This is a genomic window from Lachnospiraceae bacterium GAM79 (genome assembly GCA_020735665.1).
Classification (GTDB): domain Bacteria; phylum Bacillota; class Clostridia; order Lachnospirales; family Lachnospiraceae; genus Coprococcus.
Window position 1 is genome coordinate 1,573,185 of the sequence record CP085928.1, and the last position, 57,671, is coordinate 1,630,855.

The following is a 57,671-nucleotide window of genomic DNA, read 5'->3' on the forward strand; positions in this document are numbered from 1 at the left end:
ATAGTATCGTTCCTCTCCTCTGGTATTCTCACGGTCAAATCGTGATCCCGGGCTGACATAGATCTCGCAGCCTATGATCGGCTTGATCCCCTCTGCCCTTGCTGCCTCATAAAAATCAATAACACCATACATAACGCCGTGATCAGTGATCGCAAGCGAATCATACCCCAGTTCCTTCGCGCGTTTCACCAGACTCTTGATCTTCGCCGATCCATCCAACAAACTATATTCCGTATGCACATGTAAATGTGTAAAATCCATATTTATCCCTCCGGCTTTTCAGCCTCTCTTCCGTTTATATACTTTCTCCGGTCTGACGTTACTGCCGATAACGATCTTATTTCTGCTTTTTCTTCGGTCTTTTATTATGCAGCACTTCACGTCGTATATAGTCAAAGGTATAATCTTCTCCTTTTTCTGCCAACATTACAAGCAGACTTTCAAGCAGTGCATCCGTCTCCGGATGAAGCAGATGATTTCTTCTTGCTTTTCCTTTTCTGAAATATTCCAGTGGATAGGAATCATTATACTTCTCTTTATTATAATTCTTACTTGCTGCAATCCGGTCGCAGAACATCTCGACCACATACTTCTCCGGCATTTTACAGCCTGCCAATGCACCGGAGCGATCCATACTGTAATCTACCCAATATTCCAGATGATGCTTGTTTCTTCCCTTGTGGTGCAGCCATGCGCTTGTATATCCTTTTTCTTCACGCTCCGCGTCGTTTGGGCTGCGATCTCCCTGATAATACTTCACACCTACCGAGAACTCCGTCCATGAATATTTGGACAGATCATGCAGCAGTCCCTGTTTATATAAGCCTACCCGAAAGCAATTCTTCATAACCAGCCACTTATGATGGTTGATCGTTTTCAAATGTTTATACCAGTTCATATTCATGAAACTTTTCATCTCCGATTTCATTCTAAATATTGTTCGATTTTTATTGTATTTCATTTTACCCTTTTTGCCAACACCCAAGAAAGCAGTTACCTGAGAATTTTCATAATTCTGCCCCTAAAACCATTTTAAGGCATAAAAAATACCCCGAAGCCCTTGCTTTCTCTTAGGTTTCGGGGTATAAGGTTTAAAGCCGAAAAAGGGACTCGAACCCTCGACCCACGCATTACGAATGCGTTGCTCTACCAACTGAGCTATTTCGGCGTTTGTTAAAAATTCCAGATGCCGTATAACGGAACATTTAAAAGTCCGTTATTCATATACATATCATCTGTTGAGATTCTGATAGACGTCGCATTGTCATATCTCTGCTTGAACACCTTGGAACTCTGTGCCTTGGTATGTGGCTCTGTCTGTACATCAACCGGTACAACCTCGCCATCACCTTCATACACAAAATCAACCTTTGCTGTTGCAGATGATATCCAGAAGAACAGCTTGCCAATATTCTTATTCGCATATAATTCTTCTAGTGCATACTGCTCGGCTATCATACCATCCATCGTATCAACGATATTGGTCTTATCTATATCATTATAATGAATGCCTGCCATAATTCTTAAAAGACCGTGATCCAAATGATAAATCTCAAAGGATTTCTCATCCACCTGCTCTGCAAGTGGTAACACCCCGTGTCTTATACGATATACCTGACGGACAACTCCGATCCGTACAAGATGGTCAACAGACGACTCGTACTCTCTGGCTCTCGCCTTGGGATCTACATATCCGTACATAAACTTTTTATTCTCTTTGGTAAGCTGAACAGGAATACTGTTCCAGATCAACATAACCTTTGTTAAAAGTTTCTTCGGTGTTACTTTTACTATATATTCGGTCATTTTGTCAAGTGTTTTTTGCAAAATACCTTCAACTTCTTCAAAATTTTCATTTTTGTAATATGCATTTACCGCTTCCGGCATTCCCCCGGTCACTAAAAATGCATCCAACATTGTATCTATGCTTTTACGTACCTCTTCCGGCAATCCTTCCAGTCTCTGGTTCTCGATATATTTCCAGAGTTTACGCCCCTTTCCGGCTTTTAAGAATTCATCAAAAGTCATCGGCATCAACTCGTATACAAAGAGATCATCCTGACATTCCGCTTCACCCGGTAACGGTCCATTAACAGTTGCAAGCATACAGATTCGCACATTGTTACTTACCTTCGCATACTCTACCAGATTTGGTACCGCCATCGTACTGAGCTGTACATTGTCAAAAATCAATAACTTGCCCTGAAAGTCGTATTTATCCAGTGAGGTCGTTAATTTCGCATGAAGCTTCTCAGGCTTTCGCTCCTTTGAAATATACTGGCAAAAATCCGGATACTGCTCCAGATTGATAAGAATGTGTTCGTCAAAAAAGCCTGTAGCGAAATCAAGGGCTGCCCATGTCTTTCCTACAAACTTTCCTCCTCTAATGAGTGCTGCTTTATTTTCTCCAATCTCATACCATGTTGCCAGATCGTTCATGATATTTCTAAACATTTGTACTCACCTCTACGACAAACGCATTTGCCATTTCTACATACTGCTTCAACAGACACTTGCCCGAAGAATTACTCTTCGGGCAAGATACTGCTTTAAAACATACTGTTCTAAATTCTATTAAGCATCTTTTCCTATCGAAAGGAATCCATTCTCATTTGCCTTAAGAAGGAATGCAAGACCAATATTCTTTCTGTTTTCACCTGTTGCCTTATAGATCTCGCCGGTCTCAACCAGAGATTTAGCAATCGAATTCAATACATCCTTGAACTGCATCATCTCACGTTTATCCTTCGAACTAAGCTTGAAGATATACTGGTTCTTTGAACTGATCAAAAGAATACTGTATGTATGTATATTATCTATTATCCTTTGAACTTCTGATCGCCGAACCGATCATTCTGGAGTTCGCAATAATAACTTCTGCATTCTCATCCGGCAGATACTCTGATACGATCAGTTTATAGATCTTAAGATAATCCTGCTCTGCTGTCGCATTGACAGGCATCTCAGCTACCGCAAATTCAACAACAGAATCGGCAAGCTTGATAGTACCGCCTTCATCATTGATCGTTGCTGAGCACTCTTTTGGAACGCACAGGCGGAAGAACTTATTCTCCACAATCTTCTGTCCCTTACCCGGTTCACGGATGATCAGATCCACATAATGCATTTCCAGTTTGTTCATCGCTACGATAGCAGTCTCATCACCGGTCTCTGCAAGCTCGATCAGTGCATCATACAGACTCCAAATCTGCTGTGTCGTAAACGGAACCAGTTCAAACAGCTTCTCAATAGCCGGAACGTAACCCATACTTGCATTTTCAATATAGAGCTTGATAGCCTCTTCGTTATCGAGACCTTTTTCAACCTTGTAATTGATAACCTTGAATAAGTTTTCCTTATCCCAGTCATCAAAGTTCGCATTAAAGGCTTTCTCAAAATACTTGATGCTCTTAATCTCGCCCTTATAATTTTCCTGTTTCTCCTGAAGCTGATAGATACGTCCAAGTTCATATCCTGCTCTGGCACTTCCAAGTCCAAGTGCTTCCAGATATGCTTTTTCAATCTCGTACGGCGTTGCTATATAGAAAATCTGCTGCTGTTTCATCATCGCGATCTTAATTGCCGCGGATTCACTTCCTGCCTGAACCGCTCTTTCCCATTTCTCAACGGCCGTCTGAAGATCTTCACCCTTCAGTTCCTCCAGATCCTTAATATAGCCCTCTGCTTCCGGTATACCATTCGCTCTTGCCTTTTTAAAATATTCCAGAGCCTTTCTTCCGTCTCTCTTGGTACGGAGCAGACCATAGTAATAAATACGTCCCAGATAGAATGCAACTCTCTTGTGTCCCAATCTCTCTGCGTTCTCGTACCAATTCAATGCTTTCATGTAATCCTTCATCTGCTGATCGTAGACATTTCCGATCAGAAATGCAAGTTCAGGATCCTTGGTTGCTTCAAATAACTGCTTTGCATAACTGATCGTTTTTTCCAGATCACGATATGGACTGTCTTCATCATAATACAGTTCTACAAGCAGATAACTTGCCTTGATACTGCCAAACTTCAAAGCCTGCTTTGCAGCCTTCATTGCGCCTTCATAATCTTCCAGATAATAGCAGTAGATTGCTTCATTGTAATACTGCATATCTCTCCGGTTTGCACTTTCTTCACTGACCAGTGTCGGATCAATAAATGCAAATGAGTTTGCTACCTCGAAGATAATCTCCTCGTACTGTTCAATGATCTCCATCGTTGCACATACGAAACGCATACATGCCAGTCGTCTTCCCTGATAGAACGCAAATGAAACAATACCCTTTTCCATATCCTTATGGTAGTATGTCGTGCAGATACCATCTGCATACTCTGTAATATATGCTTTCAACTGTAAATCTTCGTCAAATGCATCATTACAATATCTCAGATAGTTTTCCAACGTCTTCTTAGAATCCTTTGGTATACTGTCGTAATAAACATAGATTGCAAAATCTTTATATGTAAGGCTTGGTGCGTAATATTCTTCGCCTGTTGACTCATTGATGGTCTTCACCCAGTCTTTCGGAAGCTTGTGAATATAACCTTCCACCTGATTATGTACATAGGAATACTGATACTGAAGTCTGGAGGCCTCAATCACCTTGTATCTCGGTTCTTTTCCCTTTTCTTTTCTTCTCTGGGAAATCTCTGTATACAGCTTATCTTTTTCTTCAAATTCCAGGCTGTCCTCATGTGTGCTCGCATATAGTACACGTTCATATGAAGCCTTTGCCTTTGCATCGCCTGCATCTGCAAGCTTCTTATACCACTGCATTGCCTTTTCCAGATCAGCAGGAACTACAAAATCACTCTTATTTCCATATTCATCGATTCGGTTCAATCCGCTCTCATAAATAGAACCAAGGCTCATATATGCTGCCTTGATGCCATAATCGGTTGCGGCTATTTCAAAATACTTGATTGCTTTTGAGAAATTCTGAATCTCCAGCATCATCTTGGCAAGTTTGTAAATAACATCTCCGTCACGGTTCTGATTTACATACTTCTCGTAGTATTTTGTAGATTTATTCATATCTACATTTGTCTTTGCATTACGATAAACACCCTTTTCATAAAATTCTGCCAGTGCAAGCAGGGCGTCATCCCCATATGATTTATACTGGGTATCCATTATACCAATGTCTGAAACCTGCTCCAGTATTTTAACCGATTCTTCCGAATCTCCGTTATCCATAAGGTTCATCGCCTTATTATACTGTAACTCTACGTTATTGACCGGTGCTTTCTTTTTAGAAAATCTGGATACGAAAGGTATTTTCTTAAAAATCCCATCAAAAAATCCCATATCTACTTCCTCCGATGACACATGTCCATTAATAAATTGATTTTATCACATTCAAACAAAGCGTGCAATAAAAACACCAATTAATTGCCGGAAGAATTTATGCATTTGCTGTCAGGTAATCCGCGATCTCATTTACTGCAGCTTCCGCATCTTTGCCATCTGCGATAATTGTGATCTCCTGCCCTTCTGTAAATCCCATGCTCATCATTCCCATAATGCTCTTTGCATTGATCTTCTTGTCATCCGATACCAGATGGATCTGACTCTCATACTGGCTTGCAATCTGTACAAGAACTGCTACCGGTCTTTCTTCGGTTCCTTCGGTCATAGCTACCTTAACTGTTTTTCTAACATTTTTTCCTCCTACACATACGACTTTTGTCTTAGGTCATCTGCTATTTCACTTATTTTTCTTAATCTATGATTGACTCCCGATTTTCCAATGGGGGGATTCATCATCTCACCTAATTCTTTCAGGGATGCATCCGGTTCTTCCAGACGAAGTTCCGCCAGTTCTCTCAGATTATCCGGGAGATATGTGATACCTCTTGTCTCTATCACATAATTTATATCCTGAATCTGACGGACCGCAGCACTGACTGTTTTGTTCAGATTCGCGGCTTCACAGTTTACCCTGCGATTAACATTATTACTGATATCCTTCAATATTCTCACATTCTCCATATTCATCAGAGAAATGTGAGCGCCCATGATATTTAACACATCAACGATCATGGTTCCATCTTTTATATAACAGACACTGTATTTTTTTCTGGCAATAATACGACTCTCGATATCAAGCTCCGCCATAATCTTCTCAATCATTCCCGCCCGGTCTTCATTATCACAGACAATCTCCAGATGATATCCTTTTTTAGGATCACTGACGGACCCCGATGTCATAAATACACCTTTGATAAATGCCCGCTTACAGCACTGTTGCTGTACTACCATTCGATTCACTGTCATATCCTGACAGCTTACTTTTGTCACACCCTTCTGTGAAATCCTAAAATCCGGGGAAAGCTTCAAAGTCTGCAGCATCCGTTCGATCTCGTCCGGCCGATCCAGTACCATTCGATAGATTCGGCTGTTACTACCTGTTCTTTTCACCGAACATTCCATACGGATGTCAAACAACACCTTTATCAGTGATGCCATTGTCTTTGCTATAATACTTCGTTCTGTTGTTATACATAATTTAAAGAGTGAACCATTTCTGTACCACACATCTGCCACCATGGACATCATTCCTGAAAGTTCCGCTATTCTGCAATGTCTTGCGTTGCTGATATTCTTGGCAAGCTCTGCTTTTACTTCCGAGGAAAAGGACATATGCCTCACTCCTTTTCTATAATTTCTTTACAACTGCATCTTTTCCGATATCACGGTGATATATTCTCACAGTGTATGTGGATTTCTGCAGGCGATTATATACTTCATTCGCAATCGTTACGGAACGATGTTTGCCACCGGTGCATCCGATCGAGATAACAAGCTGATTTTTTCCCTCTTTAATATAATTGGGAATCAGAAATTGCACCAGATCAATGAATTTGTCCAGAAATTCCGGTCCTTCCTCACAGTTCATGACATAATCCTGAATCACTTTATCATTTCCGGTAAGCGGACGTAGCTCTTCATCATAATAAGGATTCGGCAGGAATCTCACATCCTGCACAATATCGGAGTCTCTCGGGATTCCGTATTTGAATCCAAATGACATGATGGTAATGATAAAATTCCCATATTCCATATTCTGGACAAATATTTTATCCAGTTCAGATTTAAATTCCCTTACCAGAAGATTCGTTGTATCTATAATATAATCCGCTTCATCCTTGATAAAGCTGATCAATTCTCTTTCTTTTTTTATACCATCTATAATTCTTCCATTCTTAGCAGATAACGGATGATTTCTTCTTGTTTCTTTAAATCGTTTTACCAGTTTCTCATCTGAGCACTCCATAAAGAGGATCTCATACTGATACCCATTTTCTTTCATATCATTCAGACAGGCATTCAACTGGCTTAACGCTCTTCCGCTTCGAATGTCCACACTGATCGCCACATTATCTACCTGAATCTGTTCATCGTATGCAATTTCCGCAAAACGTTTGATAAGCTGGATTGGAAGATTATCTACGCAGAAATATCCTGCATCTTCCAGCGTTTTCATCGCTGTTGTTTTTCCTGCACCGCTCATTCCTGTTACAATTACAAATCTCATCCTAGAATGCCCCCAGTGTCTTTATCTCAAGCTCCAGATCCACACCGGAGCTGTCTTTTACCATTTTCTTTACATCGTTTACCAACTGCATGACATCAGCCGCTGTTGCGCCGCCTTTGTTCACCACAAAACCACAATGTTTCTCTGATACCTGGGCTCCTCCTACAGTATAACCGCGAAGTCCTGCATCCATGATCAGTTTCCCTGCAAAATATCCCTCCGGTCTCTTAAAGGTCGAACCTGCCGACGGATATTCAAGTGGCTGCTTTGAAATTCTGGATTCTGCCAGTCGCTTCATCTCTGCATCTATCTGAGCTGCATCTCCTGTCTGAAGCTCAAATTCAGCTTCCAATACGACCAGACCATCCTTCTCAGCCTTACTGTGGCGATAACCAAATTCCATATCCGAACCTGAAATATCATAAATCTGTCCGTTTTGATCCAGCACTTTTACGGATGAAATAATATGCTTCATCTCTCCTCCATATGCTCCGGCATTCATATAAACAGCACCTCCAACACTTCCCGGTATTCCTGATGCGAATTCCATTCCGGTCAGTTCATGCTGTTTTGCCGTTACTGCTGCTTTGATCAGGGATGCACCGGCCTGTGCAGTGATCCTTGTTCCATCTACCATGATTTTAGACATTCCATCTGCTATATGAATGATCATTCCACGATAGCCGTTATCTGATACCAGTAAGTTACTTCCATTTCCCATAATAAAAAATGGAACGTTTTCTTCTTTACACAGATCTACAAGCTCTGCGATCTGTTCCGGTTTTTCCGGTTCTGCCATAAAATCTGCTTCCCCGCCTATCCGAAAAGTTGTATATCGGTTCAAAGGCTCTTTTGTTTTTATTCTGTTTTCTCCTGTGATCGCTGCTGCTCTCTCATAAAACGATGCCATACAACTACAAACTCCTGACCTGTTTTCTATTCCGAACTCTCAAGAATCTTTCAAACCTGATAGACAAAACAAAGCCCTTAATATAAGATTTTGCATGCTGTTCCGGTTGATTTCTCAAAATCTCGAACGCTACCACACAATATCATACATTAAAGGCTTTTAGAATTCAATATTAAAAATGTATAGAAATTTCAGGGTGTTTCAATCCAATTTATGTAATTTACACATAGTTTACTTAATACATTTTACTGGTTCAGTATACTGCATGCGCCACCATACATACCTGCATCATTACCAAGTGTAGCAAGTGCGAACTTGGTCTGTCTGCATGCATGGAAAGCATACTGTGCAAAATATTTAGCGGTTGTATTGATAAGTATATCTCCTGCTCTGGATACACCGCCACCGATCACGAAGATCTCAGGATCTACTACACAGGCAATCTGTGCAAGTGCTTTTCCAAGAACCTTTCCATGGTTCTCTACCAGTGTTGCCGCAACTTCATCACCTTCTTTTGCTGCGTCAAATATCTCTTTCGCTGAGATATACTGAATCTGACGAAGCTTGGATGGCTTGTCTGTTGTATTTAAAATGATCTTTGCCATACGAACGATACCGGTTGCTGATGTGTACTGCTCAAGACAGCCCTTGTTGCCGCATCCGCAGACTTCTGTCTCGTCATCATTTACACAGATATGTCCAATCTCCCCGCCTGCACCGTTGGTTCCTGCGAGCATCTTTCCATTTAAAATAATACCACCGCCGACACCGGTTCCGAGTGTTACCATGACGATATCCTTGTGGCCTTTTCCGCCACCCTGCCACATCTCGCCGAGGGCTGCCATGTTCGCATCATTTCCGGCTTTCACAGGAAGGTCTAATAATTTACTGAGTTCTTCTTCTACATTGAAGATTCCCCATCCAAGATTTACACATTTGATAACAGTTCCATCTGCCTTTACAGGACCCGGAACACCCATTCCAACACCTGCCACATCAGACTTCTCGATCTTCTTCTCTGCCAGTTTATCTTCAACAGATGCTGCGATATCGTTTAAAATATACTTTCCACCTTCATCTGTTCTTGTTGTGATCTCCCATTTCTCAACCATCTCGCCCTGTATTGTAAACAGACCGATCTTTACAGTTGTTCCTCCGATGTCTACTCCAAATACATAGTTTGCCATTTTCTACTGCTCCTCCTTATTTGCATTGCCCTTCATGATATTCTGCGTCACTCTGTTATATAATTCCTGTGCTGCATTATATCCCATCTTCTTCTGTCTGTGGTTAACCGCGGCAGATTCAACAATAATCGCGATATTTCTACCCGGACGGATCGGGATGTTATGACTTACGACTTTATTTCCAAGGAATTCCGTATACTGGTCTTCCAGACCCAAACGGTCATACTCCGTATCCTTGCTCCACTCTTCCAGATTGATAACCAGATCGATATTCTGATCCAGCTTTACACATTCTACACCAAACAGGGATTTTACGTCAATGATTCCGATACCACGAAGCTCGATAAAGTGTCTGGTGATATCCGGTGCACGTCCAACCAGAGTAGCATCACTGACCTTCTTGATCTCTACCACATCATCCGCAACCAGACGGTGCCCTCTCTTGATCAGTTCCAGAGCAGCCTCTGATTTACCGATGCCACTCTCGCCCATGATCAGAACACCTTCGCCGTATACATCGACCAGTACGGCATGTACGGATATTCTTGGTGCCAATTCTACATGGAGCCAACGGTCTACCTCATGTACAAATGCAGATGTAACTGCACTGGATGTAAGGACAGGCACTCCATGCTTCTTTCCTGCTTCTATAATAAATTCATACGGTTCGAGATCCCGGCAGAATATCAGACATGGCGGTTTATACGAAAAAAATTCATTTATGATCTTGATATTTTCTTCCTCTGTATGTATTGCTGCGATATAGGCATGTTCTACATTTCCGCATATCTGGATACGTCCTGCATCGAAATGTTCAAAGAATCCTCCAAACTGTACCGCCGGGCGGTTCATACCCGGATCCTGGATCAGCACCTTATCGGTATCGATCTCCGGTGTATAATTCTTCAGATTCATTTTCTCTATGAGTTTGGATACTGTTATACTGTAAACCATCTTCTCCTCCTGTTTTCCCTAGTTTCAGTTCTTGTTTCATTATATTCTACAACCTATTTATCGTCAATTCATCAATTCATTTTTTCAGGAAAAAAGCCACCTGTTTTCTGTATCTTGTGTTATACTGATTTTTATGTGTGAACCTGTTATTTTTAGAATAAACAGCGGAAAGGAAATTAATTCAAAGTATGTTTAATTTTGAAGAAGAATTAAAAAAACTGCCTCATACACCGGGTGTCTATCTGATGCATAATAAGACCGATGAAATCATCTATGTCGGCAAAGCCATTGATCTGTATAACCGGGTACACCAGTATTTTCAGGCAGGATATAAACGCTCACCTAAAATCGAAAAAATGGTCAGCCACATCGCGTGGTTTGAATATATCATCTGCGAATCCGAAATTGAAGCGCTGGTGCTGGAATGCAACCTGATCAAGGAACACCGTCCGCACTATAATACCATGCTTACGGATGACAAAAGCTACCCATACATCAAGATCACAGTCAACGAGGATTTTCCTCGTATTCTGTTCTCGCATCAGATGCACCGGGATCATGCCAGATATTTTGGTCCTTATACTAATGCAGGTGCCGTCAAGGATACCATTGATCTGTTAAAGAAGCTGTATCATCTGCGTAGCTGCAACAAAAAGCTACCGCAGGAAACAGGGTTGGATCGTCCATGTCTGTATTACCACATTGGGCAATGCAAGGCTCCCTGTCAGGGTTACATCTCAAAAGAGGACTACGGCAGGCAGGTGGAACAGGCAATTCATTTTCTGACCGGACATCACCGGCAGACGGTAAAGGAGCTGGAAGAAAAGATGAAACAGCTTGCAGCCGACATGGAATTTGAACAGGCGGCAGAGGTTCGTGATCTGATCGAAAGCATTAAACATATCGCATCAAAACAGCGTGTTGACAACACAACAACCGATGACCGTGACGTGATCGCAATGGCTGCCAACAACATGAACGAGGGCGTTATCTCTGTCTTCTTCATCCGTAACGGCAAGATGATCGGCAGAGAGCATTTCCATATGACCGGTGTGCAGTCGGAATCTTATGGAGATATTATGGCTGCATTTTTAAAGCAGTATTACGCTTCTACTCCATTTCTCCCTAAGGAGATCATTCTGGAGCATGAAGTAAATGAGCAGGAGCTGATCGAACAATACTTAAGCGAGCGGCGGGGGAATCTTGTGCACATCCTCACCCCTCAAAAAGGTGACAAAGCCAAGCTGTTAAAGCTTGCGCGCGACAATGCCTTTCTTGTTCTGACACAGGATACAGAAAAGCTGAAACGGGAGCAGGCACGAACAGAAGGCGCAGCAAAGGAACTGGCGGAGCTGATCGGAGTTCCGTCGGCCAAACGGCTGGAAGCCTTCGATATCTCGCACATCAGCGGCTACCATTCGGTTGCTTCAATGGTGGTCTTTGAAAATGGAAAAGCCAGGCCAAATGAATACCGCAAATTCAAATTAAGAACGATCGACGGACCGGATGACTACGCCAGTATGCGTGAAGTTCTGACAAGACGATTTACCGATGAACGTTTTAAGGTCTATCCTGACATCCTTATGATGGATGGTGGTAAGGGACAGGTCAACATTGCTCTGGAGGTTCTTAACGAGCTGCATCTGAACATTCCGGTCTGCGGCATGGTAAAGGATGACTACCACAGAACCAGAGGTCTGTATTTTAACAATAAAGAAGTGGAATTTCCGAAAAATACTCAGGCATTTGACATGGTCACCCGTTTGCAGGATGAAGCCCACCGTTTTGCCATCGAATATCACAGAAGCCTCAGAAGCAAATCTCAGGTACATTCGATCCTTGAGGATATACCGGGCATCGGCCCTGCCAGACGAAAGGATCTGATGGGCTATTTCAAGGATATCGCAAAGATCCGGGAGGCATCCGTCGATGAACTGATGCAGGTGTCATCCATGAACCGGAACGCCGCCGAAATGGTGTACGAATTTTTCCACAAGGAATAAGATAATCTGTATGCAGATATTTACCCAGTTGTATTAGAACGAAAAAGCCACCAGAGGTCTAGGTCTGTCATATTGCATAGCTATTATTCCGCAAGACGCTTTCGCTCTGTTCCTCAACGTAGCGGTACATAAAGCTGCAAAAGACGCAGCTTAAGTACCGACGCTCGGAAAGGCTTGCTGCATAACAGTATGCAATATTCCAGACTGTGGGCGGTTTTTAGTTCAAACAAGGTGTAGCGGGTATATATCTTTGCAAATATCTGCATACATACAACAAGGAGATTGAAAGATGGAATATAATTTTTTTGCTATGATTTCGAGAATGAAATACATCGACCGCTGGGCGTTGATGCGGAATACAAGGGAAGAAAATCTGTGTGAACACAGTCTGGAAGTCAGTATTATCGCTCATGCCCTTGCCGTGATCGGCAATACTTACTACGAAAAGGATCTGAATGCGGAACGGGCTGCTCTGATCGGGCTATACCATGACGCTTCAGAGATCATAACCGGTGATATGCCGACTCCGGTCAAGTATTATAATGATGACATCAAGGAATCATTTAAAATGATCGAGAAAACAGCCTGCTATAAGCTGTTAAACAAACTGCCGGATGAGATGAAGCCACAGTATGAACCGCTCTTCTTTCGTCAGTCCGGGGATGAATATATCTGGAAGCTTGTAAAGGCTGCGGATAAGCTGTCCGCTCTTATCAAATGTATGGAAGAAACTTCTGTCGGCAATCCGGAATTTTCCAGTGCCTACGAATCCACAAAGGCTGCTGTCGACAAGCTTGCTGCCGACCTTCCGGAAGTTACCCATTTCCTGTCCGACTTCCTCCCTGCCTACGGCAAAAACCTCGACCAACTTCAATTTTAATTTTAGTAATGCCGTTTTTGGCGTGGCATGTAATACAACTATTATTCCGCAAGACGCTTGCGCTCTATTCCTCGACGTAACGGTACATAAAGTTGCAAAATACGCAACTTAAGTACCGACGCTCGGAAAGGCTTGCTTCATAACAGTGTATTACATGCCACGCCAAAAACGGCATTTTTAAAACTACCACAACATATTGCAACTATGCGGTGGTATATGTTTTTTAGGGAATATCAAAAATACCGCACATGGATGGTTATATTACACACTGTTATGTAGCAAGCCTTTTTCCACGCCGGTTCTTAGTGAACCGCCACAGGCGGAGAACTTAGCACCGTTGCGTGGAAATAGAGCGCAAGCGTCTTGCGGAATAATAGTTGTGTGATATAACCGTCCATGTGCGGTATTGCACCTATCTCTGTGGTTCCACCTGAGCAAGAATCGACATGAATTCTTTGCCGGTGATCGTTTCATGTTCTATAAGGAAGCTGGCGATGGAATCCAGGGCTGCCATATGAGCAGACAAAAGTCTTTTTGCTTTATTATAGGAATCTCGCAGCATATCACGGATCTCTTTATCGATCTTGGTAGCGGTCTCATCCGAACACTGAAGGGCAAGATTTCTGTCCAGATACTGCCCTTCTATCGATTCAAGCTGCACCATACCGAATTTGTCTGACATACCATACATGGTTATCATGGCTCTGGCTGTCTTGGTCGCCTTCTCGATATCATTTGATGCTCCTGTTGTCACCGAGTCGAATTTCAATTCTTCCGCTGCACGTCCGCCAAGCAGGGTTATAAGCTCTGCTTCCAGCTCTTTCTTGGATCCCAGATATTTTTCTTCTTCCGGAACCTGCCATACATAACCCAGAGATCCCATTGTTCTTGGAACGATTGTAATCCTCTGGATTGGCTCAGTGTGTTTCTGAATTGCAGCAAGTAATGCATGTCCGACTTCATGATAAGCAACGATCTGTTTTTCTTCTTTACTGAGCAGACGATCCTTTTTCTCTTTGCCGGCAAATACAACCTCTACCGCGCCGATCAGATCCTGTTGAGAAACCAGGCTTCTGCCATCACGAACGGCTGCCAGTGCTCCCTCATTTATGATATTTGCAAGATCCGCACCAACTGCACCTGAAGTTGCAAGTGCCAGTTCATGAAGATCAACGGTTTCATCCATCTTGACATTCTTGGAATGAACCTTCAGTGTATCGATTCTTCCCTTCAGATCCGGCTTCTCTACGATAACTCTGCGGTCAAATCGACCCGGACGAAGAAGTGCCTTATCAAGTACCTCCGGGCGATTCGTTGCTGCAAGAATTACAATACCCTTTGATGTATCAAAGCCATCCATCTCCGCAAGAAGCTGATTCAAGGTCTGCTCCCGTTCGGAATCTCCGCCATGTCTGGAATCTCTGCTTCTTCCGATCGCATCGATCTCATCGATAAATATAATACATGGTGCCATCTGTGTCGCCTGTTTGAACAGATCTCTGACACGGGAAGCACCCACACCGACATACATCTCTACAAAGCTGGAACCGGACATAGAGAAGAATGGTACATTTGCTTCACCTGCCACAGCTTTTGCAAGCAGGGTCTTACCGGTTCCCGGAGGGCCGACAAGCAGCGCACCCTTCGGCAGCTTCGCACCGATATCCAGATATTTCTTTGGATTGTGAAGGAAATCAACCATCTCTGTCAGAGACTCTTTTGCTTCTTCCTCACCGGCTACATCCGCAAAGGTAACGCCCGTCTTCTTCTCAACGTAGATCTTCGCATTGGCTCTGCCTACGCCGCCGCTTCGTTTCATGATCATCGACAACAGCAGATAGAATGCAACGATCATCACGATATAAGAAATGATCGTACCAACCATAGCACTTCCACTCTCATCTACACCTTCATATTCTGTTCCATATTTGGTCTTTGCCTGACGAAGCTTCTCTGCCAGACTGTCATCCGATATTCTGGTTGCTGTATATTTGGTCTTACTGATCAGCTTATCATCAGCATTATTTTCAAATACGATCTTGCTTCCGTAGATCTTTACAGAACCAACCTCGCCCTTATCCAACATCTCGATAAACTGACCATATGTGACTTCCTCTTCTCTGCCGGATGACACCCGGTCAAATACGCGCCAGAATAAAAATGTCAGTAAAATGGAAATAACCAGGATCACAATGATCGAGCGGTTGTTTTTCCCTTTATTTCCATTATTATTGTTATTATTGCTGTTGTTATTATTGTTACTGTTTTCCGGTAAATTATTGTCCAATCGGAACCTCCTTTTATACAGTTCTTATACTGTATCTTTCTTTTGTATGTATTTCTGATAATTTCGCATTCATTATAGACATATTCTTTTTTGCTTGCAATATAATAGCATTTTTGTTCATGAAGATTTAACCTTTTTATTGCTCTACATACATATCAACGTACAGATAGCCTCCCAGACGTGAAACCGATATCTCCCATTCTCCAATATGTACTTCTGTATAATTATTTCCCGTTTCATCTGATGTATCCGTCGCATCACGCAAAGTATGGAGCCCTGCTATAATAGAATCATAACCACTTCCGGATTCCAGATCCGGTTCATCAAGAGCATTTGCAATTATCGTATATATATCATCCATACGGTAATAATCATTGTCATCCTGAATCTTCTGTGCAATCATCAATGAATGAATTCTGTCAGAGTTATAATCTCCATAGACCGCAACACGAAGGAATCCCATATCTGCATAAAATGAATCTTTTTTCTCATAGCAGGTATTTCCATCGTCATACTTATAGAGTCCAAGATATCTGCCATACTCATCCGCCTGCAGATCGATTCCCATATTCTGCGCGCCTGCAAGCATATCAGATTCAAAATCCGCCATGGCTGTGCCATCATAATGACCAACCAGAGTACATTCCCCGCCATCCTCTGACACTTCTTCTGCTGAAAGTGCCGTGTAATAATTACCTTCTGTTCCCTGTTTTTCTCCGGGAGAAGTATAATACATATAGCCGTCCGGAGCAACAAGTGAAGCATCATCTATGTCTTCGTTGTCCCATTCCGTATCCTGATCCATATAAGTATCATCTTCTATATACTCTTCTTCTGTATCTGCCTCATACGAATCATCCTTTATATGATCAAATATGACCGGTAAAAATTCGCAGCATAAACCAATAATGACACCGATAATAGCAAGCGCAGATGCTTTCTTTTTCTTATTTCCTGTATTATATGAAGTTCCCGGTGCACGATTCTGCCAGGATTTCCATTCTCCCTCTGTCGATTTAGTCTGTCCGTTCTGTATGTCAGAATATGCTTTCTGTTTCTCCTTCCGGTTGTAATCTTCATTATGATCAGATCCGAATCCGTCATGAAAATCCTTTCGCTCATCCCTGTCGAATTCAAATTCATCATGGCAGTCAGATACAATATCTTCTACCTCCATCTTATCCGCACTATAATCATAGACATCTCCGTCAAAATTATAATCTCGCTGATAATCTACATCACTTCGTCTTTCATTCAGATAAAATGTATGATTATTCTCGATTGGAGTAACAAACCGCTTACATGTCTTGCAAAAATTAATACTATTTACCGAACTGTCACAAATCGGGCAAAGCTTTGTACCCATATACCGCACCTCTTTTCAAACAAATGTACTTCTGTCGTTTACTTTAAAGCCTTTTCCATATTTCGTCAACACCGGAAATGAATGGTGCAGCTTATTTCTCCGTGCTTGACACTCTACTATAAACTATCTATTATTATCTGAGAAAGAAGGTCAAGACAATGCCAGGATTTTTGATGCACCTTGTAGAAGGCGAAATGATTTTAAATAATTTAAAAAAACAAATAAATATATCTAAGACATTTACAGAAGAATTCATGCTTGGATGCATCCTTCCCGATGTCACATCGGATAAAGAGCGAACGCATTTTCGTCCATTATACCAGAAATATCAGATCACGAAATATCCGGACATGACAGCGGTTTATGCTCTGTATGGGAATCAGGAGCTTTCTCCTATCGATCTGGGGATTCTTGCTCATTTACAACTGGATGCCAGTTATGTGACGGATTTCTGGCAGCATTTTTTTGTCTTTGAAGATGAATCCGGTGCTCCCTCTGTCGATACCAGGCATCCCTTATTTGTAAGGCTTCTCAAAGGGCAGGAGGCACGAATCCCGCTTGCGGACTTCTTCTCTGACAAATGGTTCTATGGCGAGTATGACCGGATCAATCCTGTTCTGAACAGACAGTTTCATCCATTTGTCCCGGATCATGTATCATACCGGGCGGAAGATATACATATCAAAGAATGTATACCCGAAGATGCCGGAATGATAAAAACAAGTTTATCGGCATATGTCGGAACCGCGGAGGCAATCGTGTCTGAAGATCAGGCCGCATTCGGCTCTGGTAATCAGGCGGTCTGCTCTAATACACAGAACTCTCCTGATGATTGTGAGACAAAAATCTTTCCTTATAAGAATATCACCTCCTTTTTACAGGATCAGGCAGACAATTATCTGGCAATTCCCTATATGATAAACATCTTATGTAAATAACATCCGTATGCCTAACGGCAAGCATTATAAACTATAGAATAATCATATATAAATAAAACTCCATCCACAGCAGCCCTTATTCTCTCTGAATATGATCCGCTATGGATGGAGTTTTTTATAAAGTTTTCATCTATTTGATTTTTGCTTTTATAACCTTTGTATAAGCACCATAGGTTTTCTTGCCCTTATATGTCTTATACGCTCTGACTTTGAAATAACAGGTCTTACCTTTCTTTAATTTCTTCTTGGTAAGTGTTAATTTCTTTGTCTGACCGATCTTCTTATATTTGCCCTTCTTGGACGTAGCCATATAGACTTCATAACCATCGGCTCCCTTTGTTTTTTTCCAGCTTACTACGCATGTCTTTGCTTTCTTGGATACTGCCTTTGTCTTCTTAACAGCACCCGGCTTTGTAACAAATGTGTATGCTGTGCCGGAACCTTTGATCTTGGTCTTGCCTGACAATTTGTAAGCATAGATCGTGTATGTATACTTGGTTGCTGATTTCAGCTTTGTTGCTTTATAAGAAACTGTTTTTGAACTTACAGTCTTCACAAGCTTCGACTTTCCGGTTGATGGATTCTTCCTGTAAATCATATAACCGGATGCGCCTGATACCTTCTTCCATTTCAGGGTTGCAGATGTTGTCTTTACACTCTTTACACTGATTCCTTTTACCTTACCCGGCTTTGTTACCGTAGGTGTAACAGGCTTTGCTGCTGCCTTGATCGCAAATGTCGCCGAAGCGCTTCCAACATAATTACCCTGACCTGTAACCGTAACAGTTGCCGTTCCAACATTTATATTATTGCTATATGCTACGGTGTAAGCTGATGCCGGAAGAACCGCTCCATTTAACACTACTGTTATACTTGGTATCAATGCCTGTCCGGTATAGGTCTGATCTGCAACTGTTATCACAGCGGATGACAGATTGATCTTCTCCGGTGTTGGATCATTCTTCTTTACAATCGTAAAGCTTCCGGTATAGATTCCGGTATAATTGCCCTGACCTTTTATAGTGATCGTAGCTGTTCCGGGATTTGTATTATTGCTGTAAGAAACTGTATAGTCCTTATCCTTTGCAAGTTCTACAGCTTCTCCATCCATTACAGTTACTCCCGGTCTACATTCTGCACCGGTATAATCAACACTTGAAGAATAATGGACCTGACATTCTGTGATATTCTTTGGTGCGATCATGTAGGTTCCTGATGCCGTACCTGAGTAATCTCCACAGCCTTCTACAGTTATCGTAGCCGTACCTGCACCTATATTATCCTTTACTGCTACAATTGTATATGATGTATTATCAAGTACCGTTCCATCTGCTAATTTTACAGTGATATCCGTTTTTTCCGGTGTCTGTACACTTCCGTTATATACAAATGTCTTATTTACCGTTACTGTGGCACCGGTAATATTAATAATGTCCTTACTGATCTCAAACTCTTTGGTAAACTGACCTGTATAGTTACCCATACCTTTGACAATAGCTTTTGCCTTTGAATATTCCGTTGTTACAGCTGTATTGTTCTCGTAGGTAACAGTATAATCATTTCCAGTCAGTTCTTTACTTCCATCATAAACTCTGACTGGAGGCTTACATTCCTTACCATCCTCATAGGATACCTTTGAGGCACATCTCACATCAATGCTGCTATCCTGTAAGTTCTTAGCCGCAATCGTGAAATTGCCTGTCATTGTCCCGGTGTAGTTATCAACACCTGCAACTGTAACTGTGGCTGTACCTGCATTTGTATTATCATCATAGCGTGTGATCGTGTAGTCACCTGAACTTAACTGTCTGCTATTTACGCTGACTGTAAGATCAGATGCCTGCGGCTCCCATGCCTTTCCATTATAGGTATAAGAACGATTAACATTTACTGTTGCTCCGGTTATACTCTGCGGATTGATCGTAAAGTATACAGTCTTCTGACCGGTGTAATTATTTACACCTTCAATAACTACAAATCCTTTACCTTTACCTTTACCTACATTGATATTTTCTCCATAGGATGTGATCTTATAATCAGTCCATAAACTAAGTTCCTTACCATTTCTGGTTACCTTAATTTCATCTGATGTCTTCGGCCGTATCTGAGATCCTGTATAGGTTGCATCTGCTACTTTACAAATAATATCTGCTGCCGTAATTGACTTTCTCCGGATCTCAAAAGACTTTGATATGCTTCCGGTATAATGATTCGTCTTACCTGTGATCGTTGCCGTTGCTGTACCTGCCGCCGTATTATTAGAAGGCTGTACCCTCAGTTCAGACAGATCTGTAATCTTCTTCCCTGACTTTGTCGTGATCATCTTCACAACCGGAATGATCGCATCCCCTGTATACTCAAATGTATCCTTCTCCAGTTCTGCTACTGCTCCTGTAAGGTCAATTGCCGTGATCTTGAATGTCGCTTCTCTTGTTCCTGCAAATGCATCTTTACCGGTGAGCTTCACAGTAATTACTGAACCGACTTCATATCCATTGGTCTTATTTGTCACAGCTACATCATAAGATTCTCCTTCTGCCAGAAGCTTTCCGTTCTGTGTCACTGTTATAACCGGTGTTACTTCCTTTCCACCATCATATTCCAGATCTGATGCATTAACCTTAATGGAACTGTCATTAATATCTGTTCTGTTTCTTGTGATCTCGAAGTAATAGGTCTTAGTTCCTGTGAAATTGCCTGTACCTGTTACATTAATCTCAGCATTTGCGGTTTCATTCTGATTGTTTTTATAAATAACTGTGTAATCGGTTCCTTTTACAAGGGTGTAATTGCCGAGTTTCAAAGTGATCTCCGGCGTAATTGCCTGTCCGTTATTCCACATCATTTTTCCGGAATATTCAGCGGTACAACTATCAATCGTTGCTTTCTCGATCGTGAAATCTCCTGATGCCGAATCGCTATATCCGTTTTTACCTGTTACAGTTGCTGTAGCTGTTCCCGCCTTCGTATTATTTGTATACTTAACTGTATAATACTTTGAATCCAGCGTCTTGCCATCTAATACAACAGATATCCGATCAGCTGACGGTGCAAGTGCTGAACCGGTATATGTCTGTGACGGAACTGTTACCTTGGCTCCTGCAATACTCTTACTTACGATATTAAATGTCTTTACTGCATTACCTGTATAGTTGCCTGTTCCTGTAAACCGGATCGTCGCTGTTCCGACATTTATGTTATCTGTATAATCTGCCGTATAGTCAGTTCCTTTTACAAGGGTTCTTCCGGCAATTGTCAGTGTCGGTTCCGGCTTGATCTCGTTTTCGGTAAATGTCTGATCCGAAACAGTATTGATCGTACAGGTGTCATTTGAAAGGGTTGCTTTCTTGATCGTAAAGGTTGTACTTGCAGTTCCTGTATAATTACTATTTGTACTCTTTGGTTTTACTGTAATCGTAGCTGTTCCTGCATCTACATTATTTGTATATGTAACATCAAAAGCATTCAGATCAGTTATTGTTGTTCCATCTTCCGTTACAATGCTTGTAACCTTAGGCTTTTTTGCAGATTCATTATAGATATTATCATATTCTGCATATTTAACGGTTGCACTATCAATAGAAACGGAAGTGATCATATACAACAGGTCTATATGATCTGTATAATTACCTTTACCAGTGATCACCACAACGTACGATCCCGCTTTTACCGGATTCGATGAACTATACTGGATCGTATAATCTTCATTCTCAACCAGAGTAATGTTTCCGTAAATTACAGATATCTTTGGTATGATCGCCGAACCGGTATATGCGAATTTCTGACCGGATACCAGACCTTTCACGGTACAAACCCGATTAATATTCGCTGCATTGATCTTGAACTCAATCAAACGGGTTCCTGCACAGGTCTGTTTATTTCCTGTCAATGTGATCTGACCATAACCAACATTCTTGTTCTCCCCGTAAGTAACGGTATAATCCTTATCCTTTGTAAAGGTCTGACCTGCTATCGTTATCGTACTTACATCCGGAGTGATCTGTTTTCCTGTATATGTCTGATCCTCTATTGCAAGAGACGCATCTTTAACATTTGGAAGTGGTGATGTGATCGTAAAGTATGATGTCACACTTCCTGTATAATTTCCTTTAAATGTAACAATAACTTTAGCCTTATCACCAGCATCTATATTATCCTTATAATCTACTGCATAATCTTTTCCGGTTTCCAAGGTTATTCCATTTACAACTACAGCTGTTACAGCAGGCTTAAACGCCTCACCATTATACTCATATTCCGTTTGTGCCAGTGTCACCTGTACGGACTGTGACACATCAAGTGGCAGCACCCGATATGTACCTGTTGCAGTTCCTGTATAATTAGAATCTGCCTTTGCTGTGATCGTAAATGAATAATTGTCTCCAACTTCTGTAGGACGTGTAGGATAACTGATCGTATAATCTGTACCATATGTTCCACCAGTTAATTCTTTTCCCGATGCTGTATCTGTAACAGTAATTACAGGTGATGAAACATTAGAACCATATGCATATGTCACATCACTTGCTGTAACCTTAATGGTCGGATCACTCAAATCCTTTTTATTGATCGTAAAGTTCTTTTCTACCGAGCCTGTATAATCACCCATTCCACTGATAACTGCAGTTGCAGTCATTGTACCAACATTTATGTTATTTCGATATTGAACCGTATAATCCTTATCCTTTTTCAATGTCGTACCGGCATAGACAACTTTTACATCCGGAGTCACCGCTGCACCGGTATAAGTTGCATCCGATACTTTGATATCCGCCTGGGAAATATCCTGATTCTTTCCGGCATCACTGATCGTAAATTCTTTCTCAACCGAACCAGAATAATTACCTTTTCCTGTGATCACTACTTTCACGGTTCCCGGCTGTATATTATCATGAGCTGCATCGCCATATGTAACTGTATAATCTGTACCCTCTTCCAATGTTCCATCAACTGTTGCTGTTGGATAATATGTTCTGAATCTGGAATCCTCTATTGTAATCTTTGGTGCCTTTGCTGTTCCATCATAGGTACAATTTGTATATTCCATGGTGATATTCTCGGACGCAATATCTGTCTTTACTACCTGCCAAGGTATTTTCTTACTGTAAGAAGAAGCCGATGACCAGTTAGAGCCTGATTTTCCTGTAATAACAAGATTGCCACTTCCTCCAACTCCTTTTAATGCGTTTCCCTTTGTCAATGTATAATCCTTATTTTCAGTTAACTTTTTTCCTCCATAGGATACTTTATCAATAAGTGGATTCATTACTCCCGGTTTTACATATGGCACATACAGGATCGATCCTGTACTGTTATAATATGCATCACCTTTAAAAGCAATGTCAGCTTTTGAAATATTGCCCTCTATAATATGAAAATATGCATACTGAGAACCTGTATATCCCCGACTCTCAATACCATAGATCCAGATCTCAGCTGATTCTGTTCCCTTTCGAAGCTCTACATTATCCTTATATTCAACCGTATAACAATTCGGGCTGATCGTCTGTCCATTCACGGTAACAGAAAATTCCGGTTCAATCGGAGAACCTGTATACCGGAAGTTCCCTGTGCTATTTGTCAGATTAATTTTTACGTTATTCGTGTCTTCATCACTCAGATCGATCAGGTCTGCCGCCTGTACGGTTCCTCCGGCACCTGCCGCCAGTCCTCCCCACTGGAATACTGTCACTGCTACCATTACAATGGTTAGCAGCCACGCCGTTACGAATTTTACACATTTTTTCATATTATGCAACCCTCCATGTCTTCGTTTGTCTGCGGAGCAGACCGCCCTGTAAAATAAAAATTCCAAATACGGAAAACCCGCAAAATCTAGGTCAATTTTACCATTTTTCTGATCTTGCTTCAATCCGCATTTGGAACATTTTTACAAATTATTCTTTTTCTGTATAAAATACCCGGATCAATAAATCAACCAACGCTTCCTGATCCAATTTATATTCATCAAAATATGTATTTCTCTCGTATCTACCCGGAAGATCTATCACATCCGACTCCGCCACATTCAGATCAATACCATGCATCCGGTAATATAAATACAGGATATCATTTCGATCCAGATTTGTCTGCATATATGGTTTTGCCGCTTCATATACAAGCTTTGCTTCTTTCCTGCTATCTCCATAAAGCTGCAGGAAACGCTCAATCCATAAAGTAAGATACTGTTCCTGTCTTGCCATCCGGTTTGCATGTTCCCCAAGAGTCTCCACTCTGGTCGCCATCTTCTCTACATACTTATATGCATCCTCATCTTCAAGCGTCACTGTATCCTTGGCAAATACATTTTCACTCACCGTATCTTTGGCATATAAGGTAACACCTTTTACCGCGTCATTGATATCCGCAATCCCTTCCATATCAAGTGCGATATAACCATGGATCGGAAGATCGTAGAGCATCTCTGAAATCGTCTTTGTGAAATTCTGACAGCTTATCGTCCCGTCATCTGCATATCCATAGGCAAGCCCCACCTGCATCGTATCAGTCAGCGCGACCTCGCCCTTCGTTGTACAGATATCGACATCCGTCATGCTGTCCCGGTTAATATCGATCACATCCAGTTTTCCTGTCTTTTTATTAAATACAAACAGGAAACACATATCAACCCTTCCACCATATCGTACATATTCCGATCCATTTGCATCGGAATATGTCAATTCATCATCCCTGTCTCTGGTATCGGTTTCTTCCGTTGTCTCTTCCCCATACAGATTCAGGTCACCGGAAGAATCCTCTTTTGGTGCCTGATACTCACTGTTATCTACGCCAAATACAAGGATCGATATAATGTCTTTATTATATACATAATTTTTTCCATTATAGGTTACCGCAGTAGAATGCGAACCATCCTCATGAAAACTAATGATCTCCGATGCTGCATTTGCTGCCAGCTGTTTCTTTCCCTGATTTATCATCCAAGCCAGAATAGCTGTCGGTATTCCGACCAGAACAAGGATCGCCACAAATGTGCCAACAATTATTTTCTTCTTCAGGCTCCACGGATCACGCAGCTTTTTCGGCCCCATTCGCTTATGTTCCCGCGCACGTACATACAGATCCTCATCTGTACTTTTCTCAATATCTCTTTTTTGATTCTGAGTTTTTTCTCTGACCGAAGTTTCGTTCTGATTTTCCGCTTTCTTTTGAAAAAAATTCTTTTTTATATCTTCGGTTAGGATTCCTTCCGCTGCAATCTCATCCTGCGCTTCCTGTACGATCTCTTTGATCAACAGATCAACAGCTTCTTCACCCGTCTGAGGAGCCAGGTCAGCCGCCTGCTCTTCCTGCCGGCTGACCGGACCGCTGCTTTCGGTATCCTGTTTTACTTCTGTCTTTTTTCCTTCTGACTCTTTTTCTTCTGACTGTCCATCCTGCAATGCTTCTGCAAGCCGGATCGCTTCTAACAGCTTCTCGTCAAATAAATCTTCCATATAACAACCTTATGCATACAGTGGATATTTCTCTACAATACTCTTAACAAGGGCTTCTGCTCTTGCCTTATCATCATCAATCACTGCTGCCTTGATCGCCTCAGCAATTGTCTCCATATCGGCTTCATTTGCCCCTCTGGTTGTAACTGCAGGTGTTCCGATACGGATACCGCTTGTTACAAACGGAGATTTTGGATCATTTGGTACTGTGTTCTTATTTACAGTGATATGAACCTCATCCAAAAGCTTCTCCACTTCTTTACCGGTACGGCCCAGATTCTGAAGATCTACCAGCATAAGGTGGTTATCTGTTCCGCCTGATACGATATTGAAGCCTCTTGCCATTAATGCAGAGGCGAGTGCTGCTGCATTCTTTACAACCTGTGCCTGATACTCCTTATATTCCGGCTGTAATGCTTCCTTTAAACATACTGCCTTACCTGCGATGACATGCATCAGAGGTCCACCCTGGATACCAGGGAATACTGCCTTATTGAAGTTGAATTTCTCATTGATCTCGTTGCTGCACATGATCATACCACCTCTAGGTCCGCGAAGTGTCTTATGTGTAGTAGTTGTTGTAACATGTGCATATGGAATCGGGCTCATATGAAGTCCTGCTGCTACAAGACCTGCGATATGTGCCATATCTACCATCAGATATGCACCAACCTCATCTGCGATCTCACGGAATCTCTTGAAATCGATTGCTCTTGCATATGCTGATGCACCTGCTACGATCAGCTTTGGCTTGCATTCCTTTGCGATCTCAAGAACCTTGTCATAATCTATAAATCCATCATCATTTACACCATAAGGTACGCAATGAAAATATTTACCGGACATATTTACAGGTGAACCATGTGTCAGATGTCCGCCGTGATCCAGATTCATTCCCATAAACGTATCGCCGGGATTTAAAATAGCGAAAAATACTGCCATATTCGCCTGTGCTCCGGAATGTGGCTGAACATTTACATATTCACATCCAAATAATTTTTTTGCACGCTCTCTGGCAAGATCTTCCACTACGTCTACATACTGGCATCCACCATAATATCTTTTTCCGGGATAACCTTCCGCATATTTGTTTGTCAGATGGCTTCCCATAGCTGCCATAACTGCCTTTGATACGATATTCTCTGATGCGATCAGCTCCAGATTGTTATTCTGTCTGTTCAGTTCATCCGTCATTGCCGCCGCAACTTCCGGATCCACTTTTGTAATTTCATCAAATCCAAACATTTTCTTACCTCCTGGTATGTAATAATATATAACGCATTAATAGAGACAGTATACCATGTCCTCCCTTTCCATACAAGCCAACAAGTACCAGAAATAGGATGAAATAAGATAGAAATAAAATTGATAGGAATAAGATCCGATCTTATTTTTCAGAAATGGAAATATTTTCACTTCGCCCCTTGACAAATAAATCTCTCTATACTAATATTGATGAGTATGTTTACATTGAATTGTCCGTGTCCGGTTTTAATGTAAAAACCTTATTATAATCTATAATTCAAATGGAGGTAGAGAATTTTGGCTAACATCAAATCTGCAAAGAAAAGAATTGAAGTAATTGACAAGAAGACTTTAAGAAACAAGATGATCAAGTCTAAGGTTAAGACAGTTATCAAAAAGGTAGAAGCTGCTATCGCTGCTGGTGACAAAGAAGCTGCTCAGGCAAATCTTCTGGTTGCTATCTCAGAGATCGACAAGGCTGCTTCAAAGGGCGTTTACCACAAGAACAATGCTTCTCGTAAAGTATCACGTCTTACAGCTGCTGTCAACAAGATGGCTTAATCTGACTCATATATATTTTTATAATTGATTACATATGTAAGGCTGCACATATATAATCAAAACCGTCAAAAAAACAGAACCTTTGAGGTTCTGTTTTTTTGTGTAATAATTCCGGCATCCAAATCGCAATACCTACGATATGTTTTGACTCACTGCATTCCTGCGCGTCACATACCAGCTACCGACTCAATGATATTAACAGCACTTCCACTGCCACTACATCCGATGCCTGACTCGTCTTTAATTTATAGTCAGTATCCTGACAGGCTTCCATGATCTTCTTTAATTCCTGTTCCGAATAATTCCGGCACTGTTCCGCATATTTCTTCACCGACCAGGACGGAACCCCAAGTACAGATGCCGTATCTGCATAATTCTTATTCTCTGCAAGACACATCTTAGTCTTTAACAACAGATCGTACTGTCTCGCTATCAAAAACAAAATCCGCATCGCCGGTTCCCGGTTTTCAAGCAACTCATGGTACAGATGGATTGCTCGATCCTGCTGTTTTCTGGAGATTGCATCAATCATCTCAAAGATATGTCCTTCCGAATTCCCCACGCAGAGATTCTCGACATCGGATGCCGTTACAGCCTCTCTGTCCACTGTATAGCTTATCAGTTTATCAATCTCATTCTTGATCGAATTCATATCCGATCCGGTATGCTCGATCAGCGAACGGATTGCATCATCGGTTATCTGTTTTCCTTCGCCTTTGAACATTCCTTTAACCCATACAGCCAGAGTCTTCTCATTTGGAGTTTCAAAGCACAGGGCTTCTCCCAGCTTATCAACGGTTTTATATAATTTATTTCTCTTATCAACTTCTGACTCAACAAACAGGATCAGCGAAGTATCCGGCAGCTCTTTGATCCGCTCCGCAAATTCCTCACAGCTCTTTTTAAACAATCCGGTCCCTTCTGCCAGCACCACACGCCGATCAGCGAAGAATGGCATTGTTTCACAGAAGCCTATGATCTCCATCGGATCTGTCTTCTCGCCTGCAAACTTTGCAAAGTTCATATTGTCGTCACGGTCTGTTACCGCCGAAAGCAATTTATCTCTGTACTGGTTCACGAGATATGTTTCGTCCCCATATAACAGATATACCGGAGCATAGCTTTCGTTTTTTATATGCTCATTTATAACCGCCATTGCATCCTTATCGTTCTGCTTTTTTCCTGCTGCCATAGCTATGTCTCCTTTCTTTCCTGCTCCAGTACATTATGCCAAATACCGTTTTTATTTTCAACACCTGTCTATGATATTCTTCCGTAATACAGATGATCACGCCATATTCCAAATGCCTTTGTTACCGATCCCGGTACAAAGCCCACCAGATATGCCACCAGTCGGATTCCCAATCGATCCTTCCGCTTCAATTTCTCTCATCTTTCTCTTGTCACTTAGATCGTAATCTCGATCTGGTTATCCTCTACATCAAAAATGCAGCTCTCATAATATCCGTCCCCCGTCACCCGCGGTCCACTGATGACTTTATATCCGTCCTCCTGAAGTCTCTTGGTAAGTTCATCGACTTTCTCTCTGCTTCCAACCGAAAAAGCCACATGAATAAGACCGATCCTTGCCAGTTCCTTTCTCAGATTTGACACCCTTGGCTTTTGCATGATCTCAAGTCTTGCTCCACCATCAAAGCTTAAGAAATAAGACTGAAACTCTGTTTGTGGATTATAATAACGCTCACCGGCTTTTGCATCGAAATATTTTATAAAAAAATCTTTTGTCTTTTCCAGATCTTCTACATACATAGCAACATGTTCTATCTGCATTTCCGATTTCCTCCTGTATTTTATATTTCCCTGAAAAATATAACACAAATATTAAAATTTTCCCATATATGTTTTTAGAGGTTGCCAATCTGAGTTTATTTTGTTATAGCTTCAGAGGTTTTGATAAATATCAAATTTCAAAATTCTATTTTCAAATGGAGGTGAATTTTCATGGATAGTTGCGATCGTATTGGACGAAGTAAAATATGCGGTGCTGTGATAACGAAGCATCAATGGATGTGGCTGTCTATGGAGATCCGATAACCCCATCTTATATTGTTGTGTGCCTTTTCATACATCGCATCAGACGATCCTGACCATCCGGTCTTCACACTGAGACGATGTATTTTTATGCCTAAAAACAGGCAGGAAGGAGGTCACAATGAAGAAAATCACAGTATTTAAAAGATATTATGTAACGGAACTTGTAAAGATCATTCGTAATGCAAAGAATGCACAGACGCTGCAAAGGCATTTGTCTAACTATCATGACAAGGATATCGCTGAAGCAATCACAAAACTGAGCGAAACAGAACGAATGCGCCTGTACACTATGATCGATATTCCACGGCTTGCAGAGATTTTCTCCTATCTGGATGATGCCAAACCATATCTGAATGAACTGTCACTTGATAAAGCCGCAAGAGTCATATCCGATATGGATGCAGATGATGCTCTGGATATTCTGGATGAATTCTTTTACCGGAACTTTTTTACATCATGTTTCTATTTTCTTTTGCCAGAACTTTTTTACACCAGGTTTTTGTTCCACATTTTGGGCATTTCAAATATCTGGTTGAAATCATATGCATTCCCATTGTATATGCACCAAAGGTCGGAACAAACAACTCATTGCAATGACGGCATTTGTAATAACCGATGGTGCGCTCACCTTCCATCGCAACCATAAGTCCACAACCAAATATAACACATGCGATCACTACCAGTAATATCTTAACCGGTACTGCGATCACCTCTGTATACACTGCAACAACCATGATCAATGTAATAAATGATATCGTTGCAATTAAACCCGTTATAATTGTAGGAATTAATTTCTTCTTGTTTTCTTCTCTTTCTTTAATCATATTCACCATATTTTCCTCCGCTTTCTTTTGATATTCTTCCTCAGACACTCTTGCACCGGACAACAGTTCATTTACCGTAATGTCCAGTTCCTTACATAAAGGTAATAACAGGGACACTTCCGGAAATCCCTTTCCACATTCCCATTTGGAAACTGTTTTATCACTGATATTCAGTTTTTCTGCAAGTTGCTTCTGTGTACAACCTTTTCTTTTTCTTTCTGCTGCAATAAACCTGCCTATACTGATCTGATCCATATCTGCCTCCTTTCTGACCAGATTATTACATACCTGCATCCGGCATCATACCCATAAAGCGTAGAAAATGGTGAATTTCTGCGGATTCTACGCACTGTAGAGTGTAGTTTGCCATTTCTTTATACTAATTATATCATGTGCTTCGCACATTCTATGCATTCCGCAAAATCAGCATCCTTGCGAGCAAATAATTTTGCGTTCATTATATCAAATGTGTCATTTATCCGAAATAATATTCTGCCACTTGTTCTATTCTTTCCATTCCGATAGGACAAGCACTGGTTTCATACGTCATAATTAAATTAATAGATGGTATTATTCCATTATCACAATATGTTTTTATTTCCCTGCAGGCATGACTCGCATATTCCGAATTATCCATCATACCGAAATGTTCCCAATAATAATACTCTCCTGTTTTTGGATGTCGAATCGTAAAATCCGGATACATTACTATCCCATCCAGCACCAATTGATTTTCATATCGAAATGGTATTCTTTCCCGAAATAAAACATTATCGATCATTGCTTCTGATTTAGAACGAAGATACTTGCCCTGTGTCCCTTTTATATTCAACTTCTCCGGATATTTCTTATTTGTTTCATATTCTTCTGCCATCCATGCTTCTAAATTCTCTGAATGTGGTCCAAATGCCTTTCCCAGCAATTCAACATAGCCTTCATTTTTTAATAGCATACCAGATGTATCATTTTCATTTGGCATTTTTCTGATATACGCCTTGCATGCTTCAAGCTCGCACATTAAATCTTTTTTTTCTTAACATATAATACTTTTTCATAGCAAGTTTTTCAGCCAAGTGTCTCTCTTTCTTTGGCAGATATATTGATTTTCCTGCATTCTTCAAATACCACTTGTGTCCTTTTCCGTTTTTGGCACATATTAATTCTTCTTTCGGAAGTGTTTTCTCTAACATCTCAATCTCATGTATTTCATTTTTCAATTCAGCAATTCTTTTTATTATCATATCTTTGATCATACGCATTCTCCTCGTTTCTTTATATGCTGTTATTCTGCAATATTTTTTATTGGTATAACTCTCATTTCCATTTATTAATACCCCTTGAGAGCACTTCTCCCATGGTATCAGGCTATTTTCCCACTTTGCATACCCTTCTGCTCATCCTGTTTGGGGTATATTGTCTAATTTTCTTTATCCATACCCTTGTTCAATCCGGTGGGGCGGGTATTATTTTCGTTTTCCTTCTCCAATACCCGGCTCACTCTTCTGGGGCGGGTATTATCTTAGCTTGCTTTCTTTCATACCCGGTGTACTCCGCTGGGGCGGGTATTATCTTAGCTTGCTTTCTTTCATACCCGGTGCACTCCGCTTGGGCGGGTATTATCTTAGCTTACTTTCTTCCATACCCTGCACCCCGACATTGACATTGGTATGACAGCCTATTTTCTTGAACAATACCCCAAATCCCGTTTCACCAAGGGTATTATTCAAATCTTTTCTCTCATATACCCATTATTTCATTTTAGGCTTGGTAGAAATCATAAATTTTATCCCCCATACCCATGAAGCATAATTTTTCCTGATTGTATGTGTAAAATTATTGCACCACATTGATCGGTGCGGTAAACCCTTGCGCCAATTGTCTGAAGCTGCATCAGAGTTTCTTCATGTGGATGTCCATAATGGTTCTTTTTGCCGCAGCTAATAATGGCATATTGCGGTTTTGTCATCTGAAGGAAACCTTTGGAAGATGCGGAATGCGAACCGTGATGCCCCACCTTTAATGCATCTGTCTCTGACAACAGGATACTTTTTTCTAAAATCAATCTTTTCTCTACCATACTTCCGGCATCTCCTGTAAACAAGATTTTTCTTCCATCATATTTCGCAAGAAGAACCATTGACAGATCATTCGCATTCAGACCGGATCCTGTAGCCTCTTCTCCCGGAACATTCGCTATAATTGCATTATCCAACCCAATTGCTATCTTCTTATCATCCGTTATACCAGAAGCTTCTCGTTCAGCCACCTGTTTTGCTTCCGCTATACTATCAGCTTCTCGCTCAACCACCTGTTTAGCTTCCAAAGTGCTCCCGGAGGGATAAAGACATTCCAAAGTCAAACCTGCCATATCCGGATTCTGCTTTTCCTGAATCTTATCCCCTGCTTCCATGTATACAACATTGATATTCTTCTCTTTTGCCAATGTCTCTATATTTGCAAGTCCTTGTCTATCTCCATACTTTGCAAGAACCAGATTCCGTATCCGTACACCGATATGTTCGGCATTCAGCAAATACTCTATGCCTGATATATGATCGGCATCCCCATGCGTCACAAATACATAATCAAGCTCCGACATCCCATAATACCTGATTGCCGGAAGCAGAACATATTCCCCAACTCTCTGGTTACTGGTAGATCCTCCATCGATCAATATCGAAGTTCCCTGCTCCGTCCGTATCAGAATTCCATCACCCTGACCAACATCCAGAAATACAGTGACAAATGAACGATCAAGATTGGCGTATTCATATAACGCTGTCAGCAGTATAACAAGTATAATTCCATATAAATATCTGCCACATCTGCCTGACTTTTTCCTCACCGGCTTAGTCAAGTCTCTACCTAATGATTTTCTCATCGACTTATTAACTTCTTCGCCCGCCGAATTGTTCTCATCCGTACTCTGAGAGGAATTCTTCTCTCCCGCATAACACCTCAAGATAAAAAGAACCACTCCAAGTCCCAAATAATAAACGAGAACCATTCGAACAGAAATATGCCCTACATTTATACTGCTAAATGGAATCTTCTCGGACAGACCGCACAGTCTTTCATACAATATCAGAATGAAATGTGCCGGTATCCCGGCAAGCTCTGCCGCCTTTATAGAAATAATGCCACATCCTGCTGTTACAAGTGCCGACATCAACAAGCAGGAAACTAACGGCACAACCAGAAGATTTAAAAGTATTCCATATAACGGGAACTGATAATAATAGAATACACAGATTGGAAGGGTAGCCAGAGAAGATGACAGACTGACCCCAAATGCCTGCCTCAGCTTCCCCTTTTTCCCGAACGTCTGAACATATACCGGATGAATCACCGCTAATCCTGCAACAGCAGCAAAGGATAATTGAAAACCTGCATCCCGGATCACATACGGATTCCATACAGCCATGCCTATACTTGCAATTCCTGCCGATGTCAGAAGATCCGCAGATCGTCCTTTTGCTTTTCCGATCATTACAAGTCCCATCATAATCACCGCCCGGCTGGTAGATCCGGACAGTCCTGTCATAATTCCATAAAATACAACCACAATCATCGCCACACATCCGGAAATACGATAAGACCCTGTTCTTTTACGAAGCCATTCAAAAAGTGTCATACCAAGTATCGCTATATGAAGCCCCGATATCGCAAGAATATGTGCAATTCCATTTAGCTGATACATATTTCTTGTATCCCTGTCCAGCCCTCGCTTATCACCTAGTACCATTGCAGAAAGAACCGAAGCAGCCTTCGGCTCAAATGTCTGATCATATACGGAAGCAACCCGTTCCTTTATCCCCTGCAGGGTATTCAACAGTTCAGATTTTTTCACTCCTGTTTCCACATAAGAAGTATCTTTTAAGAACATAAATATCTTCTTTGCCTTATAATAATCCGCTGCATCAAATCCCCCCGGATTCGTCGCATGCTCCGGTAAAGCTGCAACCCCGGACAGCACTACATCTTGTCCAAGTATCGGTTTTTCCGATGTTGACATATATGCGACTATCTTCATCTGTCCCGAATAAGCAAGCTGGTTACCTACTTCTTCAATTTCTTTTGTCTTTTCAGCTACTTTTGTCTCTTCGGCTACTTTTGCCTCTTCAGCTACTTTTGTCTCTTCGGCTACATTGATAACCACTTTCTTTGCACGAATCTGTATCACCCAGCCGGTAGTCGTCTCCTGCCTGTCATATATAATTCCTCTCACTTTACAGGAAGCCCCCGCTGCAACCTTTGCAAAATTCTCCTGTGTCCGGAGCGAGGACATATTGCAATACCCTGCAATTCCCACAAAAACAAAGATCAGCCATACAAACACTGTATTACGCCACTTATGTACACAATCGATTCTTCTCCGTCTATACTTATATCCTGTGTTCAGCTTAATATGATCGTTCTCAATCTCACCATTTCCTTGCATATGATCGTTTTCTTGTCCGGACTTTATCATAACATTATCCTCATCAGCCTCAGGTTTTACCCTCATACAAGCTTTCTCAGGTTCCTGTTTCAACTTTATACAAAAGCTCTTAGGACTGAACTTCTTCACACGATCATTCGTATGCACGATCATCTCATATCTGTGCATAACAAAAAGAGCTGCAAATATGATTGCAGCCCAAATACACCATCTGCTGCCAGCTATTGCCCCCGTCTCTCCAAACAGAAAGGCACACGCTACCCAGAACAGTGGTCTTTTTATTTTATTTTCCTCCTGACGCACAGCTATATAACTTCCAAATGCCGGCCTCTGCGAAGCTGCATTTTACAGCTGTGTCTTTAATTACAAATTGAATAATCTGCCGTATAAGCTTTAGTAAAATCAAGATTTTCACCATAGATCAAATCCTGTTTACCATCTACCTTGAATACAACCTTATCTACATCCGAAAGCTGAACCAGTGAATCTACGATAGAATACAAAAGTATCCTGTCATCATACTGTTCTACATTTGTCAGAAAAGAACTGCTGTAATTCACATAGCAGACACGATCCTGAACATAAATGTCCAAAATATCTATATCATCTCCTAACGGACTTTTCCACTCCTTTGAGTTTCGCAGATTTTCCATCACCTGCTCTTCCGATGTCTTGTAGGACATTGCATCGATCACAATTGTTTTCTTATCCAAGCGTTTTCCGGTTGTATCAGGCACATAGATATCAACCGAATAATCAGACTTCAAAAAATTACCGTCTATGGTTGAAAAAGACTGTTCTGAATAGACACTCGTATCAAGTTCCCTCTCTCCGATCAGATCAGACAACTCAAAGGATACTTTATCAACACCCTCAACCTGACAAAGAGTATTTGTAAATGCCATCTTGCACAGCAAGATCTGATAATTCTCAGCAGTTTCATAATCCAGATTAAACATAATCGTCACAACACCCTGTCCATCATATGCGTAGCGCTGATAAGCCATGCCCATTGGTACCGGTATCTGGCAATTTTTGTCATCTGTTGATGTTATCAACAGATTCATTAATTTATCTATCGTATTCTCTGTTGCTTCAAGCTGGTCAATATTCGTACGCTTAACAACAAAATCAGTCCAGTCACCATTCATATAATAAATAGTATATATATCCATGCCTTCACTGGCATCCAGACCCGAACCCGTCGTATCCTTAACTTTATTATCTCCACACCCTGTCAGTGTAAATAATAAAGCAAAAACCATGACCATACGAATAACGATTCGATAACCGAAGATTCTAGTCTTCATATCTTACTCCTTCATCCTTCCGTCTAATTGACATAATTCATCGGAACACGAACCGTAAATGTAGTTCCCTTACCCGGTTCACTATATACATTGATAATTCCCTTATGCATAACGATAATATTCTTGGATATCGCCAGACCCAATCCTGTTCCTCCGGTATCTCGGCTTCGTGCTTTGTCTACTCTGTAAAAACGTTCAAAGATATGCTCTACACAATCTTCCGGTATACCAACACCTGAATCAGCGACTTTTATATACAGATTTTTATGATCTGCATTCAACGATACCCTGATCCATCCACCATCCACATTATACTTTATCCCATTCTCGATGAGATTTGATATTGCAAGTGTGAATTTCACTTTATCTATATCCGCTGATACTTCACGGAAACTCTCAAATGTAATCTCAATATTTCTTTTTTCTGCCAACGGAGTCAATCTTTTCAGAATAACCTCCATCAACTCATTAATATCTACGCGTTCAATATTCAGACTGTCTGATCCCTTATCTGTTTTTACAAGAGTCAGAAGATCACTGATGATCTGGGCTTCGCGATCGATCTCAAGCACAATATCATTCATAAATTCCCGATATGTCTCAACAGGAACATTCTCCTGCATCAATATGGACTCGGATAAAACCTTCATAGATGTGATTGGCGTCTTCAATTCATGGGATACATTTGATACGAATTCCTGTCGTGATTCCTCCAGAAGCTGAGCTTTTGCAAATATCCCATTCATATTATCCACGACCATACCGGTTTCTTTCCATAAACCGGTCTTTTGAAGCTGCCCAAGGAATCCATCCTTCATGTTCAAAAGCTGTCTGCGTATCTCTCTGGTGTCACGGATCGCTGTATAAGAAATCACTACAGCAGCAATCACTCCAAGTACCAAAAATATACAAATCAAAATATTCGCACGATACTCCAGATATGTCTTATTATCATTGAAATCCTTAAGACTGACTGCCACTACTGCTACATCATCGGTATAGCCTTCCCGATTTACCACAGGAAACATATACTCGATCGAAGCAGCATCTGCCACCATCTTTTCCGCCTCATCACCGCTCATGATTCTGTGAATATCATTATCCATGATATAAGTATCCCTCATTAAACGAAAACTATCATAGATCACATTATAATCTGTATTAACGATAATGATCCTGGCCGACATACTGTACGCAAGTGTATCTACTCCCTGATAAGTCTGACTTGTGCCCTCGGCTTCTGAATTAATATCATTGATCAGATATTCCAGATTTTTTGAATTATTTCTCAGAAGCTTTTCAACATCACGATATTCATTTTTTACAAGCAAATTGAAAAAAACAGTTCGCATACCTATCGCGACAAGGAACACCAATAGAACAATAATCAGAAAGAGCACTGTCTGAAGACGAATATGCTGTTTTCCATGTATCATGATATTTGTCTTTTTCAAATCATCATTTCTGTCTTTTTTCATCGCAAATATCAGCCTTTAAAATAATAGCCGACGCCCCATTTCGTATGGATATATACCGGTTCTCCCGGGTTATCTTCGATCTTTTCTCTGAGTCTTCGAACATGGACATCCACAGTACGGGCATCTCCCGGATATGTACTTCCCCATATAGTATCAAGAAGTTCGTTTCTTGAATATACTTTATTCGGATGTGCCATTAATAATTCCAAAAGATCGAATTCTTTTGCTGTCAGATTCAGTTCTTTTCCATGAACAAATACCCGTCTGCTGTCAAGCTCTACCTTCATACCATTAATTTCCATGATATTCACAGGTTTTACAGGTTCTGCCTTCTTACCGCTTCGTCTGAGAATTGCTTTTATTCTTGCTTTAACCTCAAGGATATTAAACGGCTTTGTGATATAATCATCTGCTCCATATTCCAACCCCATGATCTTATCCATGTCCTCTCCCTTTGCTGTCAGCATTATGATCGGGACATTGGAAAACTCACGCACCATCTGGCAGACTTCTATTCCTGTATATACCGGTATCATAATGTCAAGAAGAACGATATCATATGAATTGTTCTTTATTTTTTCAAATGCCTCTCCACCATCGTAGGCGACATCGACTTCCATATCATCCTGTTCCAGACTGAATTTCAATCCCTTGACAATCAATTTTTCGTCATCTACAACCAGTACTTTTTTCATACGATTACACCCCTATATCTTTATTTAACATATATATATTCTTTTATCTTCTGAAAAAGGCTCTCGCCAATCCCGTCTACATTTGTAATATCTTCGATCTGTGCAAAATTTCCATGCTCCGCCCTATATCGAATGATGGATTCTGCCTTCGCCTCTCCGATACCGGAAAGTGTCATCAACTGTTCTTTATCAGCCGTATTGATATCTATTTTCTGTGACTGTTCACTATTGTTCGCCTGACCATCCGTATATGTTCCGTCTACCGGAACACCTTGCTGATTCTCCATTTCATCCTTCGTTGGGAAATAAAGCTTCTGTCCATCCTGAACCGACTCTGCCAGATTCAAAACACCTGAAGCAGCATCCTCAGTCAGTCCACCCGCAAGAATCAGTGCATCATTGATCCTGGAGCCTTCCGGCAGCCGGTATACCCCTTCCTGCCTAACAGCACCGCACACATAGACATATACATATCCTGTATTTTCCGATGTTTCCGAACTTTCATCTGTCTGCTGCTCTGTCACCTGTGCATCTGCATCATCTGTCACATCTGCAGGTTCATAGGAAACGTGATCATTTCCACAGCCCGACAGCATGAAAATAATCATAAATCCGGCTACTACCCTGAATAAAACACAGCCGGCATTTCTTCTTTTTTTCTTCATCATATCTGCATAACCTCCTGTATATGCCGATATGACCATACACATTTCCATTTTAACGAACTTCTTTTCCTTTTACAATAGTAAAATAGAAAAAAGACCGGAACTGTAGTTCCTGGTTTTTCTCATTATTACCACACAGTTCCGATCTTTTTCTGTTTTATTTTTTTGTATTACTAAAATTATCATTTAGAATAGAGGCTCTTTTAAGATTGCAGTACCGATACCCTTCTGAGTAAAGAACTCAAGAAGCAGGCAATGCTTCAGGCGACCATCCAAAATATGAACTCTTGATACACCATTTTCCATGGCTGTGATACAGTTATTAAGCTTTGGAAGCATACCACCGCCGACAACACCTTTCTCAATGATATCCTTTGCCTCATGGATATCCATTTCTGAGATCAGAGTAGACTTATCTGTCGGATCGATAAATACACCTTCAATATCTGTTAAGAATACCAGCTTTTCTGCCTTTAATGCTGTTGCAACAGCACATGCAGCATCATCAGCATTAATATTATAATCCTCATATTCTTCACTGACACCGATAGGGGCGATAACAGGTATAAAATCCTGATCGACCAGTGCATCGATCACCTCTGTATCAACCTTTGTGATCTCGCCTACATAACCGATATCTTTTCCACCTGGCAGACGCTTCTTAACGGTAAACAGTCCACCATCCTTTCCACTGATACCCACAGCCTTTAAACCAACCTTCTGCATCATGCTGACAAGACTCTTATTTACCTTGGATAATACCATCTCGGCAATCTCCATTGTCTCCCCGTCTGTTACACGAAGTCCATTAATAAATTCAGGTTCTTTTCCAATCTTCTCTACCCATTTGCTGATCTCCTTACCGCCACCATGCACGATAACCGGTTTCAGTCCAACCAGCTTTAATAATGCAACATCTTCAATCACATTATATTTCAGATTCTCATCCAACATAGCACTTCCGCCATATTTTACAACAATTGTTTTCCCCTGAAATTTCTTGATATAAGGCAAAGCCTCGATCAGTGTCTGTGCTTTTGATATTACCTGATCTACTGTATAATCTCCCTTTACCATCTTATTTACTTCCTCACTTTCTATACTCTGCATTTATCTTGATATATTCATATGTAAGGTCACAGCCCCACGCGGAAGCTGTCTCTGTACCGGCATGCATATCCGCATGAAAACATACCTGATCCGGCGACAGGATCTCCGTCGCTCTTTCTTCATCATAATCGGTACAGACCCCGTTTTCAACTATTTTTAAGGAACCGGCCTCACTGGATATTATAATATCTACCTTATATGGATCAAAAGCGATCCCGCTCTGTCCCATCGCGCACACCAGACGTCCCCAGTTCGCATCCGAACCGTATACGGCGCATTTTACAAGGTTTGATGTCACCACGGATTTTGCAAGCTTTCTTGCGCCCTCCTTGGATTCCGCCCCTGCTACCTGTACCTGAAACATCCTCGTCGTTCCCTCTCCGTCCGCTGCGATCAGCTTCACGAAGTAGGTATTGATATATCGAAGTGCCTCCGCAAATGCCGGATAATCCGCATCCGTTTCAAGCAGCTCATCATTTCCTGCCATGCCATTTGCAAATATCATAACGGTGTCATTCGTTGAAGTATCCCCATCGACAGATAACATATTATAAGTGTCTATGACATCATTTCTCAGTGTTTTCTGCAATAACTCCTGACTGATATTCAGATCCGTTGTCAGGAATCCAAGCACCGTTCCAAGATTCGGGTTGATCATACCGGAACCTTTGCACATACCTCCAATGGTAATTGTCTTCCCTTTGATCTGCAGCTTTACCGCAATCTCTTTCTTATATACATCGGTCGTCATAATGGCTTCCGCCGCATGACTTCCACTTTCCAAATCATCGGAAAGCATCCCTGAAAGTTCGCGGATTCCATGCGCGATCGTCTCCATCGGAAGCCTTATACCTATTACTCCGGTCGAAGCAACCGCAACCTGATCAGCCGGTACCTGAAGTTCTGCTGCCGCAAGCTCTGCCATATGCGCCACATCAACATCTCCTGCTTCTCCGGTACATGCATTTGCCACTCCACTGTTTACAACCAGTGCCTGACATAAGCCGATATCGTCACATAATGCTTTGTCCCACATAACAGGTGCAGCCTTGACTACATTCTGTGTAAATACTCCAGCTGTCTTCGCCGGACACTTGCTGACTAGCAATGCCATGTCTTTTTTCTTTTTATTTTTTCTTACTCCGGCGTGCATACCTGCTGCCAGAAATCCGATTGGAGCTGTCACTCCGCCGGAAATGATCTCCATACCGATCACCGCCTTATATCATCTGTTCTTCCACGATATCCGATGCCGTTACTCTTTATGGGAATACCGGAGCCATCAGCAGTCCTTCTTCTTCCGGAAGTCCAAACATAATATTCATATTCTGAACTGCCTGACCGGCTGCTCCCTTTACCAGATTATCAAGTGCTCCCATTGCAATGATACGTCCGGTTCTTTCATCAATCTTAAAGTTGACATCTACATAATTACTGCCCTCTACCCAACGTGTCTCCGGACATACATCCTTGTCAAGAACACGGACAAATCTCTCGTTTGCATAATATTTGTCATATGCAGCACGAACAGTATCGTAATCTACCTTTTCTTTTAATGAAGCATATGCCGTAACCAGAATACCACGATTCATCGGAACCAGATGTGGTGTGAAATTAATCATGATCGGACTGCCGTATGCATATCCAAGCTGTTCTTCGATCTCCGGTGTATGGCGATGAGTCGTTACTCCATATGCCTTAATGCTTTCATTTACCTCACAGAACAGGTTCGGGATCTTTGCTCCTCGTCCTGCTCCTGATGTACCGGACTTAGCATCTACAATGATCGTATTCGGATCGATCAGCTTCTCTTTTACCAGCGGATATAAGGAAAGAATGGAGCAGGTTGTATAACAGCCCGGATTTGCCAGAAGTCTGCATCCCTTTACCTTATCTCTGTTGATCTCACACAGACCATATACGGCCTCGTCAATAAATTCCGGACTCTTATGCTCGATCTTGTACCACTTCTCGTAAGTAGCAACATCCTTAATTCTGAAATCCGCACTCAGATCAATGATCTTAACCTTTGATAAGATATCCTCATTTACAAGAGAAGAACATAAGCCCTGTGGGGTTGCAGTGAAAATAACATCCACTTTCTCAGCCAGTTCATCCATGTTCTCGCCCAGACAGGTTGCATCCACGATCTGAAACATGTTTCCAAATACTTCGTAATATTTCTTATCTATAAAACTTCTGGAACCATACCAGACTATTTCCACATCCTTATGTCCAAGAAGAATTCTTACTATTTCCTGACCGGCATATCCGGTTGAACCAATAATTCCTGCTTTTATCATATCTTACTCCAATCTGCTGCGACCGGTCATTTTCCGTTACAGCCATCGTCCTATTTGTATTTCTACACATTCATTTATCTTACTCTCTGCATTTTCTTCCGTCAACCGCTTTCATAGGAAAATACAGTTCGTATAATCTTCCATGATTATACAGTTATTATGCATAATATTCAAGCATTAATTAATAAATATACAAAAAATTATTTTGATATTTATTTTTTTATTCTATTTTTAATATGTTCGTATACTTTCTTTCTGTTTTGAAAACTGATTTTACATTCAAAAAGCTCTTGTACAAACACATTTTTACGCATTTCACACAAATGTTAAAGCCGGCAGGACAGAATGTTTTTCTGTCTGCCGGCTTTATACATATTATGTATATTTTTTGAATAATATTAGTCCAATGCTTCCTTCTGAGGTACGGTTACTGTCGCTTCATAACAGGAGAAGATCTCCTCTACGCGCTCCTGATCCGGTTTCTTTGTGATCAGACTGATGACCGGAACAAGGATCAATCCACCGATCATCGCTGCTGCACCACAGTTTACAGGTGACTGTAATGCCTGTGGAAAACTAAATAACTGCCATGTATTACTGATAAAGTTCAGTGTCATGATACCAACGCCCCAGATAAAACTTACAAGGCAGGCTGCCACTGTCGTACGTTTCCAGTACAGACCATATAAAAACGGAGCCAGACAGGCACCTGCGATCGCACCCCATGAGATACCCATAAGCTGTGCGATAAATGCCACTTTGCTGGAATACTGAATGACTGCAATGACCGCTGATAATGCGATAAATACTACCAACATGATCCGCATTGTAAGAACCTGCTTCTTCTCTGACATTTTCGGTGCGATCGATGCTTTGATAAAGTCGATCGTAAGTGTGGAGCTTGAGGTCAGAACCAATGAAGATAAGGTAGACATCGAAGCAGACAATACAAGGATAACCACCAGTCCCATCAATACTTCCGGAAGATTCTCAAGCAGGTGCGGAATGATCGCATCAAATCCTTCTGTTGCTACATCCGTCTCAGTCAGTCGTCCAAAACCACCAAGGAAATAACATCCTCCGGCTACGATCGTAGCAAATAAAGTAGATACGATCGTTCCTGTCTTAATTGACTTCTCATCTTTGATCGCATAGAATTTCTGGATCATCTGAGGAAGTCCCCATGTTCCAAGTGAGGTTAATATGACAACACATATCAGATTGAAGATATCCGGTCCAAGGAAGGATGCAAATACACCCGGTGTATCCGAAACCGCCGGATCATTTACACGAGCCAGCTTGTCTAACGCACCTGTAAGTCCGCCTCTCTCGTTTAATACTGCATAGATAACTGCTACTATGCCAACCAGCATGATCAGTCCCTGAATAAAGTCATTGATCGCTGTCGCCATATATCCGCCAACGATTACATAGATACCGGTAAGAACTGCCATAGCAACAACACAGATCTTGTAATCAATGTCGAATGCCATTCCAAACAATCTGGAAAGACCGTTATACAATGAAGCCGTATATGGGATCAAGAATATGAATATGATCCAGGAAGAAATGATCTTCATGGATTTGCTGTTATATCTTCTCTCAAAGAATTCCGGCATTGTTCTGGAATCCAGCTTCTGCGTGATCAGTCTGGTTCTTCTGCCAAGCACTACCCATGCAAGCAGTGATCCAAGGATCGCATTTCCAATACCGATCCATGTGGATGCAATTCCGTATTTCCATCCAAACTGTCCTGCATATCCAATAAAAATAACTGCTGAAAAATAGGATGTACCATATGCAAATGCTGTAAGCCACGGGCCTACGCTTCTTCCTCCCAGTACAAATCCGTTCACATCTGTCGCCTGTTTTCTTGCATAAAATCCTACACCGATCATTATGCCAAAGAATACAACAAGCATAATCACTTTAATAACCATGTCGACCTCCCGTCACTTCTCATTTTTGTATTCGCAGAATTTTACAGCCAACTTTCCACCAACAATAGCGCATCTTATAATTTCTGATTTTCGAATTCTGACATAATCCGGCTCATTTTGCTTTATTGCGTTGAAGTCAAGTAACTTTAAAGTTCTACGTTTTAAACCACAAAATAGATTATATTGGATACATCCATTTTCGTCAATATAAAAAACGACTTCCGTGCAGATATTTTTTCAGCTTTCGCCAAATATTTCATTCTGCTGTTCAGAAGTCGTTTTTCCAATCTGTTTTTAGTACCTCATAAGCCCGCTGCACATTTCCAAATTCATACCATTACTTTGGATCTATGCTGTTTGCGCTTGTTCTTCACATTAATGTGTGTTCTCATATGCCAACACTTTTTCTGCAATCGTATCCATTAGTTCTTCTACGGAAAGCCCCTCGGCTTTTACCGTGATCTGTGCATATTTTTCATACAATAAGATTCTCTCTTTATAAAGATCCTTTAAAGTCTGACCATCCTTTAACACTACGCCACGTCGTTTTACATTTTCCAGTCTGGAAGCGATCACTTCATATGGAAGCTCGATATATACTACAATATCATTTTTTACATAATGCTGCATGGCTTCATCACAGTATACGACACTTCCTCCGGTTGCAATAACCGTATTCTTTAAGTCAATTTCTTTGTTTACATCATTTTCTATCTGAAGGAACCCATCATCTCCGTATTCCGCTATCAACTCACGAAGCAGCTTACCATGCTTCTTCTGGATCAATACATCTGCATCTACAAAATCAAATCCAAGAACCTTGGCGAGTACCACACCTATCGTACTCTTTCCACATCCCGGCATTCCGATCAAAACTATATTTTTCATCTTCTTTCTCCATTCTCTGTATTTTAATTTTCTATATTATCTATTCTCTGTATTCATTACTTCTTATTTAGTCCCAGTTCTGTATATTCAAGGATTTCTATTATTGCTTCTGTCATATACATCCCATAACGCGAAGGACATATACCCATGCCGTTATCGTGATCGATGAAAACAGAGTTGTCAGCACGATTGCATTTGACGACAGGACTTCATCATTATTCATATTCTTAGCCATAATATAACAGGTTACCGTGGATGGTGAGCCTGTCATGATCAATATTGCTGCCAACTCACTCGGTGCAAACCCAAGCTTGATCGCAATCGGCATATAGATCAAAGGAAATACAATCAGCTTCATAAGAGCTGCTGTAACCGCAGGCTTCATTTTCTCCAGTGCCGCTTTTGTATTAAAACCAGCTCCTATGGCGATCAATGCGATCGGAGTCGCCGTCTGTGCTATATAATTGATCGTCTTCATCGGGATCGCCGGAATCGTAATATTAAATAATGAAAACGGAACTCCGAGTACGATACCGATTATGATCGGATTCTTTAAAATATTAATGCATGCCGTTTTAATTCCGTCTGAACCATGGATATTATCTCTGCCCCCAAAGGTCAGCATAATAACAGACAGGATATTGAACAATGGTACCGCCGCAACGATCATAAGCGGAGCCATCCCTGAGCTTCCACAGATATTTTCTACAAAGGCAATTCCAAGCACCGCCGCGCTGCCTCTTGCCGATGCCTGCGCAAACGCTCCGACCATCGTCTTATCCCGGCAATATATCTTTGCAAAGCACCATGCACATGCAAACATAATAAAAGTTCCAAAGAAACAAAACGCCACAAATTTCATATTTACGTCTTTTAATACCGAGGTTGTTGCGATATCCCGGAACAAAAGCACCGGAAGGGATACCTTAAACACATATTTATTTGCTATATTTGCAAATTCATCATTGATCAGCCCAATCCGTTTCAGAAACCACCCCAACAGGATCACCAGAAAGATCGGCACTGTCGCATTTATACTAAATAAAAAATCACTCATTCCATTCTCTCTTTTCTTAATTAAACTGTCGCAGCCCTTACTATAGCACAGCTTGTTACCCGATTCAATTTTTATCCGATTTTTTTAAAAGATCTATATGCAACAGATACATACCTGCCAGACCTCGAAAACTTTAAATTAATGCTAAAATATATGAGATTATCATCAATCCATATATAATATTCAAAAAAATGAATACTGGGAAGCGGCTTAAAACCTTATAAAATCCGCTCTGTCAAAAAAAATATAAAAAAAATAAAATTTATTGTTGACATCAAGGGGGTGTTTATGTATAATATGTCTTGCGTCAGAGATATGGCGAACATAAAAAACGACAAACACTTTGTTCCGGGGTGTGGCTCAGCTTGGCTAGAGCGCTTGATTTGGGATCAAGAGGTCGCAGGTTCGAATCCTGTCACCCCGACTTAGATAATCATAAATCTAAACACTGTTAAGCAATCATGCGGGTGTAGTTCAATGGTAGAACACTAGCCTTCCAAGCTAGATACGTGGGTTCGATTCCCATCACCCGCTCTTTATTTTCGCTAATATTTATAGCGGGAATTTAAAATGTGTCCGTAGCTCAGCTGGATAGAGCAACGGCCTTCTAAGCCGTGGGTCGGGGGTTCGAATCCCTTCGGGCACATTTATTTGTTTCATTCTGTGGCACTACTGCTGTTCCATATGGATGTTTCACTTATATGGTGGGTATGGCGCAGTTGGCTAGCGCGCCAGATTGTGGCTCTGGAGGCCGAGGGTTCGAGTCCCTCTATCCACCCTTTTCTTTATCGCATATTAAGCGATGCTTTTGGGTTATCGCCAAGCGGTAAGGCACAGGACTTTGACTCCTGCATTCGCTGGTTCGAATCCAGCTAGCCCAGTCAAAAACTTAATTTATATGGGCCATTAGCTCAGGCGGTAGAGCACTTGACTTTTAATCAAGTTGTCCGGGGTTCGAGTCCCCGATGGCTCATTAAAATTTCAGATATAATTTTATATCTGATTTTTTTATATCTACTCTTCTGTTCTTTATATATAGAAGAAACTCTGCGGATATGGCGGAATTGGCAGACGCGCTAGATTTAGGTTCTAGTGTCAACAGACGTGCAGGTTCAACTCCTGTTATCCGCATCAAAAAAGGCAATCATAATCGATTGCCTTTTTCTTTTATCTGATATCCTGTTACTAATTATTGAAAATTACACGGGACATCTTCAAATTACATTCTCTTGTAAATCCATCATCATCATACAACTGATAACTACTTCCCGCATACCCAAGTAACTGCAGCTTCTTCGTATCAATATCCGCAACACACTCGGCAAAGTCAGCAAGAGGAATGCATTTTCCTTTCCGAATAAATAAAATCACTTCATTCAATGGTACTTCTACAAAATGATGTCCTTTTTTCATCTCGGTCTGTTCAATATCACCCTCAGCCTTGAAACGGACAAGCATCATATCCTCCGGCAGATAAACATATCTTCCGATTGCATTCTGTGTATATACCGGTGCAATCATGATCTCATTACCAAGCATAAGCTGGTCTTCTACATTTACCGCCATACGATCTTCCGGATATTCAAATGCAAGCGGTTTGAACATCATTTCATCATTTAAAGCAGCCTTCATATATTCACTGTAAATATATGGAAGCAACCGATAACGAACACCTATGATATGTCTGAAATCTTCAATCTGCTCAAACTGATAGCACTCCTGCTCTCTTGTGCCAAGGCATGCATGATTACGCATCAGCGGTGTAAATACACCAAGTGCAAGCCATCTGAGCAAAAGATCTCTGGTCGTATTACAGCCAAATCCGCCCAGATCTGCTCCTGTATATAAGAAACCACACATATTTAATGATGGAAGCATTTTCAGATTCAATAGGATATGGGACCACCAGGATTTATTATCTCCGGTCCAGATACCGCCATAACGATGCATTCCGATATAAGATGATCTGGAAAACAACAGGCATCTTTTCTCCGGGCAAATCTCTCGAAGTGCTTCACCTGCTGCCCGTGTCATATTATAACCGAAAAGGTTATGTACCTGATCATGACGCACCATCTTTCCGTTCATATTATGATACATCGAAGCATAGTCTTTGGCATTATTAGCCAGATCTGCTACCATATCCCGGATTCCCCAGACATCATCCACGGATTCTTCTTTATCAATAAATTCCCGCATTGCCTCTTTCACTTCACAAACGCCTTCCGGTGTATAAAAAATTGCCGGTTCGTTCATATCATTCCAGAAACCTTCAATCCCTGCATCTGTAAGAAGCTTATATTTCCCGCCAAACCATTTTCTCGCTTCCGGATTCAATACATCCGGAAAATGTGTATATCCCGGCCATACAGCTGCAACAAAATCACTTCCGTCCTCTCTTTTACAGAAATAATTGTTTGCTACGCCTTCTTCATACACATCATATCCTTCTTCGATCTTCACTCCCGCATCAATAATCGGGATCAAGCGTATATTTTCTTTTTTCAACTCTTCTACATATTCAGAAAAATCACCAAATGCTTCATTTATCGTAAAGTCTTTATAATGATCCATATAATCGATATCCATGTATACCATATCGATCGGAATATGATTCTCCCTGTATTTCTTCACAACATAAGCAAAATCTTCCGGTGTCTTATAGCCCCAACGGCTCTGTCCAAAACCAAAAGCAAACTTTGGAGCAATATAACTTTTTCCTATCATTTGTCTGAATTGTTTTACAATATCATATATACTTTCACCTGTGATCACATAGAGATCCAAATCTGCTTTATCGCAGAAAATATGAAGTTCGTCCATCTTAGTATATCCGATATCAAATACCAGCGAAGACGGATAATCTATGTACAATCCAAATGTTCTCTCGCCGGATATAACAACAAAATTATGAGATGCATATAAAGAATAAACATCCTCATGATGATTCGGAATATCTGTATTATTGCTTATATATTTATATCCTCTTTTGTTAATTCCACGATTTGCTTCACCAAGTCCATATACTGCATCCTCTGCTTTCATATCATAAAGAAATGAAAAGCCATTATCCAGATTTACTGTTCCAACTTCAGGCATACCTTCCGATGCCTCAAATGACGCAACAACCGATTCTGTAAAAAACGGATTACCATATGTGTATTTTTTTATCATTCTCATTTCCTCTTTTCCATTTTATTTGGTATATAATTTATTATACCTGATAATGTTATTATATTATCTGTCCATCCGTTTTTCTTACATTATTTTTATAAATTTGTTGCACAATATTGACTTATTCAATAATACACATATTTGGCGATACCATAGATCACATCCGATGCACCCAGCTTTACTCCTGTGTATCATTAATTTCTTCCCCTCGTCATCTTATAACATAGAATGGCAGGTAATCCGTTATAGACCACCTGCCATCCCGTGTTATTCACTTTTTTCCCAAAAATCAACCGGTTCGAAATCCAACAGTTTCGCAAGAAAACCACATTCCTCCAGATCCTTCTGAATATTATCCAGGATATCTTCTGAATCGGCCTGCACCGTATGATAATGGTAATTGTCGGTTATCTTAAGAAGCGGCGATGATTTTCCACTGCTCAAGGTCTTTACATATTCATAAATATCTTTTCTGGTTTTTATGTTCATCGGAGCTTTTACAACTCCATAAATCTTATGGTATACAAATACATCCAGAATCCTGCCACCATTATCTACGATGATCTGTAATTCTTTCTCTATCTCTTCCGCAGTATGACGCACCTTGAATATTCGTTCGCATTTTCCCGGCTTTAATAACACATATCCCCGGTTTGTTGAAACAATATTATTGTCAGCCGCACGAAGCAGGGCAATATCCTGTACGATCACCTGTCTGCTCACACTGAGTCGCTTCGCCATCTCCGCCCCCGCGATCGGCTCTTTACTCTTCGCAAGCATCGACAACAGTTTTTCCCGTCTTTCAACTCCTGTCATGTTCTTCCTCCCAATCTTATCATCCATTAACCCATTCTATTTCTCATGTAAACCTTCCCTGCACCCAAAGGCACCAGAAATTTTGTTACAATATTCAGTTAGATTCTATGAAGATTTTTCAGAGAAATATCCATGATCGGAGCGGAATGTGTCAGTGCTCCACTTGATATATAATCAACACCAAGGTTCTTCAAGCGCTCGATATTTTCTGCTGTTACATTACCTGATACCTCGATCTCTGCCTTGCCATCTATGATGCCGATCGCTTCTTTTAACATTTCATCTGACATATTATCCAGCATGATAATATCCGCTCCGGCTTCAACAGCCTCCTTTACCATATCCAGATTCTCAACCTCGACTTCGATCTTTCTGACAAACGGTGCATATTCCTTTGCCATACGGATTGCCTCTTTCACTCCGCCTGCTGCGCCTATATGGTTATCCTTCAGAAGGACTCCGTCCGAAAGATTATATCTGTGATTATGCCCACCGCCGACACGAACTGCATATTTTTCAAAAATACGATTATTCGGGGTTGTCTTTCTGGTATCAAGCAACTGGATCTTGCTTCCTGCAAGAAGTCCTGCAACCTTATATGTGTACGTAGCAATACCGCTCATCCTCTGCAGATAATTCAGTGCTGTCCGTTCTCCCGATAACAATACACGGATATCCCCGGTTACAACTCCCATCAACTGTCCTGCCTTTACCTCATCGCCATCCTTGCAGTAGAGTTCTGTCAAGGTTGTATCATCTAATAATTCAAAGACTCTCTTAAACACCTGTAAACCACAGATGATTCCATCCTGCTTGCAGATTAACTCTACCTTTCCCATACATGCCTCCGGCATAACGGAATTTGTTGATACATCCTCACTTGTAATATCTTCTTTTAATGCTCCAAGAATAAAAGGGTCTACATTTAATTTTAAAGTAATCTGATCGTACATAATATCCTCCTGAATGATTCTTCTGTATTTCCTATCCGGTACTTACCGGCCGTATTTTTTCTGCAAATGATCCGGCATTTGTCGGTCATGCTTTTTCTGTAAACGTTTCGTTTCTATGCACTGTGCTTCTGAGCTTCTTCGTTTTCCCTTGCGATCTCAGCCTTAAGCAGCGCCTTATATTCTGCTGCCAGCTTCTTCTTATCTGTATAATCGTCTTCCCTGTAAGAGATTTCTTCTATCTTTGTCCGGTCGAACTGCTCAGTCATTTCCTTTGCTGCCCGCTTGGCAAATACCAGACTCTCAAGAAGCGAATTGCTTGCCAGACGATTCTTGCCATGAACTCCGTTACATGCAGTCTCTCCGATCGCATATAACTGATCCATCGATGTCTTACTGGACAAATCCACCTTGATACCACCCATGAAATAATGCTGTGCCGGCACAACCGGTATGCATTCTGTATACACATCATATCCCATTTCTTTACAATGCTCAACGATATTCGGGAAATGTTCTTCTAATTCTTTTCTATCAATCACAGTCATATCTTCCCAGACATAATCTGTCCCGTCCTTCTCCATTTGTTTGCGAATCTCGATCGTCAGCAGATCTCTCGGAAGAAGTTCATTTACAAACCGCTCATGATTCTTGTTATAGAGAAGCGCGCCCTCGCCACGAACTGACTCCGAGATCAGAAAACTCCTGTCCTCCGGCTCTTTGCTGTATAATGTTGTCGGATGGATCTGGACATAGTTCACATGCTCTGTCTCAATCCCATGCTTTAATGCGATTGCAACGGCATCTCCGGTTAGATGTCTGAAATTAGTCGAATGTCTGTAAATACCACCGATTCCTCCACAGGCAAGCATGGTATAGTTTGCCATGATCGGGAAGATCTTATCCTCCGCATCTCTTGCCACCACACCGTAACAGCAATTATCCTTACACAGGATATCCACCATGGTTACATGCTCGTAGATTGTCACATTCGGAAGCTTCTCTACATTGTGGAGCAGGGTACTCGTGATCTCTTTTCCTGTTACATCCTCATGGAAAATGATACGATGATGGCTATGTGCTCCTTCCTTTGTATAGCTAAGACTGCCATCCGGCTCCCGATGAAAGTCTGCCCCATACTTTACAAGGTCATTTACGATATCAACTGACGAACGTATCATCACCTCTACACTCTTTGGATCATTCTCATAATGCCCTGCCTTCATGGTATCTTCAAAATAACTGTCATAATCATCTTCTGATTTCAGCATACACATCCCCCCCTGTGCAAGGAAGGAATCACTGTGTTCTACGATATCCTTTGTTATGATCGTTATCTGTTTATCACCGGGGAGATTCAATGCTGCATATAAACCTGCGCATCCACTTCCCACAATTAAAATATCTGTCTTCATATTGTTTCTCCAACTATATTTATTTGTTTTTTCTTCTTGTATAAAAAAGCGTTGCCTTAGTATAACACGTTCTGTCGTACATGACAATATAGTATTTTACACCGCTTTACATGTGTCTTGTCAGCAGATAAAATGAAAGACAGCATTACTTATTATTCCGTAAGACGTTCGCACTCTATTTTATCATTTTTGATTTAAACATTGATATCCTAATCTATGCTGTGACTACATTTTTTCACTACACAAAATTTCTCGCTGTAAACATTTAATGCCTAACAAAAAAGAACCGTCTGAATCAGATTTTAAATACTAATTCAAATGGTTCTTTTTAATTCGTTAATTTTTGTTGATTCTGTCTGAGTGATCTTACTCAGCGTCTGCTACAGGCTCTGCTGCCGGTGCTTCTGCTGTCTCAGCAGGCTGCTCTGCCGGAGTCTCTTCCTCGTCGTCATCGTCATCATCGAAGAAGTCATCATCAAAATCATCGTCAAAATCATCATCAAAATCATCAAGAAAATCAGGTGTCAGGTATGAATATACTGCATATGCGATACCTGCGATTGCTGCTACAGCACCGATGATCGCAAGGATTACAAATACAACACCTTTTGCCTTTTCTTCTGTTGGTTCACTTTTTACTAAGATTACATCATTATTTTTCATTGTAAACTACCACCCTTTCATTTAGTTTCTGTATGCCGTCATTATAGCATACTCTTTTTTCTATTTCTATATTATCTTGGAATTATTATAATTTCTTTATTCTTCCAGGCGCTTTAATTTTGCAAAGGAAGCAAACATTTTTCTTGTACCGCCACGATCAAAGTCTACTGTCACTTCATAATCTCTGCCGCCCTTTACAAGCTGCGTTACAGTACCGTTTCCAAATTTCATATGACGCACCCGGTCACCTTCTCCATAGTCAAGAACCAGCTCCCGGTTCACGGTAAATTCTTTGCCAAATGATGGTTTGGTCGATGGTGTTATACTGATTGGCTCTTTCTTTGCCTTACTGTAACTGCTGTATGGATTCGATGAAGAATATCCGGAACCCGTCTGCGACGATCCTCCATGATATGAACCTTTTCCATATCCAGACTGCCCGCTGCTACCATACCTATTTCCGGTATATCCGGTGTCTGCAAACTGTCGTTCTTCCATCCGTTTTACATGCCTTGTAATATCACCGGAATCCTGGAACAGCAGCGGCGGAATCTCTTTAATAAATCTGGAGATGTCATTGCAGTTTCTACTTCCATGCAGCATACGGTTTCTTGCACAGGACAGATATAGCTTCTTCATTGCTCTTGTAATTCCTACATAGCAAAGTCTGCGTTCTTCTTCCAGCGCATCTTCATCATCCGAATTGATCGCCATCGCACTTGGGAAGATTCGCTCTTCCATACCACATAAGAATACATATGGAAACTCCAGTCCCTTTGAACCATGGATCGTCATTAATTTGACCATATTATCATCATCAGACATTTTATCGGTCTCCGAAACCAGCGCGATATCCTCCAGAAAATCTGCCAGTGTTGCTTCCTCATAATCGGTTTCAAACTGAACCACACGGTTTCTTAACTCATCGATATTCTCAAGTCTCGCCATCGATTCATCCGTGTGCTCCGCGATCAGTTCATCTTCATATCCGGTGTCCTCCAGAATACGGTCAAATAATGTACTGAGTGGTTCCTGCTCCTCTATTATCTCCCGGAATCCGTCGATTAATTCCACAAAGCCGGAAATTTTTGCAACCGAACGCTGTAATCCCGGAATCTGCTCTATGATCTGCATGGCTTCCATCAGTGTCATATCATTTGCAGCAGCAAATGCTGCCACTTTATCAACGGTAGCATCACCGATTCCACGCTTTGGTACATTGATGATTCGTCTAAGATAGGTATCGTCTGTAGAGTTATTTACAACCTTCAGATATGCCATTACATCTTTAATTTCTTTTCGTTCATAGAAATTCTGACCACCGTAGACCCGATGCGGAATTCCTCGCATAACCAGTTTCTCACCAAGGATACGAGACTGTGCATTCGTACGATATAGCAAAGCAATGTCTTTATACTGTGCACCGTTCGCTGTCAGACGGATGATCTCATTTACGACGCGATCAGCCTCCATGTATTCATCCTCACTCTGATTAAATACAAGCTTCTCGCCATCTCCCTGATCTGTCCAGAGGGCTTTATCCTTTCTTCCTTCGTTATGCTTGATCACCGCATTTGCAGCCGCCAGAATATTCCCACAGGAACGATAATTCTGTTCCAGCTTCACAACCTTTGCATCCGGATATTCCTTTTCAAAATTCAGGATGTTCGTAATATTCGCACCACGGAATTTGTAGATTGACTGGTCATCATCGCCAACGACGCAAAGGTTTCTATATTTGGATGCAAGCTGCTTTACCATCAGAAACTGTATGTGGTTCGTATCCTGATACTCGTCCACCATGATATAACGGAATCTGTCCTGGTATAATTCCAGTACATCCGGGTTATGTTCAAACAACTCAACCACCTTATAGATCAAATCATCAAAGTCAAATGCATTGAATTTACGGAGTCGCTTCATATACTCGGAATATACGGTTGCCGTCTGTGTCTTCACAAAATCTGTCGCATTCATCTTCGCATACTGATCCGGTGAAATATACCGTTCCTTTGCATTTGATATCTCTGCCATGAACATCTTCTCCGGATACTTCTTTGGATCGATCTTCAGTTCCTTCAGAATGTTCTTAACCGCAGATTTCTGGTCATCCGAATCATAGATATTAAAATTTGTTGCATAACCGAGCCTGTCTGAAAATCGTCGCAGAATCCGTACACATAACGAATGAAAGGTGCTGACCCATACTCGTTCAGCACCCTCTCCAACAATGTTATTTACTCTGTCTCTCATTTCGGCTGCGGCTTTATTTGTAAATGTTATCGCAAGGATATTATATGGATTCACTCCGATCTCATCCATCAGATACGCTACCCGGTGGGTGATCACTCTGGTCTTTCCTGATCCGGCACCTGCCAGTATCAGAAGCGGTCCATCGACATGTCTGCATGCCAGATCCTGCATGTCATTTAATCCAGCCATCGCTTTTGTACTCCTTTATATCAGCTTTGTTCCACAGTTACCACAGAACTTTGCTCCATTTGTAGGGGTTCCGCAGTTCGGGCAGAACTTAGGAGCCGTACCGTTTCCGGTTGGAGCTGCCTGCTGATTCATCTGTCCGTTCATGTTGTTCTGCAGATTACCGGTCATCTGATTTGCCATCATCATACCCATCTGCATTCCCATCATACCACTGGCAACATCTGCCATATTGGTTCCGCCTTTTCCATTGGAATTTGCAAGTGCATCTACCATCTTCACCTGCTGGAACCGGCCCATATCACCAAGCATCGTATACTCAGCAGCCTGATCTGCACGTTTTGATATATTCTCAGGATATGTAAATTCGCTGATTCTGAAATCTGTCATGGTCAGACCGATCTTGATCAGTTCCATATCCAGATCTTCTAAAATACCCTTTGCAATATCGGTGGCATTTGCCATCAGATTGAATACATCACCGCCGGTCTTTGTAATCCATTTGATCAACAGTCCATCTAAGATTCCCTTAATACGATCCCTGACATCATCCACTGTAAAGATTGCCTTTACTCCGGCGATTCTCTCGATCAATACATTGTAATCATCGATCTTGAATGAGAATTTACCATTTGACCGTACAGGAAGTCCGCCCGGAAGTCCCGGTGCCTGTAAACGGATCGGGGAACTGGTTCCCCAGTTACAGGTAAACTCTTTCGTATTGATGAACAGAACCTCTGCCCGAAGTCCTGAGTTGAAACCAAACTTAAATCCCTTTAATGTAGAAAGGAATGGAATGATATCCGAATCAATCGTATAACTTCCTGATTCTGTGAAGATACCTTCTACCGCACCGTTATACAGGAAGATCGCATCCTGTCCCGGTTTAATGATAAGTCTGGAATCTTTCTTTATCTCTCGATTTGTCCATTTCCAGAAGAGCAGGTCATCTCTGTATTCTTCCCACTCAACTACATTGGCAAACTGATTTGAAAATAATCCCATCTGTTTCCTCCTATGAAAGTCCCATCTTTGCCTTTAATGCTGCAAGTTCATCTGAAACTGCCGATGATGGTTCTGCATCGTATTTACTCATCAGATCATCTGTCTCATCCTTGCCGCTGGCATTTAATTCTGCCATTGCATTTGCCTTGTCAAGCATTGCATCAGCCTTTGCTTCCATTCTGTCAAATGCTGAGATCGTTCCGGCTGTATCCGTTACGCTTCCCATCATCTTATTCATCTTCTCCTGAGTCTTTGCAACCTGAACCTTAGCCTTGATCGCATCTTTTCTTGCATTCAGATCCATGATATCCTTTGTCAGCTTATCATGCATCTCTTTCATCTTAGCTGCATTTCCTGCTGCCATATCATAAGACTGCTGTAAAGAAGTTCTCTTGGTCGATAACTGATTCTTCTTCTCTAAGAACTTCATGGCATCTGCTTCGTTTCCTGCAAGAAGTGCCTTCTCTGCATAGCTCTGCATCTTGGCAATATCTGCATCACAGTCATCCAATGCACGTTTGCATCTGGTCTCATCTGCCATAACGGTTGCTGTCTCTGATTTTACGTTTCTAAGATCTTCCTGTAAGTCTCTGAGATACTGGTCGATCATCTTCTCCGGATCCTCTGCCTTATCAAGCATAGCGTTGATGTTTGCTGACATAATGTCTTTGAATCTTTTTAAAATCCCCATAAATAATTACCTCCTATATATATCTACACTTTATGGTTTCTTGTTTTTCGTGCTCACAAACCCATAATATCATAACAGGCGTACGCTTCGCAACGCCTGAATCATGAATTAAATGTAAAGTATCACGCTTCTGTTCTTAAGCGGTTTTAAAGTTCATTGTCAAGGTTCTTATGGATGTTTCCACCGATCCTGAACTCCGGAATCTTCTTAGGAGCCCCTTCTGCTGCCTTTCCCGCAACCCCTGCATCCGTAATTGATTCCTCTAACGGCACAGGTGTCCGATCCTCAAATAATGACTTTTTCTTTTCTTCCTTTAATTCATCTGCAATCTCAAATGCTGAATCCACAACCTCATCGTGTAGAATATCATCATGAAGCTTCACCGGCTGTCTGGATGGTTTTACCTTGATCGGATCTTCCTTCTTATCTTCAAAG

General features: G+C 41.2%; 45 protein-coding genes, 8 tRNA genes and 1 pseudogene (2 of these 54 cut by a window edge). 12 read left to right on the top strand and 42 right to left on the bottom strand.

The window, feature by feature from the left end; translation table 11 throughout:
* From LK416_07035 to hprK, 12 genes are all read right to left on the bottom strand, one after another.
* Positions 1 to 261: the 5' portion of a DNA polymerase III subunit alpha gene (locus LK416_07035; GenBank protein ID UEA73470.1), read on the bottom strand. It extends 3,291 nt beyond the left edge of the window; the window shows 261 of its 3,552 coding nt (coding positions 1-261); its start codon is at positions 259 to 261; its stop codon lies beyond the left edge, outside the window.
* Between the two features lie 76 nt (positions 262 to 337).
* On the bottom strand, positions 338 to 898 hold the full coding sequence (locus tag LK416_07040; GenBank protein UEA75881.1) for a DUF5662 family protein: 561 nt from the start codon (positions 896 to 898) through the stop codon (positions 338 to 340).
* A gap of 197 nt (positions 899 to 1,095) precedes the next feature.
* Positions 1,096 to 1,168: transfer RNA gene (locus LK416_07045), tRNA-Thr, on the bottom strand.
* 5 nt (positions 1,169 to 1,173) lie between these two features.
* Complete coding sequence (locus LK416_07050; GenBank protein UEA73471.1) at positions 1,174 to 2,454, bottom strand: ATP-binding protein; 1,281 nt, start codon at positions 2,452 to 2,454, stop codon at positions 1,174 to 1,176.
* Positions 2,455 to 2,574: 120 nt separating this feature from the next.
* Positions 2,575 to 2,790 (bottom strand): hypothetical protein, encoded by a 216-nt coding sequence (locus LK416_07055; GenBank protein ID UEA73472.1) that lies wholly within the window; start codon positions 2,788 to 2,790, stop codon positions 2,575 to 2,577.
* Positions 2,791 to 2,812: 22 nt separating this feature from the next.
* Complete coding sequence (locus tag LK416_07060) at positions 2,813 to 5,302, bottom strand: sel1 repeat family protein (GenBank protein UEA73473.1); 2,490 nt, start codon at positions 5,300 to 5,302, stop codon at positions 2,813 to 2,815.
* Between the two features lie 97 nt (positions 5,303 to 5,399).
* Positions 5,400 to 5,630, bottom strand: a complete 231-nt coding sequence (locus LK416_07065; GenBank protein UEA73474.1) for an HPr family phosphocarrier protein — start codon at positions 5,628 to 5,630, stop codon at positions 5,400 to 5,402.
* A 35-nt stretch (positions 5,631 to 5,665) separates the two neighbouring features.
* Positions 5,666 to 6,637 carry a DNA-binding protein WhiA gene (gene whiA, locus LK416_07070; GenBank protein ID UEA73475.1) on the bottom strand — a complete coding sequence of 324 codons (972 nt, stop codon included), beginning with the start codon at positions 6,635 to 6,637 and terminating at the stop codon, positions 5,666 to 5,668.
* A 16-nt stretch (positions 6,638 to 6,653) separates the two neighbouring features.
* Positions 6,654 to 7,532, bottom strand: a complete 879-nt coding sequence (rapZ, locus tag LK416_07075) for an RNase adapter RapZ (protein UEA73476.1) — start codon at positions 7,530 to 7,532, stop codon at positions 6,654 to 6,656.
* A 1-nt stretch (position 7,533) separates the two neighbouring features.
* Positions 7,534 to 8,442: a UDP-N-acetylmuramate dehydrogenase gene (murB, locus tag LK416_07080; protein UEA73477.1), complete on the bottom strand. Its 909-nt coding sequence runs from the start codon at positions 8,440 to 8,442 to the stop codon at positions 7,534 to 7,536.
* A 245-nt stretch (positions 8,443 to 8,687) separates the two neighbouring features.
* Positions 8,688 to 9,629 (bottom strand): ROK family glucokinase, encoded by a 942-nt coding sequence (locus LK416_07085; protein UEA73478.1) that lies wholly within the window; start codon positions 9,627 to 9,629, stop codon positions 8,688 to 8,690.
* A 3-nt stretch (positions 9,630 to 9,632) separates the two neighbouring features.
* Entirely contained in the window at positions 9,633 to 10,583 is a 951-nt protein-coding gene (gene hprK / locus LK416_07090) for an HPr(Ser) kinase/phosphatase (GenBank protein UEA73479.1), read from the bottom strand.
* 188 nt (positions 10,584 to 10,771) lie between these two features.
* Between hprK and uvrC the strand changes: the two genes are divergently transcribed.
* Together uvrC and yfbR are read left to right on the top strand one after the other, a co-directional pair.
* Complete coding sequence (uvrC, locus tag LK416_07095; protein ID UEA73480.1) at positions 10,772 to 12,586, top strand: excinuclease ABC subunit UvrC; 1,815 nt, start codon at positions 10,772 to 10,774, stop codon at positions 12,584 to 12,586.
* A 289-nt stretch (positions 12,587 to 12,875) separates the two neighbouring features.
* The gene (gene yfbR, locus LK416_07100) at positions 12,876 to 13,466 is read left to right on the top strand and encodes a 5'-deoxynucleotidase (GenBank protein ID UEA73481.1); all 591 of its coding nucleotides are present in this window, start codon (positions 12,876 to 12,878) and stop codon (positions 13,464 to 13,466) included.
* 412 nt (positions 13,467 to 13,878) lie between these two features.
* Here the strand turns inward: yfbR and ftsH are convergent, their stop codons facing one another.
* A complete protein-coding gene (ftsH, locus tag LK416_07105; GenBank protein UEA73482.1) occupies positions 13,879 to 15,753 on the bottom strand; it encodes an ATP-dependent zinc metalloprotease FtsH in 1,875 nt (624 codons plus the stop codon).
* Between the two features lie 136 nt (positions 15,754 to 15,889).
* Positions 15,890 to 17,119: a hypothetical protein gene (locus LK416_07110; protein ID UEA73483.1), complete on the bottom strand. Its 1,230-nt coding sequence runs from the start codon at positions 17,117 to 17,119 to the stop codon at positions 15,890 to 15,892.
* A 158-nt stretch (positions 17,120 to 17,277) separates the two neighbouring features.
* Between LK416_07110 and LK416_07115 the strand changes: the two genes are divergently transcribed.
* The gene (locus LK416_07115) at positions 17,278 to 18,057 is read left to right on the top strand and encodes a hypothetical protein (protein ID UEA73484.1); all 780 of its coding nucleotides are present in this window, start codon (positions 17,278 to 17,280) and stop codon (positions 18,055 to 18,057) included.
* A 130-nt stretch (positions 18,058 to 18,187) separates the two neighbouring features.
* Here the strand turns inward: LK416_07115 and LK416_07120 are convergent, their stop codons facing one another.
* The 3 genes from LK416_07120 to LK416_07130 all read right to left on the bottom strand — a co-directional run bounded on the left by LK416_07120 (position 18,188) and on the right by LK416_07130 (position 26,756).
* Positions 18,188 to 23,806: a fibronectin type III domain-containing protein gene (locus LK416_07120; GenBank protein UEA73485.1), complete on the bottom strand. Its 5,619-nt coding sequence runs from the start codon at positions 23,804 to 23,806 to the stop codon at positions 18,188 to 18,190.
* A 148-nt stretch (positions 23,807 to 23,954) separates the two neighbouring features.
* Entirely contained in the window at positions 23,955 to 25,511 is a 1,557-nt protein-coding gene (locus LK416_07125) for an LCP family protein (protein UEA73486.1), read from the bottom strand.
* A gap of 9 nt (positions 25,512 to 25,520) precedes the next feature.
* A complete protein-coding gene (locus LK416_07130) occupies positions 25,521 to 26,756 on the bottom strand; it encodes a serine hydroxymethyltransferase (GenBank protein ID UEA73487.1) in 1,236 nt (411 codons plus the stop codon).
* Positions 26,757 to 27,053: 297 nt separating this feature from the next.
* On the opposite strand from LK416_07130, the gene rpsT reads away from it, so the two are divergent.
* On the top strand, positions 27,054 to 27,317 hold the full coding sequence (gene rpsT, locus LK416_07135) for a 30S ribosomal protein S20 (protein ID UEA73488.1): 264 nt from the start codon (positions 27,054 to 27,056) through the stop codon (positions 27,315 to 27,317).
* Positions 27,318 to 27,495: 178 nt separating this feature from the next.
* On the opposite strand, the gene holA is transcribed toward rpsT, so the two are convergent.
* Both holA and LK416_07145 read right to left on the bottom strand, forming a co-directional pair.
* Positions 27,496 to 28,509 (bottom strand): DNA polymerase III subunit delta, encoded by a 1,014-nt coding sequence (holA, locus tag LK416_07140; protein UEA73489.1) that lies wholly within the window; start codon positions 28,507 to 28,509, stop codon positions 27,496 to 27,498.
* Between the two features lie 215 nt (positions 28,510 to 28,724).
* Positions 28,725 to 29,108, bottom strand: a complete 384-nt coding sequence (locus tag LK416_07145) for a VOC family protein (GenBank protein UEA73490.1) — start codon at positions 29,106 to 29,108, stop codon at positions 28,725 to 28,727.
* Between the two features lie 382 nt (positions 29,109 to 29,490).
* Here LK416_07145 and LK416_07150 point away from each other — a divergent pair.
* Positions 29,491 to 29,802, top strand: a pseudogene (locus tag LK416_07150) (magnesium transporter).
* Positions 29,803 to 29,821: 19 nt separating this feature from the next.
* On the opposite strand, the gene LK416_07155 reads toward LK416_07150, so the two are convergent.
* The 14 genes from LK416_07155 to LK416_07220 form a co-directional block, all read right to left on the bottom strand.
* Positions 29,822 to 30,451, bottom strand: a complete 630-nt coding sequence (locus LK416_07155; GenBank protein UEA73491.1) for a helix-turn-helix domain-containing protein — start codon at positions 30,449 to 30,451, stop codon at positions 29,822 to 29,824.
* Positions 30,452 to 30,671: 220 nt separating this feature from the next.
* Complete coding sequence (locus LK416_07160) at positions 30,672 to 31,175, bottom strand: hypothetical protein (protein ID UEA73492.1); 504 nt, start codon at positions 31,173 to 31,175, stop codon at positions 30,672 to 30,674.
* 25 nt (positions 31,176 to 31,200) lie between these two features.
* Positions 31,201 to 31,449: a hypothetical protein gene (locus LK416_07165; GenBank protein ID UEA73493.1), complete on the bottom strand. Its 249-nt coding sequence runs from the start codon at positions 31,447 to 31,449 to the stop codon at positions 31,201 to 31,203.
* A gap of 530 nt (positions 31,450 to 31,979) precedes the next feature.
* Positions 31,980 to 34,805 carry a ComEC/Rec2 family competence protein gene (locus LK416_07170; GenBank protein UEA73494.1) on the bottom strand — a complete coding sequence of 942 codons (2,826 nt, stop codon included), beginning with the start codon at positions 34,803 to 34,805 and terminating at the stop codon, positions 31,980 to 31,982.
* Positions 34,806 to 34,996: 191 nt separating this feature from the next.
* Positions 34,997 to 35,947: a GerMN domain-containing protein gene (locus LK416_07175; protein UEA73495.1), complete on the bottom strand. Its 951-nt coding sequence runs from the start codon at positions 35,945 to 35,947 to the stop codon at positions 34,997 to 34,999.
* A gap of 23 nt (positions 35,948 to 35,970) precedes the next feature.
* A complete protein-coding gene (locus LK416_07180; GenBank protein ID UEA73496.1) occupies positions 35,971 to 37,425 on the bottom strand; it encodes a two-component sensor histidine kinase in 1,455 nt (484 codons plus the stop codon).
* 8 nt (positions 37,426 to 37,433) lie between these two features.
* Positions 37,434 to 38,120 carry a response regulator transcription factor gene (locus LK416_07185; protein UEA73497.1) on the bottom strand — a complete coding sequence of 229 codons (687 nt, stop codon included), beginning with the start codon at positions 38,118 to 38,120 and terminating at the stop codon, positions 37,434 to 37,436.
* Between the two features lie 20 nt (positions 38,121 to 38,140).
* Positions 38,141 to 38,788 (bottom strand): helix-hairpin-helix domain-containing protein, encoded by a 648-nt coding sequence (locus tag LK416_07190; GenBank protein ID UEA73498.1) that lies wholly within the window; start codon positions 38,786 to 38,788, stop codon positions 38,141 to 38,143.
* A gap of 183 nt (positions 38,789 to 38,971) precedes the next feature.
* Positions 38,972 to 39,862 carry an acetylglutamate kinase gene (argB, locus tag LK416_07195; GenBank protein ID UEA73499.1) on the bottom strand — a complete coding sequence of 297 codons (891 nt, stop codon included), beginning with the start codon at positions 39,860 to 39,862 and terminating at the stop codon, positions 38,972 to 38,974.
* A 13-nt stretch (positions 39,863 to 39,875) separates the two neighbouring features.
* Positions 39,876 to 41,102, bottom strand: a complete 1,227-nt coding sequence (gene argJ / locus LK416_07200) for a bifunctional glutamate N-acetyltransferase/amino-acid acetyltransferase ArgJ (protein ID UEA73500.1) — start codon at positions 41,100 to 41,102, stop codon at positions 39,876 to 39,878.
* Positions 41,103 to 41,157: 55 nt separating this feature from the next.
* A complete protein-coding gene (argC, locus tag LK416_07205) occupies positions 41,158 to 42,198 on the bottom strand; it encodes an N-acetyl-gamma-glutamyl-phosphate reductase (protein ID UEA73501.1) in 1,041 nt (346 codons plus the stop codon).
* A 398-nt stretch (positions 42,199 to 42,596) separates the two neighbouring features.
* Complete coding sequence (locus LK416_07210) at positions 42,597 to 44,138, bottom strand: sodium:solute symporter family protein (protein ID UEA73502.1); 1,542 nt, start codon at positions 44,136 to 44,138, stop codon at positions 42,597 to 42,599.
* 375 nt (positions 44,139 to 44,513) lie between these two features.
* Positions 44,514 to 45,026 (bottom strand): shikimate kinase, encoded by a 513-nt coding sequence (locus LK416_07215; protein UEA73503.1) that lies wholly within the window; start codon positions 45,024 to 45,026, stop codon positions 44,514 to 44,516.
* 112 nt (positions 45,027 to 45,138) lie between these two features.
* Positions 45,139 to 46,083, bottom strand: a complete 945-nt coding sequence (locus tag LK416_07220) for an AEC family transporter (GenBank protein UEA73504.1) — start codon at positions 46,081 to 46,083, stop codon at positions 45,139 to 45,141.
* Positions 46,084 to 46,432: 349 nt separating this feature from the next.
* Between LK416_07220 and LK416_07225 the strand changes: the two genes are divergently transcribed.
* The 7 genes from LK416_07225 to LK416_07255 all read left to right on the top strand — a co-directional run bounded on the left by LK416_07225 (position 46,433) and on the right by LK416_07255 (position 47,214).
* Positions 46,433 to 46,507 (top strand) — tRNA-Pro (locus tag LK416_07225).
* Positions 46,508 to 46,546: 39 nt separating this feature from the next.
* Positions 46,547 to 46,617: transfer RNA gene (locus LK416_07230), tRNA-Gly, on the top strand.
* Positions 46,618 to 46,655: 38 nt separating this feature from the next.
* Positions 46,656 to 46,729, top strand: a tRNA-Arg gene (locus LK416_07235).
* Between the two features lie 58 nt (positions 46,730 to 46,787).
* A tRNA-His gene (locus LK416_07240) sits at positions 46,788 to 46,861 on the top strand.
* Between the two features lie 31 nt (positions 46,862 to 46,892).
* A tRNA-Gln gene (locus tag LK416_07245) sits at positions 46,893 to 46,964 on the top strand.
* Positions 46,965 to 46,983: 19 nt separating this feature from the next.
* Positions 46,984 to 47,056 (top strand) — tRNA-Lys (locus tag LK416_07250).
* 76 nt (positions 47,057 to 47,132) lie between these two features.
* A tRNA-Leu gene (locus LK416_07255) sits at positions 47,133 to 47,214 on the top strand.
* A 54-nt stretch (positions 47,215 to 47,268) separates the two neighbouring features.
* Here LK416_07255 and LK416_07260 read toward each other — a convergent pair.
* From LK416_07260 to LK416_07300, 9 genes are all read right to left on the bottom strand, one after another.
* Positions 47,269 to 49,257, bottom strand: a complete 1,989-nt coding sequence (locus tag LK416_07260) for an alpha-glucosidase (GenBank protein UEA73505.1) — start codon at positions 49,255 to 49,257, stop codon at positions 47,269 to 47,271.
* 267 nt (positions 49,258 to 49,524) lie between these two features.
* Positions 49,525 to 50,073 carry a transcription repressor NadR gene (locus tag LK416_07265; GenBank protein ID UEA73506.1) on the bottom strand — a complete coding sequence of 183 codons (549 nt, stop codon included), beginning with the start codon at positions 50,071 to 50,073 and terminating at the stop codon, positions 49,525 to 49,527.
* 98 nt (positions 50,074 to 50,171) lie between these two features.
* Positions 50,172 to 51,026 carry a carboxylating nicotinate-nucleotide diphosphorylase gene (gene nadC / locus LK416_07270; GenBank protein UEA73507.1) on the bottom strand — a complete coding sequence of 285 codons (855 nt, stop codon included), beginning with the start codon at positions 51,024 to 51,026 and terminating at the stop codon, positions 50,172 to 50,174.
* A 113-nt stretch (positions 51,027 to 51,139) separates the two neighbouring features.
* On the bottom strand, positions 51,140 to 52,438 hold the full coding sequence (locus LK416_07275) for an L-aspartate oxidase (GenBank protein UEA73508.1): 1,299 nt from the start codon (positions 52,436 to 52,438) through the stop codon (positions 51,140 to 51,142).
* Positions 52,439 to 52,804: 366 nt separating this feature from the next.
* A complete protein-coding gene (locus LK416_07280) occupies positions 52,805 to 53,101 on the bottom strand; it encodes a hypothetical protein (GenBank protein ID UEA73509.1) in 297 nt (98 codons plus the stop codon).
* A 96-nt stretch (positions 53,102 to 53,197) separates the two neighbouring features.
* Positions 53,198 to 55,543: a UvrD-helicase domain-containing protein gene (locus LK416_07285; protein ID UEA73510.1), complete on the bottom strand. Its 2,346-nt coding sequence runs from the start codon at positions 55,541 to 55,543 to the stop codon at positions 53,198 to 53,200.
* A 15-nt stretch (positions 55,544 to 55,558) separates the two neighbouring features.
* Positions 55,559 to 56,545 (bottom strand): SPFH domain-containing protein, encoded by a 987-nt coding sequence (locus LK416_07290; protein UEA73511.1) that lies wholly within the window; start codon positions 56,543 to 56,545, stop codon positions 55,559 to 55,561.
* Between the two features lie 10 nt (positions 56,546 to 56,555).
* Entirely contained in the window at positions 56,556 to 57,236 is a 681-nt protein-coding gene (locus LK416_07295; GenBank protein ID UEA73512.1) for a PspA/IM30 family protein, read from the bottom strand.
* Positions 57,237 to 57,382: 146 nt separating this feature from the next.
* Positions 57,383 to 57,671, bottom strand: the 3' end of a protein-coding gene (locus tag LK416_07300) for a hypothetical protein (GenBank protein ID UEA73513.1). 668 nt of this gene lie beyond the right edge of the window; only the last 289 of its 957 coding nucleotides appear in the window; its start codon lies beyond the right edge, outside the window; the stop codon is at positions 57,383 to 57,385.

Excerpts from the sequence above, each read along its gene's own strand:
- LK416_07040 (UEA75881.1), bottom strand. The coding sequence starts at position 898 with ATGAACTGGTATAAACATTTGAAAACGATCAACCATCATAAGTGGCTG.
- LK416_07050 (UEA73471.1), bottom strand. The coding sequence starts at position 2,454 with ATGTTTAGAAATATCATGAACGATCTGGCAACATGGTATGAGATTGGA.
- LK416_07060 (UEA73473.1), bottom strand. The coding sequence starts at position 5,302 with ATGGGATTTTTTGATGGGATTTTTAAGAAAATACCTTTCGTATCCAGA.
- LK416_07065 (UEA73474.1), bottom strand. The coding sequence starts at position 5,630 with ATGACCGAAGGAACCGAAGAAAGACCGGTAGCAGTTCTTGTACAGATT.
- whiA (UEA73475.1), bottom strand. The coding sequence starts at position 6,637 with ATGTCCTTTTCCTCGGAAGTAAAAGCAGAGCTTGCCAAGAATATCAGC.
- rapZ (UEA73476.1), bottom strand. The coding sequence starts at position 7,532 with ATGAGATTTGTAATTGTAACAGGAATGAGCGGTGCAGGAAAAACAACA.
- murB (UEA73477.1), bottom strand. The coding sequence starts at position 8,442 with ATGGCATCGTTTTATGAGAGAGCAGCAGCGATCACAGGAGAAAACAGA.
- LK416_07085 (UEA73478.1), bottom strand. The coding sequence starts at position 9,629 with ATGGCAAACTATGTATTTGGAGTAGACATCGGAGGAACAACTGTAAAG.
- hprK (UEA73479.1), bottom strand. The coding sequence starts at position 10,583 with ATGGTTTACAGTATAACAGTATCCAAACTCATAGAGAAAATGAATCTG.
- uvrC (UEA73480.1), top strand. The coding sequence starts at position 10,772 with ATGTTTAATTTTGAAGAAGAATTAAAAAAACTGCCTCATACACCGGGT.
- yfbR (UEA73481.1), top strand. The coding sequence starts at position 12,876 with ATGGAATATAATTTTTTTGCTATGATTTCGAGAATGAAATACATCGAC.
- LK416_07110 (UEA73483.1), bottom strand. The coding sequence starts at position 17,119 with ATGGGTACAAAGCTTTGCCCGATTTGTGACAGTTCGGTAAATAGTATT.
- LK416_07115 (UEA73484.1), top strand. The coding sequence starts at position 17,278 with ATGCCAGGATTTTTGATGCACCTTGTAGAAGGCGAAATGATTTTAAAT.
- LK416_07120 (UEA73485.1), bottom strand. The coding sequence starts at position 23,806 with ATGAAAAAATGTGTAAAATTCGTAACGGCGTGGCTGCTAACCATTGTA.
- LK416_07125 (UEA73486.1), bottom strand. The coding sequence starts at position 25,511 with ATGGAAGATTTATTTGACGAGAAGCTGTTAGAAGCGATCCGGCTTGCA.
- LK416_07130 (UEA73487.1), bottom strand. The coding sequence starts at position 26,756 with ATGTTTGGATTTGATGAAATTACAAAAGTGGATCCGGAAGTTGCGGCG.
- holA (UEA73489.1), bottom strand. The coding sequence starts at position 28,509 with ATGGCAGCAGGAAAAAAGCAGAACGATAAGGATGCAATGGCGGTTATA.
- LK416_07145 (UEA73490.1), bottom strand. The coding sequence starts at position 29,108 with ATGCAGATAGAACATGTTGCTATGTATGTAGAAGATCTGGAAAAGACA.
- LK416_07155 (UEA73491.1), bottom strand. The coding sequence starts at position 30,451 with ATGGATCAGATCAGTATAGGCAGGTTTATTGCAGCAGAAAGAAAAAGA.
- LK416_07160 (UEA73492.1), bottom strand. The coding sequence starts at position 31,175 with ATGCCAAATGAAAATGATACATCTGGTATGCTATTAAAAAATGAAGGC.
- LK416_07165 (UEA73493.1), bottom strand. The coding sequence starts at position 31,449 with ATGATCAAAGATATGATAATAAAAAGAATTGCTGAATTGAAAAATGAA.
- LK416_07170 (UEA73494.1), bottom strand. The coding sequence starts at position 34,805 with ATGCACAGATATGAGATGATCGTGCATACGAATGATCGTGTGAAGAAG.
- LK416_07175 (UEA73495.1), bottom strand. The coding sequence starts at position 35,947 with ATGAAGACTAGAATCTTCGGTTATCGAATCGTTATTCGTATGGTCATG.
- LK416_07180 (UEA73496.1), bottom strand. The coding sequence starts at position 37,425 with ATGAAAAAAGACAGAAATGATGATTTGAAAAAGACAAATATCATGATA.
- LK416_07185 (UEA73497.1), bottom strand. The coding sequence starts at position 38,120 with ATGAAAAAAGTACTGGTTGTAGATGACGAAAAATTGATTGTCAAGGGA.
- LK416_07190 (UEA73498.1), bottom strand. The coding sequence starts at position 38,788 with ATGATGAAGAAAAAAAGAAGAAATGCCGGCTGTGTTTTATTCAGGGTA.
- argB (UEA73499.1), bottom strand. The coding sequence starts at position 39,862 with ATGGTAAAGGGAGATTATACAGTAGATCAGGTAATATCAAAAGCACAG.
- argJ (UEA73500.1), bottom strand. The coding sequence starts at position 41,102 with ATGGAGATCATTTCCGGCGGAGTGACAGCTCCAATCGGATTTCTGGCA.
- argC (UEA73501.1), bottom strand. The coding sequence starts at position 42,198 with ATGATAAAAGCAGGAATTATTGGTTCAACCGGATATGCCGGTCAGGAA.
- LK416_07210 (UEA73502.1), bottom strand. The coding sequence starts at position 44,138 with ATGGTTATTAAAGTGATTATGCTTGTTGTATTCTTTGGCATAATGATC.
- LK416_07215 (UEA73503.1), bottom strand. The coding sequence starts at position 45,026 with ATGAAAAATATAGTTTTGATCGGAATGCCGGGATGTGGAAAGAGTACG.
- LK416_07220 (UEA73504.1), bottom strand. The coding sequence starts at position 46,083 with ATGAGTGATTTTTTATTTAGTATAAATGCGACAGTGCCGATCTTTCTG.
- LK416_07260 (UEA73505.1), bottom strand. The coding sequence starts at position 49,257 with ATGATAAAAAAATACACATATGGTAATCCGTTTTTTACAGAATCGGTT.
- LK416_07265 (UEA73506.1), bottom strand. The coding sequence starts at position 50,073 with ATGACAGGAGTTGAAAGACGGGAAAAACTGTTGTCGATGCTTGCGAAG.
- nadC (UEA73507.1), bottom strand. The coding sequence starts at position 51,026 with ATGTACGATCAGATTACTTTAAAATTAAATGTAGACCCTTTTATTCTT.
- LK416_07275 (UEA73508.1), bottom strand. The coding sequence starts at position 52,438 with ATGAAGACAGATATTTTAATTGTGGGAAGTGGATGCGCAGGTTTATAT.
- LK416_07280 (UEA73509.1), bottom strand. The coding sequence starts at position 53,101 with ATGAAAAATAATGATGTAATCTTAGTAAAAAGTGAACCAACAGAAGAA.
- LK416_07285 (UEA73510.1), bottom strand. The coding sequence starts at position 55,543 with ATGGCTGGATTAAATGACATGCAGGATCTGGCATGCAGACATGTCGAT.
- LK416_07290 (UEA73511.1), bottom strand. The coding sequence starts at position 56,545 with ATGGGATTATTTTCAAATCAGTTTGCCAATGTAGTTGAGTGGGAAGAA.
- LK416_07295 (UEA73512.1), bottom strand. The coding sequence starts at position 57,236 with ATGGGGATTTTAAAAAGATTCAAAGACATTATGTCAGCAAACATCAAC.